This is a genomic window from Nocardia sp. NPDC051787, from assembly GCF_040681325.1.
Classification (GTDB): Bacteria; Actinomycetota; Actinomycetes; order Mycobacteriales; family Mycobacteriaceae; genus Nocardia.
The window spans coordinates 1-56,372 of sequence record NZ_JBFAYO010000037.1 but is presented as its reverse complement, the minus strand read 5'-3'; the positions used below and the strand labels follow the sequence as shown (position 1 = coordinate 56,372).

The 56,372-nt window shown below is 67.4% G+C and carries 53 protein-coding genes and 5 pseudogenes (1 of these 58 running past the window's edge); 28 read left to right on the top strand and 30 right to left on the bottom strand.

Annotation, left to right across the window (positions count from 1 at the left end; genetic code table 11):
• Both AB0M45_RS29640 and AB0M45_RS29635 read right to left on the bottom strand, forming a co-directional pair.
• Positions 1-1,330: the 5' portion of a phosphoribosyltransferase gene (locus AB0M45_RS29640; protein WP_364335972.1), read on the bottom strand. It extends 29 nt beyond the left edge of the window; 1,330 of the gene's 1,359 nt are visible here — the first part of the coding sequence; its start codon is at positions 1,328-1,330; its stop codon lies beyond the left edge, outside the window.
• 102 nt (positions 1,331-1,432) lie between these two features.
• The gene (locus AB0M45_RS29635; RefSeq protein WP_364335970.1) at positions 1,433-4,003 is read right to left on the bottom strand and encodes a heavy metal translocating P-type ATPase; all 2,571 of its coding nucleotides are present in this window, start codon (positions 4,001-4,003) and stop codon (positions 1,433-1,435) included.
• Between the two features lie 301 nt (positions 4,004-4,304).
• On the opposite strand from AB0M45_RS29635, the gene AB0M45_RS29630 reads away from it, so the two are divergent.
• The 3 genes from AB0M45_RS29630 to AB0M45_RS29620 all read left to right on the top strand — a co-directional run bounded on the left by AB0M45_RS29630 (position 4,305) and on the right by AB0M45_RS29620 (position 6,520).
• Positions 4,305-4,589: an SHOCT domain-containing protein gene (locus AB0M45_RS29630; RefSeq protein ID WP_364335968.1), complete on the top strand. Its 285-nt coding sequence runs from the start codon at positions 4,305-4,307 to the stop codon at positions 4,587-4,589.
• Between the two features lie 32 nt (positions 4,590-4,621).
• Positions 4,622-6,037, top strand: coding sequence for a wax ester/triacylglycerol synthase domain-containing protein (locus AB0M45_RS29625; protein ID WP_364335966.1), 1,416 nt, complete (start codon positions 4,622-4,624; stop codon positions 6,035-6,037).
• Positions 6,038-6,148: 111 nt separating this feature from the next.
• The gene (locus AB0M45_RS29620) at positions 6,149-6,520 is read left to right on the top strand and encodes a hypothetical protein (RefSeq protein ID WP_364335964.1); all 372 of its coding nucleotides are present in this window, start codon (positions 6,149-6,151) and stop codon (positions 6,518-6,520) included.
• 156 nt (positions 6,521-6,676) lie between these two features.
• Here AB0M45_RS29620 and AB0M45_RS29615 read toward each other — a convergent pair whose 3' ends face one another.
• Entirely contained in the window at positions 6,677-7,555 is an 879-nt protein-coding gene (locus tag AB0M45_RS29615; protein ID WP_364335962.1) for a hypothetical protein, read from the bottom strand.
• A gap of 419 nt (positions 7,556-7,974) precedes the next feature.
• Between AB0M45_RS29615 and AB0M45_RS29610 the strand changes: the two genes are divergently transcribed.
• Positions 7,975-8,553, top strand: coding sequence for a CBS domain-containing protein (locus AB0M45_RS29610; RefSeq protein ID WP_364335960.1), 579 nt, complete (start codon positions 7,975-7,977; stop codon positions 8,551-8,553).
• 351 nt (positions 8,554-8,904) lie between these two features.
• Here the strand turns inward: AB0M45_RS29610 and AB0M45_RS29605 are convergent.
• Positions 8,905-9,230: pseudogene (locus tag AB0M45_RS29605) on the bottom strand (2-oxo acid dehydrogenase subunit E2).
• 414 nt (positions 9,231-9,644) lie between these two features.
• Between AB0M45_RS29605 and AB0M45_RS29600 the strand changes: the two are divergent.
• The 3 genes and pseudogenes from AB0M45_RS29600 to AB0M45_RS29590 form a co-directional block, all read left to right on the top strand.
• Positions 9,645-10,199 carry a flavodoxin domain-containing protein gene (locus tag AB0M45_RS29600; RefSeq protein ID WP_364335958.1) on the top strand — a complete coding sequence of 185 codons (555 nt, stop codon included), beginning with the start codon at positions 9,645-9,647 and terminating at the stop codon, positions 10,197-10,199.
• Positions 10,200-10,211: 12 nt separating this feature from the next.
• Positions 10,212-10,895, top strand: a complete 684-nt coding sequence (locus AB0M45_RS29595) for a DUF2267 domain-containing protein (RefSeq protein WP_364335956.1) — start codon at positions 10,212-10,214, stop codon at positions 10,893-10,895.
• A 269-nt stretch (positions 10,896-11,164) separates the two neighbouring features.
• Positions 11,165-11,323 (top strand): annotated as a pseudogene (locus AB0M45_RS29590) (erythromycin esterase family protein); the annotation flags it as partial.
• A gap of 43 nt (positions 11,324-11,366) precedes the next feature.
• Here the strand turns inward: AB0M45_RS29590 and AB0M45_RS29585 are convergent.
• The 4 genes from AB0M45_RS29585 to AB0M45_RS29570 form a co-directional block, all read right to left on the bottom strand.
• Positions 11,367-11,780: a DUF302 domain-containing protein gene (locus AB0M45_RS29585; RefSeq protein ID WP_364335954.1), complete on the bottom strand. Its 414-nt coding sequence runs from the start codon at positions 11,778-11,780 to the stop codon at positions 11,367-11,369.
• A 38-nt stretch (positions 11,781-11,818) separates the two neighbouring features.
• On the bottom strand, positions 11,819-12,064 hold the full coding sequence (locus tag AB0M45_RS29580) for a DUF2892 domain-containing protein (protein WP_364335952.1): 246 nt from the start codon (positions 12,062-12,064) through the stop codon (positions 11,819-11,821).
• Positions 12,065-12,111: 47 nt separating this feature from the next.
• Positions 12,112-12,381: a metal-sensitive transcriptional regulator gene (locus AB0M45_RS29575; RefSeq protein ID WP_195132756.1), complete on the bottom strand. Its 270-nt coding sequence runs from the start codon at positions 12,379-12,381 to the stop codon at positions 12,112-12,114.
• A 69-nt stretch (positions 12,382-12,450) separates the two neighbouring features.
• On the bottom strand, positions 12,451-14,598 hold the full coding sequence (locus AB0M45_RS29570) for an MMPL family transporter (RefSeq protein WP_364335949.1): 2,148 nt from the start codon (positions 14,596-14,598) through the stop codon (positions 12,451-12,453).
• Positions 14,599-14,897: 299 nt separating this feature from the next.
• Between AB0M45_RS29570 and AB0M45_RS29565 the strand changes: the two genes are divergently transcribed.
• Positions 14,898-15,407 (top strand): disulfide bond formation protein DsbA, encoded by a 510-nt coding sequence (locus AB0M45_RS29565; protein WP_364335947.1) that lies wholly within the window; start codon positions 14,898-14,900, stop codon positions 15,405-15,407.
• Positions 15,408-15,662: 255 nt separating this feature from the next.
• On the opposite strand, the gene AB0M45_RS29560 is transcribed toward AB0M45_RS29565, so the two are convergent.
• A complete protein-coding gene (locus tag AB0M45_RS29560; RefSeq protein ID WP_364335945.1) occupies positions 15,663-16,919 on the bottom strand; it encodes a wax ester/triacylglycerol synthase domain-containing protein in 1,257 nt (418 codons plus the stop codon).
• A gap of 303 nt (positions 16,920-17,222) precedes the next feature.
• On the opposite strand from AB0M45_RS29560, the gene ppsA reads away from it, so the two are divergent.
• Positions 17,223-19,529, top strand: coding sequence for a phosphoenolpyruvate synthase (ppsA, locus tag AB0M45_RS29555; RefSeq protein WP_364335943.1), 2,307 nt, complete (start codon positions 17,223-17,225; stop codon positions 19,527-19,529).
• A 136-nt stretch (positions 19,530-19,665) separates the two neighbouring features.
• Here the strand turns inward: ppsA and AB0M45_RS29550 are convergent, their stop codons facing one another.
• The 7 genes and pseudogenes from AB0M45_RS29550 to AB0M45_RS29520 all read right to left on the bottom strand — a co-directional run.
• A complete protein-coding gene (locus tag AB0M45_RS29550; RefSeq protein ID WP_364335941.1) occupies positions 19,666-20,565 on the bottom strand; it encodes a universal stress protein in 900 nt (299 codons plus the stop codon).
• A 141-nt stretch (positions 20,566-20,706) separates the two neighbouring features.
• Positions 20,707-21,459: an SDR family oxidoreductase gene (locus AB0M45_RS29545; RefSeq protein ID WP_364335939.1), complete on the bottom strand. Its 753-nt coding sequence runs from the start codon at positions 21,457-21,459 to the stop codon at positions 20,707-20,709.
• A gap of 198 nt (positions 21,460-21,657) precedes the next feature.
• Positions 21,658-22,566 carry a universal stress protein gene (locus tag AB0M45_RS29540; RefSeq protein ID WP_364335937.1) on the bottom strand — a complete coding sequence of 303 codons (909 nt, stop codon included), beginning with the start codon at positions 22,564-22,566 and terminating at the stop codon, positions 21,658-21,660.
• Positions 22,567-22,811: 245 nt separating this feature from the next.
• The gene (locus tag AB0M45_RS29535; protein ID WP_195132748.1) at positions 22,812-23,459 is read right to left on the bottom strand and encodes a response regulator transcription factor; all 648 of its coding nucleotides are present in this window, start codon (positions 23,457-23,459) and stop codon (positions 22,812-22,814) included.
• Positions 23,460-23,673: 214 nt separating this feature from the next.
• Entirely contained in the window at positions 23,674-23,982 is a 309-nt protein-coding gene (locus AB0M45_RS29530; RefSeq protein WP_364335934.1) for a hypothetical protein, read from the bottom strand.
• Between the two features lie 16 nt (positions 23,983-23,998).
• Positions 23,999-24,349 carry a hypothetical protein gene (locus AB0M45_RS29525; protein ID WP_364335932.1) on the bottom strand — a complete coding sequence of 117 codons (351 nt, stop codon included), beginning with the start codon at positions 24,347-24,349 and terminating at the stop codon, positions 23,999-24,001.
• Positions 24,346-25,008 (bottom strand): annotated as a pseudogene (locus tag AB0M45_RS29520) (DUF4389 domain-containing protein); the annotation flags it as partial. The gene AB0M45_RS29525 and the pseudogene AB0M45_RS29520, both read right to left, overlap by 4 nt.
• 176 nt (positions 25,009-25,184) lie before the next feature.
• Between AB0M45_RS29520 and AB0M45_RS29515 the strand changes: the two are divergent.
• Both AB0M45_RS29515 and AB0M45_RS29510 read left to right on the top strand, forming a co-directional pair.
• A complete protein-coding gene (locus AB0M45_RS29515; RefSeq protein WP_364335930.1) occupies positions 25,185-25,313 on the top strand; it encodes a hypothetical protein in 129 nt (42 codons plus the stop codon).
• Between the two features lie 44 nt (positions 25,314-25,357).
• Entirely contained in the window at positions 25,358-25,819 is a 462-nt protein-coding gene (locus AB0M45_RS29510) for a lysylphosphatidylglycerol synthase domain-containing protein (protein WP_364335928.1), read from the top strand.
• 91 nt (positions 25,820-25,910) lie between these two features.
• Here the strand turns inward: AB0M45_RS29510 and AB0M45_RS29505 are convergent, their stop codons facing one another.
• Positions 25,911-26,513, bottom strand: a complete 603-nt coding sequence (locus tag AB0M45_RS29505; protein ID WP_364335926.1) for a hypothetical protein — start codon at positions 26,511-26,513, stop codon at positions 25,911-25,913.
• A gap of 705 nt (positions 26,514-27,218) precedes the next feature.
• Between AB0M45_RS29505 and AB0M45_RS29500 the strand changes: the two are divergent.
• The 4 genes and pseudogenes from AB0M45_RS29500 to AB0M45_RS29485 all read left to right on the top strand — a co-directional run.
• Positions 27,219-27,392, top strand: a pseudogene (locus AB0M45_RS29500) (sigma 54 modulation/S30EA ribosomal C-terminal domain-containing protein); the annotation flags it as partial.
• Between the two features lie 25 nt (positions 27,393-27,417).
• A complete protein-coding gene (locus tag AB0M45_RS29495; protein ID WP_364335924.1) occupies positions 27,418-27,621 on the top strand; it encodes a hypothetical protein in 204 nt (67 codons plus the stop codon).
• Positions 27,622-27,861: 240 nt separating this feature from the next.
• The gene (locus AB0M45_RS29490; protein WP_364335922.1) at positions 27,862-28,791 is read left to right on the top strand and encodes a universal stress protein; all 930 of its coding nucleotides are present in this window, start codon (positions 27,862-27,864) and stop codon (positions 28,789-28,791) included.
• A 214-nt stretch (positions 28,792-29,005) separates the two neighbouring features.
• On the top strand, positions 29,006-29,977 hold the full coding sequence (locus tag AB0M45_RS29485; protein ID WP_364335920.1) for an NAD(P)H nitroreductase: 972 nt from the start codon (positions 29,006-29,008) through the stop codon (positions 29,975-29,977).
• Positions 29,978-30,167: 190 nt separating this feature from the next.
• On the opposite strand, the gene AB0M45_RS29480 is transcribed toward AB0M45_RS29485, so the two are convergent.
• Positions 30,168-30,644 (bottom strand): nitroreductase/quinone reductase family protein, encoded by a 477-nt coding sequence (locus AB0M45_RS29480; RefSeq protein ID WP_364335918.1) that lies wholly within the window; start codon positions 30,642-30,644, stop codon positions 30,168-30,170.
• A gap of 367 nt (positions 30,645-31,011) precedes the next feature.
• Between AB0M45_RS29480 and AB0M45_RS29475 the strand changes: the two genes are divergently transcribed.
• The 3 genes from AB0M45_RS29475 (at position 31,012) to AB0M45_RS29465 (ending at position 34,925) form a co-directional block, all read left to right on the top strand.
• Positions 31,012-31,344, top strand: coding sequence for a metalloregulator ArsR/SmtB family transcription factor (locus AB0M45_RS29475; protein WP_083889926.1), 333 nt, complete (start codon positions 31,012-31,014; stop codon positions 31,342-31,344).
• A gap of 93 nt (positions 31,345-31,437) precedes the next feature.
• Complete coding sequence (locus AB0M45_RS29470) at positions 31,438-33,273, top strand: phosphoenolpyruvate carboxykinase (GTP) (RefSeq protein ID WP_364335915.1); 1,836 nt, start codon at positions 31,438-31,440, stop codon at positions 33,271-33,273.
• Positions 33,274-33,275: 2 nt separating this feature from the next.
• A complete protein-coding gene (locus AB0M45_RS29465; RefSeq protein ID WP_364335913.1) occupies positions 33,276-34,925 on the top strand; it encodes a SulP family inorganic anion transporter in 1,650 nt (549 codons plus the stop codon).
• Positions 34,926-34,959: 34 nt separating this feature from the next.
• On the opposite strand, the gene AB0M45_RS29460 is transcribed toward AB0M45_RS29465, so the two are convergent.
• Positions 34,960-36,720: a GAF domain-containing sensor histidine kinase gene (locus AB0M45_RS29460; RefSeq protein WP_364335911.1), complete on the bottom strand. Its 1,761-nt coding sequence runs from the start codon at positions 36,718-36,720 to the stop codon at positions 34,960-34,962.
• A gap of 403 nt (positions 36,721-37,123) precedes the next feature.
• Between AB0M45_RS29460 and AB0M45_RS29455 the strand changes: the two genes are divergently transcribed.
• The 7 genes from AB0M45_RS29455 (at position 37,124) to AB0M45_RS29425 (ending at position 47,866) form a co-directional block, all read left to right on the top strand.
• Positions 37,124-38,389, top strand: a complete 1,266-nt coding sequence (locus tag AB0M45_RS29455) for an MFS transporter (protein WP_364335909.1) — start codon at positions 37,124-37,126, stop codon at positions 38,387-38,389.
• Between the two features lie 113 nt (positions 38,390-38,502).
• Positions 38,503-42,132 carry a nitrate reductase subunit alpha gene (locus AB0M45_RS29450; RefSeq protein WP_364335994.1) on the top strand — a complete coding sequence of 1,210 codons (3,630 nt, stop codon included), beginning with the start codon at positions 38,503-38,505 and terminating at the stop codon, positions 42,130-42,132.
• Positions 42,132-43,826: a nitrate reductase subunit beta gene (gene narH / locus AB0M45_RS29445; protein ID WP_364335907.1), complete on the top strand. Its 1,695-nt coding sequence runs from the start codon at positions 42,132-42,134 to the stop codon at positions 43,824-43,826. Before AB0M45_RS29450 ends, narH begins: the two co-directional genes overlap by 1 nt.
• On the top strand, positions 43,823-44,458 hold the full coding sequence (narJ, locus tag AB0M45_RS29440) for a nitrate reductase molybdenum cofactor assembly chaperone (RefSeq protein WP_364335905.1): 636 nt from the start codon (positions 43,823-43,825) through the stop codon (positions 44,456-44,458). The genes narH and narJ overlap by 4 nt, the downstream gene beginning before the upstream one ends.
• Positions 44,455-45,198, top strand: coding sequence for a respiratory nitrate reductase subunit gamma (narI, locus tag AB0M45_RS29435; protein WP_364335903.1), 744 nt, complete (start codon positions 44,455-44,457; stop codon positions 45,196-45,198). Before narJ ends, narI begins: the two co-directional genes overlap by 4 nt.
• A gap of 296 nt (positions 45,199-45,494) precedes the next feature.
• Entirely contained in the window at positions 45,495-46,454 is a 960-nt protein-coding gene (locus AB0M45_RS29430; protein WP_364335901.1) for an NAD(P)H nitroreductase, read from the top strand.
• Positions 46,455-46,810: 356 nt separating this feature from the next.
• The gene (locus tag AB0M45_RS29425; protein ID WP_364335899.1) at positions 46,811-47,866 is read left to right on the top strand and encodes a nitroreductase/quinone reductase family protein; all 1,056 of its coding nucleotides are present in this window, start codon (positions 46,811-46,813) and stop codon (positions 47,864-47,866) included.
• A gap of 329 nt (positions 47,867-48,195) precedes the next feature.
• On the opposite strand, the gene AB0M45_RS29420 is transcribed toward AB0M45_RS29425, so the two are convergent.
• The 4 genes from AB0M45_RS29420 to AB0M45_RS29405 form a co-directional block, all read right to left on the bottom strand.
• A complete protein-coding gene (locus AB0M45_RS29420) occupies positions 48,196-49,224 on the bottom strand; it encodes a hypothetical protein (protein WP_364335897.1) in 1,029 nt (342 codons plus the stop codon).
• A 130-nt stretch (positions 49,225-49,354) separates the two neighbouring features.
• On the bottom strand, positions 49,355-49,603 hold the full coding sequence (locus AB0M45_RS29415) for a hypothetical protein (protein WP_364335895.1): 249 nt from the start codon (positions 49,601-49,603) through the stop codon (positions 49,355-49,357).
• A gap of 115 nt (positions 49,604-49,718) precedes the next feature.
• Entirely contained in the window at positions 49,719-50,162 is a 444-nt protein-coding gene (locus AB0M45_RS29410) for a pyridoxamine 5'-phosphate oxidase family protein (protein ID WP_364335893.1), read from the bottom strand.
• On the bottom strand, positions 50,159-50,590 hold the full coding sequence (locus AB0M45_RS29405; RefSeq protein ID WP_364335891.1) for a hypothetical protein: 432 nt from the start codon (positions 50,588-50,590) through the stop codon (positions 50,159-50,161). Before AB0M45_RS29405 ends, AB0M45_RS29410 begins: the two co-directional genes overlap by 4 nt.
• Before the next feature lie 382 nt (positions 50,591-50,972).
• Here AB0M45_RS29405 and AB0M45_RS29400 point away from each other — a divergent pair, with 382 nt between their 5' ends.
• The gene (locus AB0M45_RS29400) at positions 50,973-51,254 is read left to right on the top strand and encodes a hypothetical protein (RefSeq protein ID WP_364335992.1); all 282 of its coding nucleotides are present in this window, start codon (positions 50,973-50,975) and stop codon (positions 51,252-51,254) included.
• Between the two features lie 296 nt (positions 51,255-51,550).
• On the opposite strand, the gene AB0M45_RS29395 is transcribed toward AB0M45_RS29400, so the two are convergent.
• From AB0M45_RS29395 to AB0M45_RS29380, 4 genes are all read right to left on the bottom strand, one after another.
• Entirely contained in the window at positions 51,551-51,676 is a 126-nt protein-coding gene (locus AB0M45_RS29395; protein ID WP_364335889.1) for a hypothetical protein, read from the bottom strand.
• A gap of 40 nt (positions 51,677-51,716) precedes the next feature.
• Complete coding sequence (locus AB0M45_RS29390) at positions 51,717-52,400, bottom strand: hypothetical protein (protein WP_364335887.1); 684 nt, start codon at positions 52,398-52,400, stop codon at positions 51,717-51,719.
• Positions 52,401-52,542: 142 nt separating this feature from the next.
• Positions 52,543-52,878: a spore germination protein GerW family protein gene (locus AB0M45_RS29385; protein WP_364335885.1), complete on the bottom strand. Its 336-nt coding sequence runs from the start codon at positions 52,876-52,878 to the stop codon at positions 52,543-52,545.
• 50 nt (positions 52,879-52,928) lie between these two features.
• Positions 52,929-53,543 (bottom strand): hypothetical protein, encoded by a 615-nt coding sequence (locus AB0M45_RS29380; RefSeq protein WP_364335883.1) that lies wholly within the window; start codon positions 53,541-53,543, stop codon positions 52,929-52,931.
• A gap of 75 nt (positions 53,544-53,618) precedes the next feature.
• On the opposite strand from AB0M45_RS29380, the gene AB0M45_RS29375 reads away from it, so the two are divergent.
• Complete coding sequence (locus AB0M45_RS29375) at positions 53,619-53,990, top strand: hypothetical protein (RefSeq protein WP_364335881.1); 372 nt, start codon at positions 53,619-53,621, stop codon at positions 53,988-53,990.
• An 8-nt stretch (positions 53,991-53,998) separates the two neighbouring features.
• Here the strand turns inward: AB0M45_RS29375 and AB0M45_RS29370 are convergent, their stop codons facing one another.
• Positions 53,999-54,292 carry an IS3 family transposase gene (locus AB0M45_RS29370; protein ID WP_364335990.1) on the bottom strand — a complete coding sequence of 98 codons (294 nt, stop codon included), beginning with the start codon at positions 54,290-54,292 and terminating at the stop codon, positions 53,999-54,001.
• 68 nt (positions 54,293-54,360) lie between these two features.
• Positions 54,361-54,648: a transposase gene (locus AB0M45_RS29365; RefSeq protein WP_364335879.1), complete on the bottom strand. Its 288-nt coding sequence runs from the start codon at positions 54,646-54,648 to the stop codon at positions 54,361-54,363.
• A gap of 133 nt (positions 54,649-54,781) precedes the next feature.
• On the opposite strand from AB0M45_RS29365, the pseudogene AB0M45_RS29360 reads away from it, so the two are divergent.
• A pseudogene (locus AB0M45_RS29360) lies at positions 54,782-54,874 on the top strand (methyltransferase); the annotation flags it as partial.
• A gap of 85 nt (positions 54,875-54,959) precedes the next feature.
• Here AB0M45_RS29360 and AB0M45_RS29355 read toward each other — a convergent pair.
• The gene (locus AB0M45_RS29355; RefSeq protein WP_364335877.1) at positions 54,960-55,964 is read right to left on the bottom strand and encodes a hypothetical protein; all 1,005 of its coding nucleotides are present in this window, start codon (positions 55,962-55,964) and stop codon (positions 54,960-54,962) included.
• Positions 55,965-56,372 lie beyond the last annotated feature (408 nt).

Below are 56,372 nucleotides of genomic sequence, written 5' to 3'. Positions count from 1 at the left end.
TCCGGTCGTGGACCGCGGATTCGGGCGCCAGCTGGTTGACCAACCAGTCGCGGGCGAGTTCCGCGACCTTCTCCAGTGCACCCGGTTCGTCGAACAGGTGCGTTGCGCCGGGCACCACCGCCACTGCGGTCTCACACGACATCTCCTGTGCCGCGAGACGGTTCAACTCCAGCACGACAGGGTCGTGTCCGCCCACAATCAGCAGGGTCGGTGCGCGCACCGCGGCGAGAGCCGCCCCGGTCAGATCGGGCCGCCCGCCGCGCGACACCACCGCGGCGATGTCCACGCTCGAATCGGCAGCCGCCCGAAGCGCGGCGGCGGCACCTGCGCTTGCTCCGAAGTAGCCGATCCGCAGGCCGGTGACATCGCGCTGACAAGACAGCCAGTCGGTGACGTCGACCAGTCGCCGCGACAGCAGCTCGATGTCGAATACCCGTGCCCGATGGACCTCCTCTTCCGGAGTCAGCAGGTCGAAGAGCAGCGTGCCCAATCCGGCTCGATTCAGCACGTCGGCCACATATTGATTGCGCGGGCTGTGGCGGCTGCTGCCGCTGCCGTGCGCGAACACCACCATCCCGACCGGGTTCTCCGGAATGGTGAGGTGCCCGGCCAGCCCTGCTTCTCCGGCCTGGATCCGCACTTCGTCGTCGCGCAGCGGCGGATCGACCACGGAATCCGACCGTGGCTTCCGCACCTCTCCGGCGGCCCGGCGCAGCAGCTCGGCGACCTCGGTGTCGGAGACCTGACCGAAACGGTGATACCAGGAACCGACAGCGCCGAACCAGGTCGGCACCTCCAGGCAGACGACTTCGTCGGCTTGGTCCTTCAGCATCGCCAGGGTGTCACGGGGTGCCACCGGAACGGCCAGCACGACGCGCTCCGCGCCGTGCGCCCACGCCACCTCACAGGCGGCGCGGGCAGTCGCGCCGGTGGCGATGCCGTCGTCGACGATGACAACGGTACGGCCCGCAAGTGGCACGCGCGGGTGCGTGCGCCGCAGCCGCTCGGTCCTGCGCGTGAGTTCGTCGCGCTCGCGGCGTTCCACCCCCGCCATATCTTCGCGGGAAAGTTGTGTGTAGGCGACGACGACGTCGTTGGTCACCTTCACGTCGTTCTCGCCGATCGCGCCGAAAGCGAGCTCCGGCTGATACGGCACACCGAGTTTGCGTACCACGATCACATCCAGCGGCGCATTCAGTGCTCGCGCGACCTCGTACGCGACGGGGACACCGCCGCGCGGCAGGCCGACCACGACGACGTCCTCGTCCTGGAGATAGTCCAGCCGCTCCGCCAACCGACGTCCGGCGTCACGGCGATCATCGAACAGCATCGCGAAACCTCCTCACGGATTTCTTCATCGTCGGCTGCGATTCGGCGTGGCGGCAGGTTCGATCGTCGCCTCACGGCCACGCGCTGGTCGTCTGAGCGCGGTTCAAGGCCCAGCTGCTCTCGTTCGTGTGGTGACTGCCGGTTTGCCGCGGGTGTATCGGTCCGGTACGCCGGTTTCGACGTGCGGTTCGATGTCGGTCGCCGACGCGCTGGGCAGCGGCGTAGGGCGGTACCGGCGAAGGCGATTGGCGTTGCCGACGACGGAGAGCGAGCTCAGGGCCATCGCGGCGGCGGCCAGGATTGGACTGAGGCGAATGCCGAGTAGTGGATAGAGCGCTCCGGCAGCGATGGGGACACCAATGGCGTTGTAGATGAGGGCGAAGAACAGGTTTTGCCGAATATTTCGCATCGTGGCGCGGGAGAGCCGGATCGCGGTGACGACGCCGCTCAGCGAGCCGGAAATGAGGGTGATATCGGCGGCTTCGATGGCAATGTCGGTCCCGGTCCCGATAGCGAGTCCGGTGTCGGCGCGGGCGAGGGCGGGGGCGTCGTTGATGCCGTCGCCGACCATGCCGACCCGGCGTCCTTCTGTTTGCAACCGGTTGATTTCGTCGGCCTTGTGTTCAGGAAGCACTTCGGCGAGCACGCGCCGGATGCCCACCTGGCGCGCGATGGCGGCGGCGGTTCGCGCGTTGTCGCCGGTGATCATGACGACGTCGAGGCCGATCTGCCGCAGGGCGGCGATAGCGTCGACGGAGTCGTCTTTGACCGTGTCGGCGACGGCGAGGACACCCACAGGTGTGTTGTCCACAGCGGCCAGGATCGGTGTCTTCCCCTGACCGGACAACTCGGCGGCGACGGGGTCGAGTGTGCTGGTGTCGATTCCGGCGTCCCTCAGCAGTCGGCGGGTCCCGACGAGCACGGCGTGGTCGTCGACGGTGACTTGCACGCCTTTGCCGGTGATCGAGTCGAAACCGGACGCGGTCGGCGGGGCGAGACCCTGGGAGCGGACCGCATCGACGATCGCGGCGGCAAGAGGGTGTTCGCTGTCGGCTTCGGCGGCGGCCACGAGGGCGAGCAATTCCTGGCCGGACAGTCGCGCGGTGGTGTGGATGTCGGTGAGGGCCGGTTTTCCTGCGGTGACGGTGCCGGTCTTGTCGAGCACGATGGTGTCGAGTTCATGCGCGGTTTCCAGGGCTTCGGCCGAGCGGATGAGGATTCCGGCCTGGGCGCCTTTGCCGGTGCCGACCATGATCGACAGCGGAGTGGCCAGGCCGAGTGCGCACGGGCAGGCGATGATCAGCACGGCGACGGCGGAAACCAGGGCGAGGGTGAATGCCGGTGGTGGCCCGACGATGTACCAGACCGTGAAAGCGGTAATGGCGATCGCGATGACGGCGGGGACGAAGTAGCCGGAGATGCTGTCGGCCAACCGCTGGATGGGGGCCTTGGACGCTTGGGCCTGCTGCACCATGCGAATGATCTGGGCGAGCATGGTGTCGGCACCGACCTTGGCGGCGCGCACCCGCAGGGAGCCGGTGCCATTGATGGTGGCGCCGATGACGGTGTCGCCGGTGTGCTTGGTGACCGGGATGGATTCGCCGGTGACCATCGACTCGTCGACAGCGGAGGATCCGCTGCGGACGGTGGCGTCGACCGGGATCTTTTCACCGGGCCGGATGACCAGTTCGTCGCCGACAACGACCTCGTCCACCGGGATTTCGGTTTCGGTGCCGTCCCGGATGACGCGGGCGGTGCGGGCTTGGAGGCCGAGTAACGCGCGGATGGCCTCGCCGGTGCCTGCCTTCGCGCGTGCTTCGAGCAGCCGACCGAGCGTGATCAGGGTGAGGATGACACCGACAGCTTCGTAATACACCTCCCGGACGTCTTCGGGGAGCAACTCCGGGGCGAGGGTGACAAGCAGGCTGTAGCCGTAGGCGGCCAGGGTGCCGAGGGTGATGAGGCTGTTCATGTCGGCTCCGCGATGGACCAGGGTCAGCCAGCCCGTGCGGTGGATCGGCCAGCCGGTATAAAGCATCACCGGGGTGATCAGTGCGAACTGGAACCAGTGGTTCAGCAGCACAGCCGGCACCCACTCGGCACGAAAGAGTTCATGCGCCATGACGGCGAACAACACGGGCGTGGTGAGGATCGCGCCCGCCCCCACTCGGCGAGTCAGGTCGCTGATCTCGGCGCGCTGCTCCTGCGCCTGCGCGGCTTCCTCGTCCGCGGCGGAGTGCCCAGTGGATTCGAGTGGTGCGGCCGCGGTGGTGATGGCTGGGGCGGTGTTCGTGTCGTCGGCGGGTTCGACGACCAGGGTGCCGTGGATCATGTTCATACCGCAGGCGAACCCGAACCTGCCCGGTCGCGTCGGCTGGATCCGGACCGTTGTCCGGGAGAACGCGGGAAGCGCGGCGTTCACGCCGATGTCCGGGAACACCACCCGTGCGGTGCAGTCGCCGGTTTCGCGGCGGTTGAAGACCAGCTCGAGTGGCACGTTCTGGCGAACTCGGATCACCTCGGGCTGATAGCCGCCGTGCACGGTCACCTCGACCCGCTGCACACCATCGGCCAATCGTGCGGTTCGGGCTCGGCGCGGACCGAAGAAATACCAACCCAACGCAGCGACCACGGCGACCGCGACCACCAGCACCACTATGTCGTCGGCCTTCATGACGGACTCCCTTCACCAGCCCGTTGGAATATGTCCGATCCTGCACACCGCATACGTGGTAGGGGTAGGGGAATAGGCATGTGAAGGTCGGGTCTTTCGGAGCCGGATACGGTGACAGGCTGCCCTGCGGATGTGCTCGGGCCGCGGCCCCCCTGCCGCGCGGCATGTCGGCTCGACCGGGTCGCGCGCTGCTGCGGCAACTGGTGACAAATGACTCTCGTCCCGCCCGATTAGTGCTGTTCGGCCGTATCCCCGATCGGTGTTCGACGCGGACAGTGAAGGAACCCGGACGCCTGAAGTAGTGAAGGAGACTGCGCTGATGTACTGGCACGGCAACGGAATGACCGGATGGGGATTCGGTCTGATGACGGTCAGCATGGTGATCTTCTGGGCACTGATCATCGCTGGCATCGTGGTACTGGTCCGCTACACCACGGCCGTCTCTCAGCGGCAGCCCACGGTGCCGCCGCCCCAGCACGGGCCGACTCCGCAGCAGGTGCTGGCCGAGCGGTACGCCCGTGGCGAGATCGACGACGAGGAATACACCCGTCGCTTGAAAACCCTCAATAGCGCCACATCCACCTGAGGTGTACCGGCATGGTTCGAAGGCAGTAGGCGATGGCCACCCGCGAATCCCACATGTCGCAATCGGACTTGTTCTCCTGGAACATGGAGCGCGATCCGGTGCTGCGCTCGACGATCGTCTCGGTCCTGGTTCTCGATACCGACCCGGACTGGGATCGCTTGCTGGAGACGATCGATCGCGGCACCCGCCTCGTGCCGAGGTTGCGGCATCGGCTGGTCACCGCGCCGTTCGGTCTCGCCCCGCCGCGCTGGGTACTCGATCCGGATTTCGACCTGTCCTGGCACCTGCGACGTTCCGCGCTGCCGGCGCCGGCGGACCTGTCCACGGCCCTCGAATTCGCCCGGACCGAAGCGATGACCGCGTTCGATCCGGCCCGCCCACTGTGGCGCTCGACGTTGCTCAGTGGTCTGAACGGTGGGGGATGCGCGTTGGTGATGACGGTGCACCACAGTCTCACCGATGGTATCGGCGGTATTCAGATCGCCACGGCACTGCTCGATTTCGATCGGGCGGGCACCGATCGCGGCCGTCCGCCCGAGCCGCCGCACGACCGGGACGGCCCGCTGCGCGATGTCGTGGCATGGAACTGGTCGGTTGGCTCGGAGCTGCTTCGCGGCGGTATCCGGGCGACGCCGCGGACCGCGTGGCGAGCTGTCACCCATCCCGCGCGGGCGGCGCGCGACGGCGCCGCGCTCGCGACCTCCGTGGTCCGCCTTGCCCAGCCCGTCACCGCGACGCTGTCACCGCTGATGACCGGACGCGGTCTGCGTCGCCGGTTGGCGGTGCTGGATGCCCCCGTTGAGCCGCTACGCCGCGCCGCGCGGGCGGTGGGCTGCACGATGAACGATGCGTTCCTGACCGCCGTGGTCATCGGACTACGCACATATCACGATCGGCACGGGGCGAAAGTCGAGCATCTGCGGGTGACCATGCCGATCAGCCTTCGCACGGCCGATGATCCGCTCGGCGGCAACCGGATCACGCTCGCTCGTTTCGCGTTGCCGGCCGATATCTCCCACACCGAAGACTTGATGCGCGCCGTGGACGCCGCGGTCGGTGGTTGGCGCCGTGAGCCGGCGATACCGCTGTCCGGCGCGGTCGCGGCGGCGTTCAACCGGTTGCCTGCCGGACTGCTCACCGAGATGCTCAAACATGTCGACTTCGTCGCGTCCAACGTCCCGGGTTCTCCGGTGCCTCTCTATATCGCCGGGGCGCGGATCGACCGTATGTACGCTTTCGGACCCACCATCGGCACGGCCGTCAACGTGACCCTGACCTCGCATGCCGGAACCTGCTACGTGGCGATCAACGCGGATGCCGCCGCGATCCCCGACATCGCGATCTTGACCGACTGCCTCGCCGCCGGTTTCGCCGCCGTGCTCCGCCTCGGCGCGTCAGAGGCCGGCGCCGACCTCCCCTCCGGAGCACCTCGATCGACACCAGTGTGATCGGTTCCCGGGCAGCGAGCGCACGAGTGCGTCGGAGCAAGGGCGGCGAACCTTCGAGGTGTCGACGAAAGGCCTTGGCAGCGACGGTAATCCGAACCGGAGAATGGAGCAATGAGAGAGTTCCTGGCCTACGGCGCAGCCGCTCTCACCGGGCTGTGGGGCATCGCCCATGCGGTGCCGACCCGCCAGGTCGTCGCAGGGTTCGAACCGATCACCGCCGACAACCGTCGAGTGATCCTTCAGGAATGGGTCGCCGAGTCGGTCGCATTGTGGGGTATCGCCCTCACGGTGGTCGCGGCCACCGTTATGGGCAGCGGCACCGATGTCACCGAATGGGTGTACCGGATCGCGGCGGTCGCACTCCTCTGCCTGGCCGTTCTGACCAGTCTGACCGGGGCGCGAACTGGAGTGATCTGGTTCAAGATCTGCCCGGTACTGCTCGGCCTGTCCGCGGTCCTGTTGCTCGCCGCGAGCCTGACCTGAGAGCAGAGCCCATGCACCCGTGAATGGCGGCTCGACCAGACACCTGACCGGCACCGTGGGATGCCATGGGCAGTTCCTCCGGTCCCACCTCTCAATGCCGTCCTCGACCAGGTGGAGAAGGTCCCGTATCCGCCAGGGTGAGTGTCCCGGACACGGTCACGCAGAAGCACACAGATGCCTGGGCGCCAGGATACGCACGAGGAACAGCCCGGTCGCCGCCGCAACTACGGCAGCCATCACCAGGCCTCCCAGCGCCCCGATCATGGCCGTGACCGTCGTCGACTGCCCGGCCTGCCACAACGGACTGGTGACCGCGGCGAAGGCGGCCAGCCCGGCGATCCAGCCGACCGCGTTTCCCCAGATCCACAGCACCGCATGATCCGACCAGTGCCGCAACACAGACCACTGCGCGACGCCGATCGCGAACAGCATCACAATCGCCCCCGTGGCGACCGCCGGTATCTGGACCGCGACCGGCAAGTCGCCGAATCGGTCACCGTAGAGCACCGGCACCAGCCCGACGGTCCACGCGACGAGGGCACCGGCCGCCGTGGCCATGATCCAGTCGCGGGCCGGGAATCCGGGCAACCACCAGCGCAGTACGCGACTTTGGAACAAGGCGAGCACGCCGCCTTCGATCGCGGCGGCGATCAGCAGTGCGGCCGCGATCACCGCAGGCGCCGAGGCCGCGGTCAAAGCACCCGCCGCGGCGGGTGCGGCGAAGCCGAGAGTTTCACCAGCGGTGACCGCGGCGAACCAGCGACGCCTCAGGTTACGGCGAGACAGCGTCGTCTGCTCCGCACCCACAGCGATCACCACGTACGGATCATCCACGTCGATCCGCTGTCGCGGATGCGCCTTCTGATAGACCGCCTGCACCTCTTCGTGCTCCAGTGATCCGGGCGCCACTACGCGCCCTGACCCCCTCACCCATACGCAATCCATCCGGATCGACACCTGGTGCGGTGACCGGAAGTTCCGCCACCACGTCTTCGTGGCGGCGTTCGCCACGCGGACGATTACGCTGTCGCCCACCCGCACATACGATACCGGCAGGGCGATATGCCGCCCGGAGGATCGCCCTAGGTACCGCAACTCCCCGATCGTCTGCCCCAACCCGACCGGTAACCGCAACGCCATCAACACCGCCGATGCGCCCAGTCCTGGCCTCTCATACCTGGTGGGCATCATGAATTACTCCCCGCCGCACCGGATCTCCAAATTTCCATACCTTGATCCTCCGCGTCGTGCGCGCGCCCCCACAGAACCGAATGGCACCATCGGGCGGCCATTGGTGATACCCGCAAGACCCTGGAACCGGCCCGTCACTGAGGACATCAGTCCCGCGTGCCGAAGGAAGGACGCCTCTCCCGGATCCGCTCGCACCCCGTCACGCTGGGCATATGTCCTTGGAAAAGCGGTCCTGGCCGCCGCATCCGTGAGGTGATACCCCGATGTACGCACGTGACGTCCTCAGCAGGCCCGTGGTGACGGTGCGTCCGCAGACACCGCTGCGCGAGGCGACCGCGCTGCTGACCGCACATGGTTTCGCCGCACTGCCGGTCGTCGACGAGCAGGGCCGGGTGGTCGGCATGCTCTCCGAATCCGACGCGCTGGGAGTCGGCCCCAGCTTGGCGACCGCCACTGTCGAAGCGGTGATGTCGGTTCCGGTCGAGGTGATCACGCCCGGTACCGACACCGCGGCGATCGCCGCCCGCATGCTCGCCGGACATCTGCGGTCGATGCCGGTCGTCGAGGCCGGGCTGCTCGTCGGGATCGTGTCCCGCCGTGACCTGCTGCGCGCTCTGAGCAGTGACGACGCCACCCTCGAGGCGAAAATCCGGGTGCTGCTGGACGAATACGCCGGCAGCCGCAGGCAATGGTCCATCGAGGTGGTTGATGGAGCGGTCACCATTCGCGGAATCTTCGCCGACCCGGCCGAACAACGCGTCATCGCCGCTCTCGCAAACACCGTCGACGGTGTGCACAACGTCGAGGTGACCGACGACGCCAGGATCGTGCCCGACCGCTGAACGGCCGCCGTATCGCCAGGACCTCGGATAGGCGACCGCCTCGCCTCCGCTCGGCCGAGCGCAATGCTTGCGACAGACTGCTTTCCGCAGGCGCTCAGCGGGACTCGGTGAGGAAGTCGACGCAGGACTGGATGGTGGCAAGCCGAGGATATTCGCTCTCCTCGATTCGGCGGCTCGCGGTGGACAGGCGTTCGGCGAAGGTTTGGAAATCGATCGAGTCGAGCTCCAGCGTGCTCGCAGCGGCTCGTCTGGTCCGAGAGCCGCGATCTCGGCCTCGGTGGCGAACCCGCGCAGCGATTCGCGGACGATGTCCTCGGCGGTCTCACGGGATAGCGTGCGGGGCATCGGGTATCACAACTCCTCTGGCTGCTGAAGAAGGTCGGAAATGGTGTTGAGGAAGCGGGCGCCGACCGCGCCGTCGCTGGCGCGGTGATCCGCGGACAGGGTCGCGGTCACCTGGGGCGCACGCCCAGCAGGCCGTCCATCGCACGCGGGCGTTCGGTGACGGCACCGAATCCGACGATCGCGGCCTGCGGCGCGGCGATCACACCGTAAACGGAATCCACACCCAGACCACCGAGATTCGTCACTGTGATGGTCGCCGGCATGGCGTCCGAGGAACGCAGCCGGGCCGTATTCCTCCGGCAAGCCGCGGCTGACGCCGAAGCAGCCGCCATAGGCGCCGACATCCTTACCCATCAGGAACACGCGGTCGTCGCGATCCAGCGCTTCTCGTATCGCTTGGCGCATTGCCTCGCGGTAGGTGATCATGGTCGCTCCGCGTACACGCGGCGGGTCAGATCGGACACCGGTTCCAGCGGTCCTGCCTCTGCGGCGGCGATGGACTTACGCCGATAGAGGGCAACCTGGGCGGCGCACGCTCGTTCGCGCGAGGAACCGAGGAGGCTTCGATGAAGTACCGGATTGCTCTGGTGGGACCGGCGCCGGAGACGCTGCGTCGGTCATGGGAGATCCGTTTCATAACCGCCCTACGGTGGAACCGAGGAGCGGAACCGACGGTGACCATGGTCCCGTCAGCCCGGGCACGAGGCCTCTCACCGAGCGGGACGTGTGCGAGCAGGCTTCTCGATATGGACCAGGAAAAACCCCGCATCGCGATTGTCTACGCGACCGAACAGGGATCGACCCGTGATATCGCCGAGTTCATCAGCGACGAACTCGCGGGCCGCGACGCGACTGTCGAGCTCGCCGATATCGACCATGCCCCCGAGTTGTCCCGCTTCGACACACTCGTACTGGGTAGCGCCGTGCACAACATGGACTTGCTACCCGCCGCCACCGACTACGTGCACGCCCACCATGACGAGCTCTCCAGCCGTGACGTCTGGCTGTTCAGCGTGGGGCTCGGCCCGGCCCTGCGCGGGCCGATCGGCCGCCTTGCCGGTCGGATCGTACCGAAGAAGATTGCCGCACTGCGCGATTCCATCGCAGCACACGACTACCGTGCGTTCGCGGGCCGTTACGAACGTGCGGGCATCTCCCTGCGCACCCGTATCCTCTACCGGCTCTTGGGCGGCGGCCACTACGGCGACCTGCGCGATTGGGCCGCGATCCGGACGTGGACGGACACCATTGCCGAGAGTCTGCGGCTGCCGAAGCCCCGCTCCACGACGATCCACCCGTGAGAGGCGCACCCCATGAGCTATCGCCGGGACCCCCTCGCACCAGCGGTCCACACCGCACACGAGTGGCTGCGCGCCATTGCCGAAGAACTCGCCACCGAGGACCGGGCATTCGCGCACCGCGCGCTGCGCGCGTGGCTGCACACGGTCCGCGACCGCATCAATGTCAACGCGGCCGCCCACCTGAGCGCTCAACTGCCCGAACTGTTGCGCGGAATCTTTTTCGAGGGCTGGGTTCCCGCCCATGTCCCTACCCAGCACGACGTGAGCTCGTTCCTCGCCCAGTTCGCCCAGGAGGCGGGCGTTTCGCGTGACGAGGCGGCCGCGCTCGCCGGCGCGGTCACCGATGCGCTCGCCGGCTTGTTCTCCGCCGGACAGCTCGACCACGTCTTCGCGCTGCTGCCGGAGGATCTGCGGCGCGTTCTGCTGGGCAGCGAACTCGCCGGCACGTTGCGGGCGGATATTGTCATCCAGCCGGAACCGTCTCGCTTCGACGAATTCGACAATCGGCTGCGCGCACTGTCCGACGCTGTGGCGGTGCTCGTCCGGGGGCTGGAGAAGCAAGCCGGCGGCCAATCGCATGACGCGGCACGGGAATCCGCCGCCCAGCAGGCGCATCGGATTCTGCTCGCCGAAGGACTGACCGGTTCCGGGACACCAACCGCTGATCAGCCTGCTCGCCGGGAAGGTGCTTCGTGACGGTACGAGACACAGCGCGGTTTGCCTCCGCCGTCACCGGCACCACCAGTGAACTCGAATCGGCGGGGGCGACGCGCATCAACGGCTCTACCCGGCGCCTACCATGCAGAAGACCGGACGCCAGACTGGACGGCATGGGATGATGCGTCAAACATTTCCGCTCGGCCGGATCTCCGGGATCCGGCTCGGCGCACACTGGTCCACGCTGGTCACGGTCGGACTGTTCACCTGGATCCTGGGCGGGGCCGGATCGTGCTGAACGACGACAGCCCCGCACAGAGCGCCAGAGCCACTACTTCCATACCCGCCTCGCCGACCGGTACGACGCGATCATCCACATCGACAACACCACACCCCTCGCACCGCTGGACCCGGGTAGCCACTGGATCTCCGGCGCCACGCCGGAAACGTACCCCACGGGGCTGTAGAGAGCGGTCGAAGGTGGCCTCCGGTCGCCGGAGCGGTACCGGATCAGTGCGGCGCGGCGGTGCGTTGGAGCGAATCGATGGCCGCTTGGAGCTTGGCACCGGCTTGGCCGGCGATGGGTTGCAGCGCCGGTTCGTCGGTGACCTGAACCATGAGTTGGGGGTTCATCGCCTCGACGATGATGATTGTGTCGGAGGTGGGATCGCGGCGCACGATCACGTTGCACGGCAGCAGCAGCCCGATCTGGCGGTCGATGCTGACGGCTTGGTGGGCCAGGGGTGGGTTGCAGGCGCCGAGGATGAGGTAGTCCTCCATGTCCTCGCCGAGTTTGGCTTTGAGGGTGGCGCGCACGTCGATTTCGGTGAGGACGCCGAAGCCCTGCTGTGCCAGCGCGTTTCGGGTGCGGGCGACGGCTTCGTCGAAGCTGGTGTGCAGTGTGGTGGACAAGCCCAGGTTCATGAAATTCGTGCCTTTCTGTGCGCGGGGTGGGTCGTCGGTCAGGACTGCGGACGGGCGCGGGCGATGGTGCCCGCCGGGATACCCAGCCGTGCCATCAGCAGGCTCGCCGGGCACCAGCCGACTGCGCTGTAGAGCAGCAGGTTGGCGCCGACCAGCACGGCGAGGATCGACCACCACGGCGACAGGGTCACTGCGAGTGTGGTGCTGAGCAGCACCAGCGTCCCGGCCAGCAGTGGCACCAGTCGAGCGATGGTCCATGCGCGGTTTCGCACGTGGTGGGTCATTGGAGTCTCCGTTCGTGGGATGGCTCCCGCCGGCCGGGCGAAGTCGTTCAGGCCAGGGCGAGGAACAGTTTTTCCAGCTCGTCCACGGTCATCGGGCTCGTGCCGTCGGCGGTGTCGCCGGTGAGGCATTCGCGCAGTCCGGTGGCGACGATCTTGAATCCGGCGCGGTCGAGCGCGCGTGAGACCGCGGCCAGCTGGGTGACGACGTCTTTGCAGTCGCGTCCTTGTTCGATCATGGCGATGACGCCGGCGAGCTGGCCGTGAGCGCGGCGCAGCCTGTTGAGTACTTCGGTGATCGCGGTGTCGTCGCCGACCATCGTGTGCCTCCTGGTGTCGTGAACCCTTTCAGGATACCCCACGGGGTATATCAGGAAGGGTGGGTGTGGTCAGTGGTGGGCGAAGTTGATCGTCGGCAGGATCTTGCGCAGCCACGCCGGCGACCACCAGGCATGATGCCCGGTCAGGCGCAGGGTGACCGGGAGCAGGATCAGTCGAACCACAGTCGCGTCGAGCAGGACGGCGACGCCGAGGATGACGCCCATCTCCTTCGGCGGTAGTGGCTGGGCCAAGGCGAAGGTGAAGAACACCGCGACCATGACCGCGGCGGCGGCGAAGATCACCCGTCCGGAGTGGGCCAGGCCGTCGACGTGGGCGACCTTGGGGTCGCCGGAGCGTTCGTAGTGTTCCTTGGCGGTGGCCAGTAGGAACACTGTGTAATCCATCGCGATGGCGAAGATCATCGCGAAAAAGAACACCGGGCCCCACCCGTCGAGGAAGCCCTGCGGGGTGAACCCGAGCAGGCCCGCGCCGTGGCCGTCCTGGAAGATCAGCTTCGCCACGCCGAACGCCGCCGCCGTCGACAGCAGACTGATCAGGGTGCCCAGCCCGGCGATGAGCGGTGCATGCAGCGCGACGAGCAGCAGCAGAAATCCCAGCACCAGGATGATGCCGACGATGAGCGGGAAGTAGTCGTCGAGAGCCTGCTGTAGATCGAGGTTCTCCGCGGGCGCGCCACCGACGAGAGCCTGTGCGGGCAGCCGGTCGCGCAGCCGGTCCAGGATCGCCCCCATGCGTTCGTCGGAGGGATCGACCTGCGGCAGCGCCTGCATGATCACCAGGTCCGACCCGTCGCCCGCGGGCTGGGCGGGAGTGACCATCGCGATCCCGTCCGTGGCCGCGGCCAGGCGCGCGGCATCCTGCGCCACGGCGTCCGGAGCGATGATCTGAAGGGCCCCCGGTGCACCCGGACCCAATTGCCGCTGGACCAGTTCGTAGCCTTGGCGCACCGGCGCGTCGGCCGGGACGACTTGGATCGAGGGCATCGCGACCTTCAATCCCAGCACCGGGATCGCCAGCGCGATCAGCAACGCCAGCCCGCCGAGAGCGAAAGGCCACGGATGTGTGTGTAGCAGTTCGCCCCACCGCGCGAACCGCGGGGACCGATGCTGCTGACGCTTGGCGTATGGCAGTGATCCGGCGTTGACCTTGGCGCCGAGCGCGCCGAGCGCCGCCGGGAGCAGTGTCAGTGTGGCGGCCAGCACGAAACCCACCGCGAGCATGATGCCGACAGTCATCGTGCGTACCGCCGGTGCGGGAACCAACAGCACCGCCGACAGGCTGACCAGCACCGTCAATCCCGACAGCGCTACCGCCTTGCCCGCGGTGTCCATGGTCTCGGCCACCGCCGCGCGGGTATCGGCAGTCTTGGTCAGCGCGTCGCGAAACCTGGCGACCAGGAACAGTGCGTAGTCGATGCCGAGCGCGAGGGCGAACATCATCGCGAAGTTCATCGCCCACACCGAGATCGGGGTGATCTGGTTCAGCAACACCAGTCCGCCGGCCGAGGCCACCAGCCCGGCGACGGTCAGCAGTAGCGGCAGCCCGGCCGCGGCCAGCGATCCGAACGCCAGCACCATGATCGCCAAGGTGACCGGCCAGGAGAACAACTCGGCTTTGATCATCGCGTCGTGGTTGGCGGCGTTGAAGTCGCTCCACAGTGCCGACGCGCCGGTCGGATAGACCTCGACGCCGTCGCCCGACAACGCGGTCAAGGCGTCCTTGTGGTCGTCGACGGCCTTGACCATGTCGTCGGTGGACGCGTTCGCACCGGCGATCACGATGCCGGTGTGTCCGTCGGGGCTGATCGTCATCCCCGGCTGCGGTGCGACGACCGCGCCGAACCGGTCGTCACCGGCGAACACCGCGTCGACTTTCCCGATCACCGCCTGGATCGCGGGGCTGTCCACGGTCGCGGTGTCGGAATGCACGACGACTTGGACTGCGGCCGAAGAGTTCCCGCCGAAATGCTGATGGGCAAGTTCCCGCGTCCGCACAGACTCCGACCCGTTGGCCTGCCACCCGGCCCCGGCCAGCGAGGTGAACACGCTCGGCGCGGCCGCGCCGAGCGCGACCAGCACCACCAGCCACACACCGAACACCCAGCGGGTGTGCCCGGCCATCGCCGCTCCCAGGCGCGCCAGCGGGCCACCCGCCACCGCCTCTATGCTCTTTTGCCTGGTCATCGTCTCCGTCATTACCGCACCTCCGCGTCCGCCAGGCTTGTCGTCGACTCCACGCCATCTCCTTACATACCCCAGGGGGTATCATTTGTTGTGACACGATACCCCCTGGGGTATGTGTGGCGCCACGGTGGTCCGCCACACATACCCCTCCCCGAGCCCGGCGGATTGGCGCTGCGGACGAACGCTATGAAGGAGGAACACCGGTGGCCGAGATTGATCTGTACGTGGATCCGATATGTCCGTTCGCGTGGGTGAGCGCGCGATGGCTGCTCGACAGCGCGGGCGAATAGCACACCATCACTCTCAGGCAGATGAGCCTGGCAGTACTCAACGACGGTCAGACCGTCGACGCCGACCACGAACCGATGATCACGCGCTCACGACGCATCGGGCGCGTGTTCGCCGCCACTGGCAAGCGCCACGGGCGCGACGCGTTCACGCCGCTCTACCTGGCGCTGGGCACCCGACTGCACCCACGCGGCCCGCACACCGACGACGACGCGGCCGTCGCGGCCGCCGTCTCCGCGACCGGCCTCGACCCAGCCCTCACTGCCGCGCTCGACGACGCAGACTACGACGCCGCGGTCGCAATCGCTCACCGCGCCAGTCAGACCGCGCTCGGCGGGCGCGGAGGCAGCCCGATCATCGCCGTCGACGGCCGCGGCTTCTCCGGCCCCGTGCTCACCGCACCACCGCACCCGAACCGCGCGGCCGACCTGCTGGACGCGCTGCTCACCGCCGCGGCCACCCCTGGATTCGCCGCCCTGCACCGCCCCTACCAGGGCCCACCCGTCTTCACGGCTCCCGAGGACGATCACTGATGTGCTATCCCGTACCGTGCCGCAGCTGCGGCAAAACCACCTGGGCCGGCTGTGGCGCCCACATCGACGCCGTCCGCGCCGTTACCGCGCCACACCAATGGTGCCCCGGACACGACACCACCCGTACCGACCCGCCAGCACAACGTTCCCGCGGCCGGCGATGGCGAGCGTGAGTCTGGGAAACGGCCACAGCGGCCCGGGCATCGCTGGATCTCTGGAGCCACACCGGTGACGTACCCCACGCGGCTGTAGGGCTTACCGTCCGGCGACATCCGGTCGCGGCAAGCGCCGAATCCTCGCGTGCTCATGCAGACGTTGGATCTCCTGCCGTATGCCGTCGGCGATCACGCCGACATCCGGGGCGGTGTCGTAGTCGCCGGTGATGCCGAACGCCAGGTGGTCGGTGTAGCTGAGGATCGCGATCGCGGTGCGCAACCGCATGGCGATCGGGACGGCAGGCAGAAGCTCGACGACCTTGCGGCCGCACACCCGCAATTCGTGCCGCGGCCCGGGCACATTCGTGGCGAGCGCGCTGACGCTGCGCAGCCGCTCGACGGGATCGGCCACGTCGATCGGCAGGAACGGCAGCATCGCCGAAACACGATTGTCGAGAGTGTATTTCGCCTCCGTGGTCCGCATCGACACCGGAACGAGAATCCGCAGCTTGTCGGGGGTCGGCCGCTCCTGCCGACCGACCAGCAGGTCGCGGTAGGCGGCGGCGACAGCGCTCAGGACGACATCGTTGACGGTGACCCCGAATGCCGCACAGATATCGCGGACATCCGACAGCGGGACCCGAGCGATGACGTAGCGGCGTTGCCGTCCGATCGGGCCGTTGAGCGAGGAGCCCGCGGCCGGCATGATCGCGGCGACGGCCACCGGAGCCAGACCGCGCACCGCGCCGATCACGAACCGCGGCACAACGAAGGGCATTCGCGCTCCCCCGCGAGCGAACGCGAGCAACCGTGCCAGGGTCCGGCCCCCTGGCTCGGGCGTGGCACGGTGCTCCGCCTCCCCCGGAACCGGATCACAGAGATGCTCGAACAGCGAGATCCCCGACACGCCGTCGACCAGGCTGTGATGCGCTTTGACGATCAGCGCCCAGCGGTCGCCTGCGAGATGTTCGACGACGATGCACTGCCACAGCGGGTGGTCGCGGTCGAGCCGCTGCCCCAGCTCGGTCGCGACCAGCTCGCACAGCGCCTGCTCATCGCCCGGCTCCGGCAGCGCGGTCCACCGTATGTGGTGGGCGAGGTCGAAATGTGGGTCGTTCTCCCAGACCGGCGTGGCCAGGTCGAGCGGTTCCCGCCGCACCTTCTTGCGGAGCCGTGCGTTGCGTAACAATCCCCTGGTCAGCGCGCGGGCGATCTCATCTCGGCTCGGAGGCACACCGGAAAGGAGCGCCACCGGAGCGATACCGAGACTGATATGCCGATCGGCGTCCTCCAGTTCGATGAAGTCCGAATCAAGGGGCCGTAGTTCCTCTGTCGGCCGGGGAGCTGACACTGCCACGGATCCCATCGTGCCCATCGCGGCCCGGCACCGTGAGATGCGAAGGTAACCGCTTCGCATGACTGTCGTCACACAGCGGTCGCCGAGACTACGGCAGTGCTCGGCGGCATGCCGGGGCGGATTCCGCGCGAAGTCGCCGACATGGCGCTGCTGTTGGCGCGGTCGGGGTCGGCCAGCTCGACCGCGAGCGCTGCAAGGGGCCCTACGCGGCCGACGTTGGGACCTTCGGCCGTGGTGAACGCCATCCTCGCGGGACGAGGCTGACAGCACGCGATGTTCGATGTGCGACGGATCGGAGCCGTTATGGGTGACTACGTGGCAGACCTCGTTGAGCTGCGCCTGGCCGATTCCGACCGGGCCGGGGGCAAGGGAGCGAATCTCGGTGAATTGGTGGCGGCTCGCCTGCCGGTGCCGCCCGGGTACGTGATCCTCAAATCCTGCTATGAGGACGTGATCATCCATGGCCCGCGCGGCGCGGAACTCGACGCGCTGCACAGCGAGGCACTGAAGGTCGCCTCCGGCGGCGCCCGCTCGGACGAGCAGCGACTGGACGAACTGTGCGCACATATGCGCAAGCTCGTGCACCAGTCCCCGATCGCGGCCGGGGTGCGCGACGCCGTGGTGGCCGCTTATCACCGGCTGGGCGATGTGGTTCCGGTCGCGGTCCGCTCCTCCGCGGTCGGCGAGGACAGCGCGACCGCCTCCTTCGCGGGAATGAACCTGACGCGCACCAATATCCGTGGCGACGAGCGGCTGATCGACGCCGTCGTCGATTGCTGGGCGTCCTTGTTCACGCCCCGAGTTCTCACCTATCGTGCCCGCCGCGGAATGCACGACCGGCCGGATATCGCTGTGGTCGTGCAGCGCATGGTGGCTGCCCGGAGGTCAGGCGTGGCGTTCACCGCCGATCCAGCGAGCGGCCGCCGGGATCGGGTGGTGATCGAGGCGGCCCGCGGCCAAGGAGAGGTCGTGGTGTCCGGCGCGACCGAGCCCGACACCTACATGCTCGACGCCAAGGGCCCCGCACTGATCGCCGTTCGGCCCGGACAGCAGAGTTTCGCCATCGTGGCCGGGCCCGACGGTGATCAGCGGGTGGAGCTCACCGACGACGAGGCCGCCACCGAGGTGCTCAGCGAGGACGAAGCCGTGGCGGTAGCGCAGACGGCGCTGCGGGTTCAGCAGTTGCATGGCGGTCGGCCGCAGGATATCGAGTGGGCGTTCGACGACGAACGCCTGTGGCTGGTGCAGGCCCGGCCGATCACCACACTCGCCGGTCACGCCGACGCCAAACATCCTGCGCCGGAGCCGGCTCTGGCGCAGGTGCTGCTGCGCGGGCTGGCCGCCGCCCCCGGCCAGGCCAGCGGCCCGGTGCGTATCCTGCACGCACCGGCAGAGGGCTCCGCGTTGCGCGTCGGTGAGGTGCTGGTCGCCGCGATGACCAATCCCGACTGGCTGCCCACCCTCTCGCGCGCGGCGGCCGTGGTCACCGACAGCGGCGGAATGACCTGCCATGCCGCGATCGTCGCCCGCGAACTCGGCATCCCCTGCGTGGTCGGCACGCGTACCGCGACCACCACCCTCACCGAAGGCGCGGTGGTCACCGTCGACGGCTCCACAGGCCAAGTCCGCGCCGGCCGATCGGAATCGGTGCACACCGCGCCACGGCCCGCGGCCCCGGTCACTGCCCCGGAAACGACCGCGACACGCATCTACGTCAATCTGGCACTGCCCGAGGTGGCCGAACGCGTCGCGGCCACCGATGTCGACGGAGTCGGATTGCTGCGGGCGGAGACACTGATCACGCAGGCGCTCGACGGCCGCCACCCCCGGGATCTGATCGCCCGTGGGGAACAAGACCTCTTCGTCGAGCGGATGACCAAGTCACTGCACCGCATCACCACCGCGTTCGCGCCGCGGCCGGTCGTCTACCGGGCAACCGACCTGCGCAGCAACGAATTCCGCGACCTCGCAGGCGGGACGCGCTACGAACCGGACGAACGCAACCCGATGATCGGTTACCGCGGCTGCTACCGCTACATCCGCGAACCCGAGGTATTCGATTTGGAGCTCACCGCGCTGGCGCTCGTGCGGGAGCGAACCCCGAACCTGCACTTGATGATTCCGTTCGTGCGCACCCGGTGGGAACTGGAAACCTGCCTGGAGTTCGTCGACATGAGCCCGCTGGGCTCCCAGCGCGGACTGCATCGCTGGGTGATGGCCGAGGTGCCTTCGGTGGTGCACTGGCTCCCCGAATATGTGGGGTTGGGCATCGACGGTGTCTCCATCGGCAGCAACGACCTGACCCAGCTGATGCTCGGCGTCGACCGCGACTCCGAGACCTGCTCGGAACTGTTCGACGAATCCGACGCCGCTGTACTGGACGCCATCGGACAGATCGTCGCGACAGCGCGCCGGCTCCGGATCACGTCGTCACTCTGCGGACAGGCGCCCTCCACACGGCCCGAATTCGCCGAACACCTGGTGCGGATGGGGATTACATCGATCTCCGTGACACCCGACGCCGTACCTGCCGCGCGCCGTGCGATAGCCGCGGCCGAGCGACGAGTGCTGCTCGAGCAGGCGCTCGCCTCCGGAACCCGCGCCCCCTGAGCCCGAAGCACCCAGGCCGAGACATAGGGCGCGGAGTCGGACGGACTGTACGGCACGCGGGAGCCGTGACGACGTTCACCGTCGGCGACACCGGCCTCCCGCGTGAAGCCACTCCGGCCGGTCGCGCCGACAGCGCTCAACGCTCCCGCACGACGATCATCGGGCACTCCACCGCATGCAACAGTGCGGAGCTGGTGGAACCGAGCAGCATGCCGGTGAACCCGCCGCGCCCGTGGCTGCCCACCACGAGCAACTGGGCATCATCGGATTCGTCGAGCAGTGAGCGAACAGGCCTGTCGCGCACCAGGACACGCCGTACCCGCACGTCGGGACAGCGTTCTCCAAAACCGGCCAGCCGCTCCGCGAGCAACTCGCCTTCCTGCTCCCGCACGGCATCCCAGTCGAGCCGGAGGTCGACACTGCTCGTATCGCTCCAGGCATGCAGCGCGGTCAGTCCGACTTTGCGCCGCGAAGCCTCCTCGTAGGCGAGTTCGATGGCGGGCTCGCTGTTTGCCGTACCGTCGACCCCGACCAGGACCGGCTTACCCGAAGAAAAGGCGTCGGTCGCCGAAGTCGAGTGCACGACCGCGACCGGGCAGTGCGCGTGCCGGGTGGCCGCCATGCTCACCGAGCCGAGCAGCTCGCGGCGAAACGCTCCGAGGCCCCGGCTGCCGACGACCAGCATTCTGGCCTGCCGTGAGCGGTCGATCAGATACGGAATGACCGGCTCGACGATCAATTCGGTGCTGATGGCCAACGCCTCGCCGACCGCCGCCGTCCGGGCCACTCGGGCGGCGTCGGTGAGCACCCGCTCCCCTTCCGTGCGCATCCACGCCACGTCGTGCTCGGTCAGCGCGGGACCGGGACCGACGCAGGTCGGGATGGCGACGGAGGTGACGATGTGCAGCCGGCAACGATGCACAGCCGCATCCACGGCGGCCCACGCCACGGCGTGGTACGAGGTGGCCGAACCGTCGGCGGCGGCCACGATGGGCGCATCGGCCTGCCCGCCCGATGCGGTCGTGTTCTCGGTCATCGTGCTCTCCTTGGTTCCAGATCCGTCACTCCATGCCTTGCCGATCGGCCTGCTCATCCGCCGCCACTCGAGCTCCAGCCAGCGCTGCGAATCCGGCCGAGCACCCAGTCGGTGGGCAGCCCCGGAGACATCGGTTGCCTGTTATCGGGTTTCGTCCGGCAGGCCGATAACCTGACCGGCGGTGGCGCCGCCGTCGAGCACGAATTCCGAGCCTGTCGAGTAGGTCGCCTCGGTGACCAAGAACCGCACCATCGCCGCGACCTCTTCGGGTTCACCGAATCGGGCCAGCGGTTGGGCCACGGCGACGGATTCGTCCATCTGCTCGGTCATCGGGGTGTGGATGGTGCCCGGATGTATCGAGCACACCCGCACGTTCGCGGGTCCGAGTTCCAGGGCGGCAGCCTTCGTCAAACCCCGCAGACCCCATTTGCTCGCCACGTAACCACCGACACCCGCGTAGCCGATCAGTCCCGCGGTGGAGGAGATGTTGACGATCACCCCGCCGCCCGCAGCCCGCAACCGCGGTGCCGCCAGGTGCATGCCGAGCCAGGCGCCGTAGAGGTTGACGTCGATGACATGCCGGAACATCGCCGGCGATTCGGACTCGATGCCACCGAAGTCGACGATGCCCGCGTTGTTGATCAACACCGCCAGCGGCCCGAACTCTGCCTCGGCGTCGTCGAGCACCGCGCGCCATCCGGCCTCGTCGGTCACATCGAGCCGGCGGAAGAGCGCGCCGGCTCCCAGCGAATCGGCCAGTGCGGTGCCCTCGGACTCGAGCAGATCGCCGATCACGACGGAGATGTGCTCCTTCGCCAAGGCGGCTACTACGGCGGCGCCGATACCGCGCGCCCCGCCGGTGACAACCGCGCTTCTTCCTTCGAGTTCGGTCATGATGATCACCTTTCAGCCGGCTCAGGCCGTCTATTTCGTGATTCAGCATGGCGCGATCCTGCGGCGTAGATGACGGCCGAAGGTCACCGAATGCGGGGCCCTCCGGCCACGATCAGTCCACGCGGGCGGGCATCACCGTGCTGATACAGCAGCACCGAACTCGCGATCACGGGACTACCACGCCAGGACCCGCGAGAACTACTTCTCGTGGGCGACCATGACCGGGCAATGGACATGCTGGACAAGGAAATTGCTGGTGGAACCGAGTAGCAGGCCGCGGAATCCGCCGCGGCCGCGGCTGCCGACCACGAGCAACTGCGCGGACTTCGACCACGCGGTGAGCAGATTGCGTGGCGACGCCACAGACACCTTGCGGGCCACCTGTACGTCCGGGAATTTCTCCTGCCACCCGGCCAGTTGTTCGGCGAGCATCTGCTGTGCCGCGGTTTCGAACTCGCGGGCCGGGAGGAGGCTGGTGACCCCGGCATGTGGATGGAAGTCGGTGGCGGCGTGTACCGCGACAAGCGTTGTGTCGCGGACGCTTGCTTCGTTGAATGCCGCGGCGACCGCGACCTCGCTGACTCGGCTGCCATCGACGCCGACCACTACGGGGCCGGTACTCCGGGTCCGCTGCTCACTGCCCGTGTCGTGGACGACCACGATGTCGCCGTGTCCGTGCGCGGTCACCGCGAGCAGTGTCGACCCGATGTGGGCGATTTCGCCGGCCCGCCCGGCACCCAGCACGATCAGATGCGCGGACTGCGATCGCTTGATGAGCAGCCTGGCCGGATGGGCCGGCGACAGCTCGGTTTCCACGCGCAGCTCGGGGTCGATCCGGCAGGCCAGCCGGGCCGCGGTTGCCAGCGTGGCGGCGCCTTCTTCCCGCAGTGTCTGGGCGACGGCGGGCACCATCAGGTCGTACATGCCGAAGACCGCCTGTGCCGCAGCGAGATCAAGGCCGTGCACGATGCGCAACGTGCGGCGCCGGCGCGCGGCGGTCTCGGCAGCCCAGTAGACGGCCAAGTCAGAGCTTTCGGAACCATCGACACCGATCACGACAGGAGCCGAGGCCAGCTGGTGGGGGTTGACGGTGGGCTGGGTGGACATGAGATCGTCCCTTCGGATCCGGTGATTTCGGCTATCCGTAGGTTAGGAATAACGGCCTCGTGCACACGCCGGTCGTTGGTCCCGAACCAGCGGGCCCAAAGCACCGTCGTCTTATGGTATTTCGCTCACAACCGTGGCGCGGACCAGCGCAGTCGTGCGGTCCGTCCAGGCTGCACCCATGTCAGGTCATCGCCGGGACCGTACCCATCGGTCACCGGGCCGCCCGGGACTCGCAAGTCGCGGGCTCAATCTCTGTTCGTGGACGGGTTGAGTTTGGATGCCAGCACCGCGGCTTGGGTGCGCCGTTCCACGCCGAGCTTCGTCAGCAGCCGGGACACGTAGTTCTTCACCGTCTTCTCCGCCAAGAACATCCGCTGTGCGATCTGCCGGTTCGTCAGCCCCTCACCGAGCAGCCCCAGTAGAACGCGTTCCTGGTCGGTGAGCGCAGCCAGCGGTCCCGTCTTGGCCTCGGCCTCGTCGCGCAACTTCGCCATCAAGGCCGCGGCGGCCCGATTGTCCAGCAGTGATTTGCCCGAGCCCACGTCACGGATAGCGTCGACGAGGTCGGTCGTTCCGATGTCCTTGACCACGTAGCCGCTGGCACCGGCCAGAATCGCGTCCAGCATGGCCTGCTCGTCGGTGAACGAGGTAAGGATCAGACAGCGCAATCCGAGCTGCTGGTTCAGCAGCTCCCGGCACAGTTCGATGCCGTTGCCGTCGGGCAGGCGCACATCCAGCACCGCGACGTCGGGTCGCAGCGCGGGAATACGCGCCAGCGCCTGGGATACGCTGCCCGCTTCACCGATGACCTCCATATCGGTCTCGGCGTCGATCAGGTCGGCCACGCCGCGCCGCACAATGTGGTGGTCGTCCACCAGGAACACCTTGGTCATGCCGATGCACCTCCGTCACCCATGCCCTCAGCGTACGGCCGCGTTTGGCGGTGCAGGCCGGAGTTGGACACCTGACTGGTGACCAAAGTCCCTTGACCTTCCGGCGAATACGGCGTTGTTCCCAACCGGCCGACGATCGGCCTGCCGCTTCCGGCGACTGCAACGGGCTCGATGGATACGCCCGGGCACGGGGCCTGCCTGATGCGCAGATGATCTAGCAATGCACGCCGGTGATCGCGAAACGCTCCACCTCCGCGATGTGCCCACCGGTGGAAACCACGACGGTGAGCGTGCCGGGGCAATCGGCGGTGAAGGATACGGTCGCCGTCCAGGGTGTATCCGCGCCGCCCGCCGGTATGGGCGAGGCCTCGCCCACCGGCCGCGTCCGAGCGATCTGCCGGACTTGGACGCGCAGGCTTTCGTCGACTCCCGAGATCCGACCGCCCGCCAGCAGCGGTGATCGCACTGCCGACCCGTAGCTCGGGGCGGTCAGTGTGAGGGTGCTGTCTTCGGTGCCGACCACCTCCCACGGCGCATCATCACCGACCGCTGAAACGCGCCAGATGTACCACCGCGGCGATGGCCGGCGCGCCTGCGGGGTGGCCGAAACCCACACTCACCCAGGCGTGCTCGCCCTGCGTGACGACGTCCACGACTTGGTCGACGCCCTGGAAGCCGAGGTAATCCCTGGTGAACATCTGCGCGACCGTGCCCGCGTCCAGCCGCCACGGCTGATGTCCCTCGCGCAGAGCCCGCTGGGCGGCAGCCGCCTCCTCCGCCGTGGCGTACGGCCACAGCGGCTGGTAATCGAACTGGTAGCGCTGCGGCGGCATCGGGGTGTGCTGCGCAATTGCCGAACGCCGGTTGACAGAGGTCGATCTCGTCGTCATGGCCGCGGCTCCGTGGCTGGCTCGCGTGGGCCTTGGTCGAGGCGAAATGGCGGGTACTCGTCGCGCATCAGCGCCGCGTAGGCAAGGACGCGATAGATCCAGCGGTTGATGCCGAGAATGAAGTCGAACAGACGGCGCGGGTAGCGAGCGGTGAACAGCAACGCGACCGCGGCGATGAAGACGAGCACACCCAGCAGCGGCACCGACGTTATGGCGTCGCCACCGCTGTCGTCGTTGCCACCGAGGACGACAGCGCCGCTGGACATCGCGGAAACCACCAGGTAGTGCGGGATGGCCAGCAGCCACCATTTCACCAGCACCAGCCCACGGGATAGGCGGTCCGGGTAATCGACATGGAAATCGGCGGGATAGTCCGTAGGGCCCAGGGTGAATGGCGGATACCGGTCGGTGCCCAGCGCCGCGAACGAATAGAACTGCACCCGCCAGGACCACCTGATCACACCGACGTTGAAGTCGAAGATCGTTCGCGGATAGCGGCCGGTGAACAGGATCGCGAATCCAGCGGCCACGGTGAGAACGGCGAACGCGATCCACAGAAAGAACAGGACAACGTAGTGCGGTATCGCGAGTATCCATTTCACCAGCCACAACCAGCGCGACAGCGGTTCGTCCAGGTCACCGCGCAAGCTCACCGGATAGACGGTTGTATTTTCGGGATTCATGGGTGCTCCTCGCCTGGACACAGTGCCTCGCGACGTCGCCTGATGCGACGAAATCCAGTCACGTCCTGGAATTCAGGATGAATCACCCAGGCGCCCGCGCGGAGGGCCGAAAGGGCCGCGCATCCAGGACCTTTGGCCGGTACCCGACCCCGGTGACCAGACCGGTCGTCGCAGCGGCGGGTTACGGCGGCGGGCGCGTCTGCTGGCTGCCGCTGCCGTCACGCCGAATCGCCCGCGACGCCGACATGGTCCAGAAAGGAGGCACGCAACTCGCGCGCTGAAGTCGTCAACAGCCAGCCCCCGCGCCCTGGCCTTCGGCCGCACCATGAATGTTCAGCTGGCGACCTCGTTCGCGAACCGGTTGGCGCCCTATGGCCTCGGCGGAACCGCCGTCAACGAACGCTACCTGGAGCGCTGCGGACTGCCGCGGACCACCGCGATCGCCGTCACCGCGCTGACGGTGACCTTCCTGCTCGGCGGCCAAGTGGGCGCCAACATCGCCTACATCGCGGCGCTGGGCTTCTCGGTACACGCCTTCGGCGCGACTGCATCAGCCGCCCTGGTCGCCGCGGTATTCCTCGGCGGCCAAGCACTCGGGGCGGCGAGCCCGACCCCCGCCGGCCTGGGTGTCGTCGAGGCATACCTGGTGGCCGGGCTCATGGTCGGCGGCGTACCCAGCACACCCGCCGTCGCAGGCGTGCTCGCCTATCGGCTGGCGACATTCTGGCTTCCCGCCGCCGTCGGCTTCTTCTCCTTGCGCACCCTCCAGCGTCATCACATCCTGTGACGTCGGTATACCGCGCGGCATCACGTTGTTCGACACCATCGGCGTTATCAGGCAATGGGTTGCGTCGGCACGACCGGACGAACACACCCGGTTACCAGTCCTGCCCGAGCGGGCGACCGATTCGGCGCCATTCCCGATCCCAGGACGCGGCGCGACGGGCATCGAGCAGCTTGCCGACACCCCAGGCCAGGAGCAGTGCGCCTCCCCATGATCCGGCGAGCAGGGCAAGACCGGTGCTGATCCCCTCGCCGACCGCGGCATCGGAACGCTTCGGCGCGGTGGTCGGCTGCCCGTCCGGTCCGAGCCAGATCGGCACCTCCGCGCCGAGCGCCGATCCGCTCGGAACCTCGACGACCGCGGTTCCGGATTTCCCGTCGTGATTCCACCGGACCGCCGCTTCGTATCGCTCATTGGTCAGCCCGTGCTGGCGGGTGGCGATCACCGTCCGCTTCGGCTTCGCCGTGACCGTCGCCATCGCCTCGGCCTTGGCCGCGTTCTCGACGCGGATGCGCGCCATGGCGTCCGTGTAACCCGCGGTACCCGCCGCTCCCGCGAGTGGCACCGCCAGCAGCGCCACCGCGATCGCGAACATCCCGGCCAGCGCCTGGATCCGATCCGACGCACGGATCAGCGGGTTGGTGTGCCACGGACACAGACGCCACAATCGGACGGGCAATAACGGAAATTCGGACACCTTGATCACCCTCTTCCGGACGGCGCCCACTCTTCGGCTCGAAGTGCGTTCGATTCGTTGTGTCGAGAATCCCGTGTGCGCGAATCGAGCAGCAGAGACAAAGGTCTCCTGCCGACGAGCCGACCGGCCCCCGTTCGGTCGGCCGAACCGCCTCTGAACAGCTGAGCCTGTCGACGATTTCGGAGCTCACGCTCGGCATGCCGGCGGCTCGCTGACGAGAGCCTCGCCCCCATCGAGAGGGCCGCTCGCACCCGAGACGCTTCCCATTCCGCGATGCGGTGTCCGGTCACAGCTACCGCATCGAGCCGCGGGCAATGGTCCTGCTCCTACCCTCCCGGCGATCTGTCTCCCAAAACCGCAGGCCGACAACGGCGTCGGCGTACGCAGACGGGCCTGCTATCGGATGCGCCGCAGTGGTCCATTGCGGAGGGCGACAGGACTTTCGACCCTCTCGGCACCGTCGCGGGCGGTGCGAGAGTCGATCGCATGAGTAAAGGCACCGCGACGGATCCGACACTGCGGATGACGGATTCGGCACTACAGATATCGATCGGGCACCATGTCTCCGCCGCGGCGGCCGACTATGTGCGGCAGAAGGTCGGCCCCGCTTTGGATCACGCGTCAGAGCCGCTGCTCGGGGCGCGGGTCCGGGTCGCGGGGCACGCCGACCCGGCGGTGGCTCGGCCTGTCGTCGCCGTGTCATTCACCATGAGTCCGACCCCGGCGCCGGTACTGGATGTCCAGGCCGCCATCACGCGGCTCGGGCTGACCGGCCTGCCGTTCGTCTTCTTCCATGACAAGGCGTCGAAACGGGGCAGCGTGCTCTACCACCGCTACGACGGCGACTACGGCCTGATCACACCGCCGACGCGGCGGTAAGAGTTCGATCCTCGAGGGAACCATCATGAATATCCGTCACGCACCGCTGTATGTGCTCGCGCTGGCCGTCCTGGTCACCGCACTGGTCTTGACCGGCCTGCCAGCTGTCACCCTCCTGTTGCTCCAGGTCGTCCTGGCCTGCCCGCTCCTGTTGCTGGTCCTGATCGGCGGCGACAGCGGACACCGAGCCGAAGAGCGCATCCCCCAACCCGACGCACGAGGCCGCTGACCACTGCAGCAAGACTGCCGCATGCACCGCTGTAGGAAACGGCCCGGACGGGCGCCGATTCGGCGAGAAGATTCGGGGCATCCGACATGACGGATGTGCGCTGCTGCGCGCATGACGCCGCGGGCGGTAGCCGACGGCGGGTTTCCTGCGGCGGGCAATCGAGGTCCGCCGCCTGCTCATCGAGGGACTTTCGTCTCTGCCACGCATGAGACGCGGCAGACAAGCTCGATGGAGAATTCGATGACAACGAAAGGCAAAGCCATGGCCGATTCGACTGCCTCGCAGTCCGTCCCGCAGATGATCGCTGCTGTCGACGGGTCGGCGATCTCCTATCACGCGGTGGCCTGGGCAGCGGTCGAGGCTGTCCTGCACCGCAGGCAACTGCACATTCTCACCTCGATGGCGCTGCCCGGCGGTTTCGGTCCCGGCATGACACTGAGCGACGCGGACATCGAGTGGATGCGTCGCGACGGCGAACGGATCGTCACCGAAGCCAGCCGGATCGCGCGTGAGGCCGTGCCCGGTGAGGAACTCGTGCTCACCACCGAGGTGTCCTTCGACTTCCTCATTCCCACGCTGATCGACCGTTCGCGCCAGCTGACGATGCTGGTGGTCGGTAGCCGGGGCATCGGCGCGTTCCGGCGCGGGATGCTCGGCTCGGTCAGCACCGCGGTGACGCGGCACGCGCATTGTCCGGTCGCGGTCATCCACGACGTCGCCGGTATCGACCCGGAATGGGCGGACAAGCCGGTTGTGGTCGGTGTCGACGGCAGCGCCAACAGTGTTCCCGCCATCGAGCTGGCTTTCGAGGAGGCGGCGCTGCGTAAGGTCGGGTTGAGCGCGGTGCATACCTGGAGCGATGTCACCGGACTCGATTTCCCGGTGCCGGGCTGGGATGCGGCGCGGGAGTCGGAGGAGGCATTGCTCGCCGAACAGCTGGCCGGCTATGGCGAGCGCTACCCGGATGTTCCGGTTCGGCGGATCGTCAAGGTCGACCGACCGGCTCGCGCGCTGCTCGACGAATCCGAGAACGCGCAGCTGCTGGTGGTCGGCAGCCACGGCCGCGGCGGTTTCGCCAGCATGCTGCTCGGCTCGACCAGCAACACGCTGCTGCATTCGGCGCAGTGCCCGATGATCGTCGTGCGAGACCACGAACGTCCTCCGGCATGACGCCGCTGCGCATGTGACGCGCCCGCGCGCCGAGCTACCACGTCCACGTGGTGGTTGCAGTCCGGTGGCCGGAGACCGATCGGCGTCCTGATCCGCCGGGTCCGCCAAGGGGTCGCTGGACCCCCGACTTGTGGGCCATTGGGCCCTTCGTCGGCACTGTCAACGAATGCGACGCTGGCGATAAGACACCGGCGTCGAGAACGAGGTAGAAGCAATGGCCAAAAGGCACCCCGATGCCGACAGCGTGCGGGCCGCGTTGGCGCTGGCCGTGCGCGCGCCGTCGGTGCACAACACCCAGCCGTGGCAGTGGCGCGTCGGCGACACCACCGTGCACCTGTACGCCGACGACAGCCGCCGGCTGCCGCACGCGGACCCGGATCGACGCGATCTGCTGATCAGTTGCGGCGCCGCGCTGCATCACTTCCGGGTGGCGGCGCGGTCGTTCGGGTGGGACACCGTGGTGCACAGGTTCCCGAATCCGGCCGAGCCGCAGCATCTGGCGGCGATCGAGTTCTCCGCGACCACCCCGACCGCCGACGTCGTCGCCGCGGCGCGCGCCATCAGCCAGCGACGCACCGATCGGCGGCGGGTCACCTCGTGGGAGATTCCCGAGGCGCTGCTCGCCGAGATCATCGCTGCCGGCACTGCCGAGGGGGCGCTGATCAGCGAGGTCCCCGGTGGCCCTACCCGGATCCGGCTCGTGCGGGCCTTTCAGGACGCCGCGCGGCAGCATCACGCCGACCCTGCGTATCAGGCCGAGCTGGCCGCTTGGAGCGGACGTCATGCCGCCGAAGAAGGAGTGCCCGCCCGCAGTACGGTCACCGCCGCGGACCCGTTGACCCGCGAGTTCCACAATCCCACCCTGACCGAGGCGGTGCTGCACGACCTCGACGTTCGTGGCGGCCTTTTGCTGGTACACACCACCTCCGACGACCCGCTGTCGCGGCTGCGCGCCGGGGAGGCGACCAGTGCGGTGCTGTTGGCCGCCACCGAGATCGGATTGGCGACCTGCCCGTTGACCGAGCCGCTGGAGTTGCCGAGCACTCGCGATCTCATCCGAGACGATCTCCTCTCCGGCAGTGGTTTTCCGCAGCTCATAGTCAGAATCGGCTGGGCGGCCACCAGCGCCGCGCAAGTCCCGATGACTCCGCGTCGCACGCTGGAGGACGTGGTGCGCCCCTTGTGACATTGCGTCCAACGGGTCGCGGTTCCGCTGCTGCCGTCCCTCGGGGGCTGTGCGACGCCACGGTCGCCGATTTGACCGTGGCGGCCTGCCTGGAGCCGCAGGGACCCGCGCGGTGGCCGGTCTGCCACCGATCACCGGACTGCGGCGCTGTCGTCTGCGCGCTGCCCGGCAACCGGAAGCAGGCTCCCGTTCAACCGACCAGCTCGGGTTCGATCCGGAATACCGGATAATCCGAGGCGATCCGCTCATAGTCGGCGAGCGAGGCGTTCGGGCCGGCGGGGATGTGCGGGCGGGCTCCGGGTGCCACGCGCACGTACTGGCGCAGAATCGCCGCCCGCTGGCCGGGCGCGACCTCCGTCAGGTAGACCTTCTCACTGTCGCCGTGGCGCAGCAGGGCGTGGCCCTCGGCGGCGGCCACGTTGCGCACCCAGTTCGTGTTCTTCCCCAGCATCGACACCACATAGCGTGTGCCGCCGAGCTCCGTGAGCACCACCGGGAACCAGATCACACGCCCGCTGCGCCGCCCGCGGATCCCCAGCGCCGCGACCAACCGCGGCGCGATGCCCGCCGCGAAAAGCCATGCCGAAAACCGATTTTGAATCCGGGCGAACAGATTCGGTCTACCGCTGCGATACAACCAGCGCAAGTAGTTGTCGTATGCCCGCATGATGCACTCCTCGAAGAACGGGTGTAGTCCTGGCACACTCGATTTCACGGGCTTCTCCGGTCGCCGGGTAGGGCATCGGGCACTCCAGGTTGCCGACTCTCGCCCGCATGAAAGTGACGAAAGCCCCCCGTGGAAGAGCGGACAGCTGGTGTGGCCGCGGCGACGGATTCGTCCATCTCCGCGGTCATCGGCGCGTGGACAGGACCCGGGACGAAGCCCAGCACCGATGCCGCGCCCTTGGCGGTCACCCGGAGGGCCGGAAGTCCATGACCGCGGCCCGTCCGGCGGACATATTTTCTGTTTGCTAAACTCTGCAATCAGCGAGGTATTGCCGGTGTCGACGGTCAGCGGAAGGGAGCGGGCACTGATGCCTGGACTGCGGAGGCCGCTGTACCAGATGAAGGCCGATTTCTTCAAGACACTCGGTCATCCCGTGCGAATCCGGGTCCTCGAGCTGCTCAGCGAGCGCGAGCACGCGGTGTCGGAGTTGCTGAACGAGATCGAGGTGGAGGCGGCGAATCTGTCGCAGCAACTGGCCATCCTCCGCCGCGCCGGTCTGGTCACCGCCCGGCGGGAGGGACTGTCGGTGACCTATGCGCTCACTTCGCCGCAGGTCGCCCAACTCCTCGCCACGGCGCGCGCCATCCTCACCGGGGTGGTTGCCGGACAGGCCGAGGCATTGGAGCAGCAAACCGGATAGACCTCACGCTCCACCGGATATGCCGAGAGCCGCACATAAGTTGCAGAGTTTCTAAACTAACTAGCTAGTTGTTTTGTGAAGGAGAGACTGGTCGTGACCGAACACTCGACTACCGCCACCGGAACCGTGCAGGCGCCGACCGATAATGCGGCCATCCTGGCCTGGGTGGCCGAGGTCGCCGAGTTGACCGCCCCGGATCGGATCGTCTTCTGTGATGGTTCCCGCGCCGAGTGGGACCGGCTGACCGGTCTGCTGGTCGATAAAGGCACCTTCGTGCCGCTGACGGCGAAGCCGAACTCCTTCTGGTGCGTCTCCGATCCGGACGATGTGGCGCGGGTGGAGGATCGCACGTTCATCTGCTCGGAGAACCGAGATGACGCGGGCCCGACCAACAACTGGGTGGATCCGCTGGACATGCGCACGGTGATGACCGAGCACTATCGCGGCGCCATGGCCGGGCGCACGATGTATGTCATCGCGTTCTGCATGGGGCCGCTCGAAGCCGCGGACCCGAAGTTCGGTGTGCAGATCACCGATTCGGAGTATGTGGCGGTGTCGATGCAGATCATGACCCGCTCGGGGGCGCCGGTGTGGGGAAAGCTCACCGGCGAAATGGAGTTCGTGCGGTGCCTGCATTCGGTGGGCTCGCCGCTCGCCGACGGGCAGCAGGACGTGCCGTGGCCGTGTGACCACACCAAGTACATCTCGCACTTCCCCGAAGCACGGACGATCTGGAGCTACGGCTCCGGGTACGGCGGCAATGCCCTGCTGGGCAAGAAATGCTTCGCGTTGCGCATCGCGTCGGTGCTCGGACGCGACGAGGGGTGGCTGGCCGAGCACATGCTGATCCTGAAACTCACCTCCCCGCAGGGCAAGACGCATTACATCGCGGCGGCGTTCCCGTCCTCGTGCGGGAAGACAAACCTCGCGATGCTCGAGCCGGTTCTATCCGGTTGGACCGCGGAGACCATCGGTGACGACATCGCCTGGATGCGGTTCGGCGCCGACGGCCGGTTGTATGCGGTGAACCCCGAAGCCGGTTTCTTCGGTGTCGCACCGGGAACGGGTGCGAAGACGAACCCGAACGCGATCGCGACCATCAATGTGGGCAACTCGGTCTTCACCAATACAGCCCGCACCGACGACGGCGACATCTGGTGGGAGGGGCTGACCGATCAGCCGCCGACCGATCTGATCGACTGGCGCGGCAACGATTGGACACCTGAGGCCGGAACACCTGCCGCGCATCCGAATTCGCGATATTGCACGCCGATCGAGCAGTGCCCGTCGGTGGCGCCGGAATGGAACGACCCGACCGGTGTGCCGATCTCGGCAATCTTTTTCGGCGGCCGCCGCGCCACCACCATCCCTCTGATCACCGAGTCCTTCGACTGGGAGCACGGCGTGTTCACCGCGTCGGTGCTGTCGTCGGAGACCACCGCCGCCGCGACCGGCGCGGTGGGCGTGGTGCGGCGCGATCCGATGGCGATGCTGCCGTTCCTTGGCTACCACGTCGGGGACTACTTCGCGCACTGGCTGAAGCTGGGCGCTGGCGCGGACCCGGCCAAGCTGCCGAAGATTTTCCAGGTCAACTGGTTCCGCCGCGGTGCCGACGGCACGTTCCTGTGGCCCGGCTTCGGTGACAACGTCCGCGTGCTGAAATGGGCCCTCGAGCGATTGGACGGCGCCGCGGACGCGGTCGACACCCCGATCGGGTACGTGCCCACCGCCGACGCGCTCGACCTCACCGGCTTCGATGAGGGAAGGCGTGCTCGGGCTGAAGCTGCCCTGGCCGTAGCACCCGACGAGTGGGTGGCCGAGGTCGCGTCGATCGATGAGTGGTACGCGACCATCGGCGGCAATCGACTGCCCGAACAGCTCCGAGAGCAGCTGGTGGCATTGAAGACTCGTCTGGCAGCTACGCGGTGAGCGTGCGCGCATTGCTCCCCGACTGGTCGGACTGGAAGCCCGCGGTGCACGCCCCCGGTGCGGACCTGCTGTCGGGGTTGATTGTCGCGCTCGTCGCGTTGCCGCTGGCACTCGGATTCGGGATCAGTTCCGGACTCGGCGCCGCGGCAGGCCTGGCGACAGCGGTCGTGGCCGGCGCGGTGGCGGCAGTGTTCGGCGGATCCCGGTTCCAGGTGTCGGGCCCGACCGGCGCCATGACGGTGGTGCTGGTACCGATCTTCCATCAGCACGGAGGCAGCGGGGTGCTGGCCGTGGGGCTGATGGCTGGTCTCGTGCTGGTGGTGCTCGCGGTCGCCGGGGTCGGGCGGGCCGTGCGATACATGCCGGCTCCGGTGATCGAGGGGTTCACCGCCGGCATCGCGGTTGTCATCGCGCTGCAACAGTTTCCAGCTGCCCTCGGCATCGCCGACACCGAAGGCGAAAAAGTATGGCAGACCGCCTTCCATGCGGTACGCGAGTTCGTCTCACATCCCCACCATGTGGCACTCGCGACCGCGCTGGCGGTGGCCGCGGTCGTGCTGGTCGGAGGCCGGTACCTGCCGAAACTGCCCTTCGCGCTGATCGCCGTGGCCGCCGCCACCGCGATGGCGCAGGTGTTCGACCTGACCCTCACCCCCATCGGGACGATCCCATCCGGATTGCAGGTCCCCAGCGCGGGATTCCTACACCCAGGCCAGCTGTCCGCACTGATCGTTCCCGCCCTGGCTGTCGCCGCCCTGGCGGCCTTGGAGTCACTGCTGTCGGCCACTGCCGCCGACGCCATGGCCGTCGGAACCCGCCACAATCCCGACCGTGAACTGCTCGGTCAGGGCCTGGCCAACATCGCCGCACCCCTGTTCGGCGGCGTCCCGGCCACCGGCGCGATCGCTCGAACGGCGGTCAATGTTCGCTCCGGCGCGCGCACCCGGCTCGCCGCTGTCACCCACGCCGTGGTGCTCGCCGCCCTCATCTATCTCGCCGCGCCGCTAGTCGCGGGCATCCCGCTGGCGGCACTCGCCGGAGTACTGCTGGCAACCACCGTGCGCATGGTGGAAACCGCGTCACTGGCCGCGATCGCCCGCGCCTCCACAGCGGATGCCGCAACCATGGTCGCCACCTTCTTTGTGACGGTCGCCCTGGATCTGGTGACCGCAGTCGCCGTCGGCGTCGGCATCGCGATCGTTCTCGCCTTGCGGTCGGTCGCCAAAGAAGCACGGCTACACCAGATTCCGCTCGGCGTCCAGGCCGACGACACCGATCATCTGGCAGAGGAACACGACCTACTGCACGACCACATCGTCGCCTACCGCATCGACGGCCCGCTGTTCTTCGCCGCACACCGCTTCCTCCTGGAACTGACCGAGGTGTCCGCCGTGCATGTGGTCATCCTGCGCATGTCGCACATCACCGCCCTCGACACCACTGGCGCCCTCATGCTCAAAGACGCCATCGGCAAACTCGAACACCGAGGCATCACCGTGCTCATGTCCGGACTACGTGCCGACCACCACCGACGCCTGGCCGCGATCGGCGCCCTACCCGCAGGCGGGCAGGAGCACATCTTCGCCCACACCCCGGACGCCATCGCGCACGCCCGCGGATTCATACCGGTCGCCATCGAGTCGCCGAACTGATCAGCAATAGCCGAGACCGGTAGATGGCTTGGACTCAGCGCGCCGACCTCTGCGGCAACGGAACCGACCAGCGGACAACCGTGCCGCCGGTGGGGCCTTTCCCGGCGCTGAAGCTGCCACCCGGCTCTTCGGTGCGAGCGGCCATGTTGGCCAGCCCGCTGCGACGGGAAAGGTCCTCGGGTAGGCCGATACCGTTGTCGGCGATCTCGAGGACGACGTCGTCGCCGATGGTGAGCTTGACCGAGACCGTGCTGGCATGTGCGTGCCGAACCACGTTGCTGAGTGATTCTCGCAGCACCGCTTCGACGTGGTCGAACATGGTGGAGGTCAGTACCGACACCGGCCCGGCCAGGCGGATCGAGGTGCGCAGCTCGGTTTCCGCGGTCATCTCGGCCACCACGGCGTGCAAGCGTTTGCGCAGGACCGGCGCTTCCGCGGACGTGCTGGAATGCAGATCGAAGATCGAGTGCCGGATGTCCTGCACGATGGTTTGCACGTCGTTGATGGTCTCGCTGAGCCGGGACTTGATCTCGGGGGCGCGGGCGCGCTGCGCCGTTCCCTGCAGCGACAGCCCGACGGCGAACAGCCGCTGGATGACGTGGTCGTGGAGGTCGCGGGCAATGCGGTCGCGTTCGGAGACGACGTCGAGTTCGCGCATTCTGCGCTGACTGTTCGCCAGCTGCAAGGCCAGCGCGGCTTGGTTGGCGAAGGCCGTCATCATTGTTCGGCCCGCGGCGTCCAGGGCCGGCATCTCGGCCGAGCGCATGACGGTCAGGACGCCGATGATCGACTGGCCCGCCCGCAACGGCGCGGTCAGTGCTGGACCGTACTTCACGGGCGAATCCAGCCTCAGGCCGCCGCTCGGTTCATCGGCCGAGCTACCTTCCTGGTCGCGGAACGCCGCACCGGTATGTGAACCGTCGAGCGAGATCCTTTGTCCGAGGATCTCCTCGGCGTCGGTTCCGGCCGCCGAGACCACGACGAGCTCACTGACCTCCTCCGACGGCATCTCGGGGTCTTCCTGCAAGGCGAGATAGCCGCACACCGACTCGGTCAGCGTCAGCGCGCGTTCGGTGATCAGTTCGAGCACTTCGGTCGGTTCCCCACCGGCCAGCACGACCGTCGCCACATCCTGTGTGGCTTCCAGCCACTGCTGCCGGATCCGGGATTCTTCGTAGAGGCGGGCATTGGCGATGGCGATGCCCGCCGCGGCCGCCAACGCCTGCACGACGACTTCGTCGTCCTCGGTGAACTCCTGTCCGCCGGCCTTCTCGGTCAAGTACAGATTGCCGAAGATCTCGTCGCGGACCTGAACAGGCACCCCGAGAAAGGTTTTCATCGGCGGATGATTGGCGGGGAAACCAACAGACGACGGATGCGCGGACATATCGGCCAGCCGGATCGGCTTCGGTTGCTCGAACAGGAGCCCGAGCACACCGTGCCCGCGCGGCAAATCACCGATCAGGACCCGGGTGCGGTCATCGATGCCCTCGTACACGAACTCGGCCAGCTGCTTGGAGGTCTTGTCGGTTTCCCGGACGCCGAGCGCACCGTAGCGGGCATCGACCAGCTCGATCGCGGTATGGACGATCGCCCGCAGCGTGTTGTCCAGCTCGAGACCGGCCGTGACCACCAGCATCGCCTCGATGAGCCGATCCATCTGATCACGCACACCGACGATCTCCGCGATGCGATCCTGCACCTCGGCCAGCAACTCGCGCAGGCGGGACTGGGCCAGCGTCCCGATCACCGGCGACCTGCCGTCTAGGCCGAAGTCGGCCGATGGATCTTGCATACCGACATTCTGGCATCCACGGACGCCCTAGCAGCACGATACCGACGCTGTACAAGATCGCCACCGACCCCAGAGCCCATCCTCGAGCAAAGACCGCAGCTCCCGACTGCTGCCGGGGGTGGGCCGGCGTGCCGTGGATCCACCGCACCGCCCGGCGGCGATATCCCGGCGAGCATCCGAACCGTCCCGCCGGGCGCGGCGCGGTCCGCAGGGCAAGAGGCGGCGTTTGACTCGATGCGTGTGAGGAACGTTAACCACTGTCGACCTTGTTAGGGCAATCCGGCCTCCGGTTGCGAGCCGGTGGGCCCTAGCCGGTCGGCATGCATGTGACGGACGCTCAGGACGCTCGACCAGCCACGCGGGCGGGCCTGAGATGACACGAGTGACAGGGTCCGGCAACACCATGACTTCTAGCCCTTACACAGCACAGTCCAACTTCGCGGCGGGCGCCATGCCGCGGCGCGCTGCCATCGATGTGGCATCAGTGAGCTGGCAGCGGGGGGTGATGGTGGCGCTGGCGACGATCGGATTCGCGGTCAATTTCTGGGCGTGGGCGCTGCTGAGCCCCTTGGGTCCGCTGTTCCAGGATGCGCTGGCGTTGAGCGCTTTCGAGCAGGCATTGCTGGTCGCGGTCCCGGTGGTCGTCGGCGCGGTGGGCCGGATTCCGGTGGGCGCGTTGACGGATCGGTTCGGCGGCCGGGTGATGTTCCCGGCGATATCGGTGATCACGATCGTGCCGGTGTTGTTCATCGGGCTGATCGGGCACGGCTCGCTCGCGGCACTACTGGTCGGCGGCTTCTTCCTCGGTATCGGTGGCACCGCGTTCGCGGTGGGTGTGCCGTTCGTCAACGCGTGGTTTCCGCCGCGGAGGCGTGGCCTCGCGATCGGGGTCTTCGGTGCCGGGATGGGCGGAACGGCGATCAGTGCGCTGACCACGGTGCGGCTGGTCGATGCAGGGTCCACGTCGACACCGTTTGTGGTGACCGCGGCGGTGCTGGCGGTCTACGCCGTGGTCGCGGCCGTGTGGTTGCGTGACGCGCCCGAGCGGTCGGTGCCGACGGAATCGGTGGGGCGGCGGCTGGCCGACACCACACGGCTGCCGCTGACGTGGCAGGCCTCGGCGTTGTATGCGGTGGCTTTCGGCGGGTACGTGGCGTTCTCGGTGTATCTACCTGCCTACCTGAAGTCCGTCTATGGGCTGACTCAGGCCGACGCGGCCAACCGGATGGCCGGATTCGTGCTGCTGGCTGTGTTGATGCGCCCGGTGGGCGGCTGGCTGTCGGACCACGTCGGCCCGGTGCGGGTGCTCGCGGCGGGATTCTCGGTGGTGACCGTCGCCGCCGTCGTGCAGGCGTTCACTCCGGCTCTGATGCCGGTGAGCACGGTGGCGTTCCTGTCCATGGCTGCTGCGCTGGGCGCGGGCAGCGGCGCCGTGTTCGCCGTGGTCGCGCTGTTGGCCCCCGCAGACAAGGTCGGTTCCGTGACCGGTGTGGTCGGCGCCGCTGGAGGACTCGGCGGATTCGTGCCGCCATTGGTGATGGGCGCCCTCTACGGCGCGCTGGGATCCTACGCGCTCGGGTTGGCCGCGCTGGCGGCCGTGGCCGCTGCCACTCTCGGGTTCACCCTGACCAGCGTGCGCCGTGCGGTGCGCACTCACACCCGGCCGTGAACTGCGCGCTGCCTTGATCGAGCACGATATCCAGGAGGAATGATCCGGTGAGCACTAAGGCCGAAACACAGTCCCGCCGAGCGGGATTGGACACCGAATTGACCGACGCGCTGGTGGCAACCCGCAGGTTCTTCACCCGCGCCGAGATATCCGACGACAACCGGGCGCTGTATCAGATCGGCGGCAGAAGCGCGGACCAGTTCTACCGGGACCGCTGGAGCCACGACAAGGTGGTGCGATCGACCCATGGGGTGAACTGCACCGGGTCGTGCTCCTGGAAGATCTACGTCAAAGACGGAATCATCACCTGGGAGACGCAGCAAACCGACTATCCCTCGGTGGGGCCGGATCGCCCGGAATACGAACCGCGCGGCTGCCCGCGTGGTGCGGCGTTCTCGTGGTACACCTACTCACCGACGCGCGTGCGCTACCCGTATGTACGGGCGGTGTTATTGCAGATGTACCGGGAAGCCAAGGCAGCCACCGGCGATCCGGTGACCGCGTGGGCGCGCATTGTCGAAGACCCCGAGCGTGCGCGCGCCTACAAAGCGGCACGCGGCAAAGGTGGGCTGGTGCGGGCGTCCTGGGACGAGGCCGCCGAGTTGGTCGCTGCCGCGCATGTGCACACGATCAAGCGCTACGGCCCCGACCGGGTGGCGGGGTTCTCCCCGATCCCGGCGATGTCGATGGTTTCGCACGCCTCCGGTGCCCGGTTCGTATCGCTGCTGGGTGGGACGATGCTGTCGTTCTACGACTGGTATGCCGACCTGCCGGTGGCTTCGCCGCAGGTGTTCGGGGATCAAACCGATGTACCGGAATCCGGGGACTGGTGGGACGCCGGATATCTGATCATGTGGGGTTCCAACCTGCCGGTGACCCGCACCCCGGATGCGCATTGGATGGCCGAAGCCCGCTACCGCGGCCAGAAGGTGGTGGCGGTCTCCCCGGACTACGCCGATAACGTCAAGTTCGCCGACGAATGGCTGGCCGCAGCGCCGGGAACCGACGGGGCGCTGGCGATGGCGATGGGGCACGTGGTGTTGAGCGAGTTCTTCGTGCGACGGCAGGTGCCGTATTTCCTCGACTACGTCAGGCGATACACCGACCTACCTTTCCTGATCCGACTACAGCCGCACGGCGATTCCTATGCGCCGGGCAAGTTCCTGACTGCCGCCGACCTCGACGGTCACCGCGACACCGAGCATGCAGAGTTCAAACCCATCCTGCTCGACGCGGCTACCGGCGAGCCGGTCGTGCCCAGTGGATCGCTGGGTTTCCGTTACGGCGAGCAGGGCGCGGGCCACTGGAATCTCGATCTCGGTGCGGTCGAGCCGGTGTTGTCGGTCTATGGCGGCGAGGTGGCGTCCATCGACCTGCCCAGGTTCGACCTGACCGAGCAGAGCAGCCTCCGGCGTGGGGTGCCAGTGCGCCGGATCGGCGGTCATCTGGTCACCACCGTGTTCGACCTGCTGCTGGCGCAATACGGTGTGCACCGCGACGACCTGCCCGGGCGCTGGCCCACCGGCTACGACGACGCAGACGAGCCCTATACCCCCGCCTGGCAGGAGACGATCACCGGCGTTCCCGCACCCGCCGTCGCGCGGATCGCCCGGGAGTTCGCCACCAATGCCGAGGAATCACGCGGCCGGTCGATGATCATCATGGGTGCGGGCACCAACCACTGGTTCCACTCCGACACCATCTACCGCGCATTCCTCACCCTGACCACCCTCACCGGCTGCCAGGGGGTCAACGGCGGCGGGTGGGCGCACTACGTCGGACAGGAGAAATGCCGCCCGGTCACCGGCTGGTCGCAGCTGGCCTTCGGGCTGGACTGGTCACGTCCACCGCGGCAGATGATCCAAACCGCCTACTGGTACCTGCACACCGACCAGTTCCGCTACGACCACTTCAGCGCCGACACCCTCGCCGCGGCGGGCTCGGGCGGGCAGTTGGCGGGCAAGACCACCGCCGATGTCATCGCCCATGCCGCACGTCTGGGCTGGATGCCGTCGTATCCGACTTTCGACCGCAATCCCCTCGACCTCGCCGACGAAGCCGCCGCCGCGGGCATCCCGGCCGCTGATCATATCGTGGGCGAGTTGAAGGCCGGGCGTCTGCGTTTCGCGTGCGAGGACCCTGATTCCCCGGACAACTTTCCCCGGGTGCTCAGTGTGTGGCGGGCCAACCTGCTCGGCTCTTCGGCCAAAGGCAACGAGTACTTCCTGAAGCATCTGCTCGGCACCGATTCCTCGCTTCGGGCTGAGGAAGCGCCGCCGCACGCTCGGCCGAAGGATGTCGTGTGGCATGAGCAGGCGCCGGTCGGGAAGCTGGATCTGCTGCTGTCGCTGGACTTCCGGATGACCAGCACGACGATGTTCTCCGATGTCGTGCTGCCGGCCGCCACGTGGTACGAGAAGCATGATCTCAGCACCACCGACATGCACCCGTTCATCCATTCGTTCAACCCCGCCATCGCCCCACCCTGGCAGACCCGCACCGACTGGGCAGCGTTCCAGACCATCGCCGAAGCGTTCAGCACGCTGGCCGCAGACCATCTCGGAGTGCGCCGGGATGTGGTTGCCACGCCGCTGCTGCACGACACTCTCGATGAGCTGGCGACCCCGCATGGGCGGGTGCGGGATTGGAAAGCCGGTGAATGCGAACCGATTCCGGGTGTCACCATGCCTCGGCTGAGCGTGGTGGAGCGCGACTACACCGCGATCGCGGCGAAGCTGGCGGCGTTGGGTCCTCTGGCCGAGAAATTGGGTGCCACAACGAAAGGCATCACCTATCGCCTCGACCGCGAAGTGGAGTATCTGCGTCACAAGAACGGCGCCGTGCGCGGTGGTCCCGCCGACGGTCGCCCGTCGCTGGCGAAGGATCTGCATGCCTGCGAGGCGATTCTCGCGTTGTCCGGCACCACCAACGGGCACCTGGCTACCCAGGGATTCCGCACACTCGAACAGCGCACGGGCACGGCGCTGGCCGACTTGGCGGCCGAGCACGAGGGCAAACAGATCACCTTCGCCGACACCCAAGCCGCGCCGGTTCCGGTCATCACCTCTCCGGAATGGTCCGGCAGCGAGACCGGCGGCCGCCGATACTCCCCGTTCACCATCAACGTCGAGCGCCTCAAACCATGGCACACCCTCACCGGCCGCCAGCACTTCTTCCTCGACCACGACTGGATGATCGAACTCGGCGAGCAGCTGCCGGTTTTCCGGCCGCCGCTGAACATGACCGCCCTGTTCGATGAGCCGCATATCGGTGACCGCGGTGAACTCGGCATCACCGTGCGCTATCTGACCCCGCACAGCAAGTGGTCGATCCATTCGGAATACCAGGACAACCTGTTCATGCTCAGCTTGTCCCGCGGTGGTCCGACGATCTGGATGTCGGATCGCGACGCGGCGAAAATCGGTGTAGCCGATAACGACTGGATCGAGGCGGTCAACCGCAACGGCGTCGTGGTGGCACGCGCGGTCGTGTCGCACCGGATGCCCGAAGGCACCGTCTACATGCATCACGCCCAAGACCGACTGATCGACGTCCCCCGCGCCGAGACCTCCGGTAAACGCGGCGGTGTCCACAACTCGCTGACCCGCCTGCTGATCAAACCCAGCCACCTCATCGGCGGCTACGCCCAGCTGTCGTTCGCGTTCAACTACCTCGGCCCCACCGGCAACCAACGCGACGAAGTCACCGTGCTCCGCCGCCGGAGCCAGGAGGTGAGCTACTGATGCGTGTCATGGCGCAGATGGCGATGGTGATGAACCTCGACAAATGCATCGGATGCCACACCTGTTCGGTGACCTGCAAGCAGGCGTGGACCAACCGGTCCGGTGTGGAGTACGTCTGGTTCAACAACGTCGAAACCCGTCCCGGACAAGGATATCCCCGCACCTACGAAGACCAGCGGCGCTGGCGCGGCGGCTGGCGGCTGGGCAAGCGCGGGCGGTTGCGGCTGGCCGGCGGGGGAAGGCTGCGCAAGCTGGCCACCATCTTCTCCAACCCCAAACTGCCCCGGCTGGCCGACTACTACGAGCCGTGGACCTACGACTACGCCAACCTGCTCACCGCAGGTCCGCAGGCCCACACCCCTGTGGCGCGGCCTCGATCGCTGATCACCGGCGAACCCACCAAGATCACCTGGTCGGCCAACTGGGACGACAACCTCGGCGGCGCCCCCGACCACGGCGATCGCGACCCGGTGCGCAAGGGCATCGAGGACAAGGTCCGCTTCGAATTCGAGCAGACCTTCATGTTCTATCTGCCCCGCATCTGCGAGCACTGCCTCAACCCGTCGTGCGCGGCGTCGTGCCCGTCCGGCGCGATCTACAAGCGCAGCGAGGACGGCATCGTGCTCGTCGACCAGGACCGCTGCCGCGGCTGGCGTATGTGTGTCTCCGGCTGCCCGTACAAGAAGGTGTATTTCAACCACCGCACCGGCAAAGCCGAGAAATGCACCTTCTGCTTCCCCCGCGTGGAAGTTGGCATGCCGACGGTATGCGCGGAGACCTGTGTGGGGCGGCTGCGCTACATCGGACTGGTCCTCTACGACGCCGACCGGGTTCTGGAGGCGGCGTCCACACCCGCCGACACCGACCTGTACGACGCCCAACGCTCGATCCTGCTCGACCCGAACGACCCCACCGTGATCGCTGCCGCCGAGCAAGCGGGCATCCCCGCCGACTGGATCACAGCCGCACAGCGCTCACCGATCTACACGCTCATCAACACCCTCCGGGTGGCACTGCCGCTGCATCCGGAATACCGCACCATGCCGATGGTCTGGTACATCCCGCCACTGTCACCGGTCATCGACATCGTCCGCGACACCGGCCACGACGCCGAGGACCACGGCAACCTCTTCGCAGCCATCGACGCGCTGCGCATCCCGGTCGAATACCTCGCCCGCCTCTTCACCGCGGGAGACCCCCGACCGGTCGAGGCGGTGCTGCGGCGGCTGGCCGCGATGCGCAGCTACATGCGCGATATCAACCTCGGCCGCGAACCCCAGGAAGCGATCGCGGCGAAGGTCGGGATGACCGGAGAGCAGATCCATGACATGTACCGGCTGCTGGCGCTCGCCAAATACGACGAGCGCTACGTGATCCCACCCGCCCACGCCGAACAAGCCCACGGGCTGGAGGAACTGGCCACCGAATGCAGCCTCGATTACGAGGGCGGCCCCGGTATGGGCGGCTCCGGCCCGTTCGGGGAAAGCTCCGCCGGCCCCTCCCCCATCGCGGTGGAGAACTTCCGCATGCTGCGTGACCGGCAAACCACCGACACCATCGCCGCACCAGTCGACAAGGGCAACCGCGTCAACCTGCTCAACTGGGACGGAAAAGGCCGTCCGCCCGGTCTTTTCGGGCCACCACCCACACCTGAGCAAAGCCCTCGTGGCCCGGGACCGGAGTTGAAGCCATGACAATCACCGACACCCACCGCATCCTCGCCTGGCAGGCACAGTCACTGCTGATGAGCTATCCCGACCAGCACCTGACCGCTCAGCTGCCGCTGCTGCGGCGGGTCAGCGCAGCACTGCCGAGCGTGCTCGGTGCCCCGCTCCAAGCTTTCCTCGACCACGCCGAAGCAATCGGGCCGGTGGATCTGGCGGCCGACTATGTCGCCACCTTCGACCATCACAAGCGATTCAGCCCGTATCTGACCTACTTCAGCTACGGCGACACCCGCAAACGCGGCGTGGCGCTGCTGCGGTTCAAACACACCTATCGTGCCGCCGGGCTGGTCCTGCGCGACGACGAACTGCCCGACCATCTGGCGGTGGTCCTGGAATTCGCCGCGACTGCCGACGCCAAGGCAGGAACGCAACTGCTCATCGAGCACCGCGCGGGAGTGGAGCTGCTGCGTCTGGGCCTGCGGGAAGCCGGATCGGCGTGGACGCCGGTGCTGGACTCGGTGTCGGCGACCCTGCCTGCGCTCGGACGAAACGAACACGACGCGGTCGCACGGTTGGCCGCGCAAGGCCCGCCGGAGGAAGAAGTGGGCCTCGCGCCCTTCACTCCCTCCGACTACATGCCGCAGGGAGTAGCCCGATGACCACCCAACCCGCCGGCACCCTCGACATCCTGCTGTGGGTCGCTATCCCCTACGCCTCGATCGCCTGCTTCGTCGTCGGCCACGTGTGGCGTTACCGCTACGACAAATTCGGCTGGACCACCCGCTCCACCCAGCTCTATGAGAACCGGCTGCTCCGCTTGGGCAGTCCGCTGTTCCACTACGGCATCCTGCTGGTCATCCTCGGCCACATCGGCGGACTGCTGATCCCGAAATCCTGGACCGAGGCCGCCGGGATCAGCCAGCACACCTACCACCTCGTCGCGGTCGGCCTCGGAGCGATAGCCGGCGCCGCCACCCTCACCGGCGCGGCAATCCTGATCTACCGGCGCCGCACCGTCGGACCGGTGTTCTCCGCCACCACCCGCAACGACAAGATCATGTACGTGTTGCTGATCGGCACCATCGTGCTCGGACTGGGAACAACCGTGCTGGGCAACCTCACCGACCACCCCCACGACTACCGCGACACCGTCTCTCCATGGTTCCGGTCGATCTTCGCACTGCGACCCGAACCGGAACTCATGGCCGCCGCCCCACTCGGCTTCCAATTGCATGCGCTGGCCGCCTGGGCACTGTTCGCGTTCTGGCCCTTCAGTCGGCTCGTCCACGTCTTCTCGATGCCACTGGGCTACCTCACCCGGCCCTACATCGTTTACCGCAGTCGCGATCCTCAACTCGGTTCCCGAGCACCACGACGCGGTTGGGAACAAGTTCGATAACCCTCGTTCCCACCGCCGCGCCGAAGCCTGGATCCAGCCGGCAGCGGCGACATCCACCGACAGCAGCCGATGCCCGCCCTGCCCCATCCTGTGCAGATGGGACGGGGCGAGCATGCATCGTCGGTGATGGTCGAAAGTCCTCGCTGAACCGGGTCATCAGATCGCGGGTGCGCGCCGACGGCACAGCCACGACGGCAACGGAAGTCCGCTCATGAGGGGTCCTCGTGCTCTGCCCAGCTACCCGGCAGCGAGGGATCGTGGAGGGAACCACTCGACCACGAAGGGCAACGACATCCATGGACCGCGCACTGCCGGACGACAGCATCGTCGAAACCGCGTTGGCACTGGCCCTGCGCGCGCCATCGAGACACAACGTTCAGCCGTGGCGCTGGCAGATCGACCGGAGCAGCATGCACCTATATCTGGATCGGACGCGAGCGCTGCCCAGGACCGAGCTCGATCAGCGAGATCTGCTCCTCAGTTGTGGGGCCGCGTTGCACCATTTGTCGGTGGCCTTCGCCGCACTGGGATGGGCGACGATCGTGCGCCGGATGCCGAATCCGGATGACCCGGACCATCTGGCCGCGGTGACAACAGTGGCACATCGGCCAACCAGCCAGGACATCGCCATGAGCGCCGCGATCACCCAGCGGCGCAGCGACCGCAGAAACTACCGCAGCTGGATCATCCCGCCCGGCTACCTCGGGCTACTCACCGAGCGCGCCGCGGCCCTGGGTGCACTGATTCGCCCCGTTCGCGAACGCGCCGATGACCGACTGTCCGTCGCGACGCAGTCCGCAGCCCGAGCCCCAGCCAGCGATCCGGCAATCGGCATCCGACGCTGCAGCGGCATCGAGGAAGCGACAGCATGCCACATCCAGGCAGCCCGGGTCGGTGACGACATCCCCGAGGCCACGATGGCCGCCGCGGTCCTTGCCGATGCGATAACAGAACCCGACCATTCCGACCTTCTCCTCCTGGCCACCATCACCGATGACCGGCTCGCGCGGCTCCGCGCAGGAGAGGCGATGAGTGCGGTCCTGCTGACCGCCACCAATGTCGGACTGGCCACCTGCCCGCTCTCCGGCCCGCTCGAAAACGCCGAACTACGCACTCGGCTGCGACACGACATCCTCGACGACACCGCCCACCCCCAAGTCATCCTGCGGGTCGGTCAGCCTCCCGGCAGCGCTGACCCGCCGCCGATGACGCCCCGGCGATCACTCGCCGAAGTGCTCGCCTCCGTCAAGACCTGAGGCCACCCGTCAGGCTCGCCACTCCGGCTTCAACGTGGTCGCGATCGCCGCCGCGCAGGTGCGACAGCTCGATCGCATCGCCATCCACAGCCCTTGCTGAAGCAGGGAATACCGGCACGCTACCGGCTTCGGCCCGAAGTGCTCCGCCGGACAGCGCACGGTGCAACTGCCGTCCCGAGCGTGACCCATTCACCCTCACCCTTCCGTCACTCACACGCAACAGGCGCCGGGCACGACGGCCGCTCCGCCCGGCCCAGCACCGCCGCGCGGGCGGATGGTCCGAGTCCGAAGGACCATCTACGTGATGGCCTTCGGTTCTGTCGTGGACCAGGACCACCACGGGATCATCACCAACCATGGCAGAGATCACCGGTTATCGGACGTCGGGATGGGCAGCCTCGGCGATGCTGACGGCCTTGCATGCCCCGATCACGCGCAGGCTGGCACGCGGCCTGACAGAGCTGCGCTATCAGGCCCGCCGCACGCATCGACGGATCGCTTTGCCGGTCTCGTATGCCCGCGACGGTAAGCAGGTGGTCGTGCGAGTCGGTCACGCCGAAACCAAGTCGTGGTGGCGCAATTTCACTACACCCGGGCAGGTATCGGTATGGGTCGACGGGCGCTGGCAAACGGGCACCGCACGAGTGGTCGAGCCGGGCACCGGCGAGTACGCCGATGTATGGGCGATCTACCCCCGCCGTTTTCCCCGCATACCCGCCTCCGGCACCGACCCGATGGTGGTCACCGAACTCGATCCTGCCCAGAATCGGGAACACACCGCCACTGCATCGGGCAAACGATTGTGGCGGCGCTGGTTCGCGACGGTCACCCTGGGTGAGCTGCTGGGTTTCGCGGTCCCCGCCGTGGCTGCTGTGCTGGTGCGCGAAGCCGCCGAGGCGGTGGCCGTCGCAGTGCTGCTGGCGGCGGGTGCCGTCGAGGGCACGGTACTGGGCTGGTTCCAAGCGCGCGTGCTGCACGCGGTCGTGCCTGGACTTCCACGCCGCGACTGGATCACAGCCACGGCGGCAGGGGCGCTGGTCGCCTGGTTGTCCGGCGTAGGACTGGTCGTCTCGGACGGCTTCAAAGGATGGCCGCCTCTGCTGGTGGTGCCCACGGCGGCGGCCGCTGGTGTGGTGATGGTGCTGTCGCTGGGGGTAGCCCAATGGTTCGTACTGCGCAACCACCTGACTGGTGCCGGCAGCTGGGGCGCGGCGACCGCCCTGGGCTGGGTCGCCGCGTTGGCGGTCTTCACGCTCTTCACCACCCCGTTGTGGCAACCCGAGCAGCCCGGCGCACTCACCGCGGCGATCGGCATCGGCGGCGGGTTACTCATGGCCTCCGTTATGGCCGCTGTCACCGGCACATACCTGGTGTGGCTGCTGCGCGCACAGCCGCACGCCCAGCTTTCCTGAGCGCTCTGTGCGACCGAGAGGCTATCGACGCTGGGCAAACTGACACCACGGCAGCGTTGTCTTGGAATCCTGCCCCTACCCCAATCGGGATTCGTCCGCACACACCGGCACAGCGGCCATCGCTCTGGCGCCTGCTGGGTCGATCTTATCGGCTACTCCGACTTGCTTCTCGCCGAGACGATTCCCGCCGGTGCGTCGGCGGTCTCGCCACGAGGTGGGCCTGACCACCTCGAATCCGCGCACCGGCCACGCTGCGCTCGATGTCACTGTTCCTCGCCGGTCGGGCAGCACGAGTGGCCAGCGGCTTGGGAAGCGGTTCTCGGATCGGATCAGTCATTCTGGGGCGGGGCAGGATTGCGGCGGACGGCGAGGATCTCGCTGACCGGGCGCCGTGGTGTCGGCGGGCCCGGTTCGGGCTCGGTGGGTGCGACGCCGACGCGGATGATGACCTGCGGCACACCGGCGCTGGTGAGCACGCTGTCGATCGCCTTGCGGGCGGCGGGCAGTTCGGTGATGTGGGTGAGCGCGCAGGTCGCCAACCCTTGGGCGGTGCATTCCAGCAGTAATGCCGAGAGCGCTTCGCCGGTGTGCAGCCAGTCCGCGATGGTATTGCCGGTCGAGCTGAGCACCAGCAGCCGCGCCTGGTCATCGAGTTCGCCACGCCGCTGGGAGTGCGGGGCGGATGGGAAGGTGCGGGCGATGGGTACCCTTGCAGCCTCGGCGTCGGATACCAGTGCTGTGCGGGGGACTCCTTCGGTGGTGAACGAATGCCCTGTCCACCAATGCAATTCGGTTTGGTAGTCCATGTCGTAGTGGCGGGCGGCGGCGGCTTGTTCGGAGGCCGCGGCCAGCAGAGGGCGGGCGCTGTCGTCGAGGACGTCGAGTTCGACATCGTGCGGACTGGTCAACATCCGTGCGGTGTGCACGAGATCATCGAACCGGTGTGGCGGGTTCATCGGCAGCCGGTCGGTGCGGCGGCGCTGGATGGCCGCCGCGCGGGTCAGCACACCCTCAGGTGGGTCGGGCCAAGCCCGGAACTTGATGCTGGCCAGCAGCTCGGGGCGGTGGGACAGATCGGGGACGCGCTGGGTGTCGGTGTGCCAGCCGTGGGCGGCCAGCACGGTGCGCAAATGATGCAGTACCGTTCCGCAGCTGATGACCAGTTGCCGGCCTTGCGGGTCGGCGGAGATCAGCAGCCGGTCGTTGTCGCGGTAGAGGTGAAGCTCGGCGTCGTCGAACTCCCAGCGCCACGGCTGGGTGTTGTGCACCGAGGGGGCGCGGCCGGCCATCTCCACCGCCGCCACCACCGTAGGCAGATCCGGCACGGACAGTGCAGGATGCGCGTTGCTGTCGGTCATGCTTCCAGTGTCGCGCCGCCTATCCCTGCTGAGGATGGGCATTGTGCCGCTTCTCGAGGGCCGATCGTCACCTGCATTCCCCTGTCGGATCCCATGCGACGCGCGCTCCGCCGCTCGCGGACAACCGCGCTCACGTCTGTCGCCGTACACGGTCGCTGTCATCGAGCAGACGTTGCCGCGCCAGCCGTTCGCTGAGTTCGGGCAGGCCGCCGACGGGGCTTCCGGCCAAGTCCTGCACACACCGCCGCACCACCCGGCCGACCCAGGGCCGGGCAACCCGACCGCCGAACTCGAGGCAGAGCCGGTCGACGGTCACCTCGATCCAACGGTTTTCGGCGGCGTCGCTGCGATGGGTGGTGAGAATGGCTGCGTCGGTCACCGGCTCAGCATGCGTAACCCTCTCGTCCCGGCGCCAGGGTCGAAGGACCCTGCTCGGTGATCTATGTGCCAGTTCGGCAGTTTCTCCCCGGGTCGAAGCGCGCGCCGATGGTTGGCTACCTTCTCTTGTCGACAAGTCTGATACCGGTGACGATGGTTGGTTCGATCGCGATCACGGTGTCCATGACCTTGTCGACCCAGGGATGCAGCAGCTGCTCATATCGGGCGATGCGGTCGGCATCGGTGATCGTGTGCGCCAAACCCGTCACCACGACCGACCAACCGACACGGCGTACCGGGTCGATGTCGTCGGCTTCATAGGCAACCACCACCGGAGAATTGCCGCGCACGGCCGAAGAAAGCCGAGAGATCAACTGCGTACGCACAATGATGACCCCACCGTCCTCCACCAGATGGTTCACCGGACGGATCGCCGGCAACGCATCACGGGTGAACACCACCCGCCCCAGCGGCGCACTTTCCAGCAGCCACATCGCCTCGGCGCGATCCAGCTCGACGACATCGCGATCCCCAACACCGTCCCACGACTGCTCGATCACTCCACAGCACCCCCGCAACTTCTGAGTTCGACTCTGCCGCTGGAGTGATGTGGATTGACGGTCAGCGGTAACAGCAGGGGCGAATCCGGTGGCTGCATATGGTGGTGGCGAGCCAGCCGCACCTCGAACGGGCCAGTCCCGCAAACAACGACGTCCTCACCGGTGTCGGCGTCGATGAGCAGTTGCGCGTCGTAATCCATCGCGTCCGTCACCCGAATCGCTTCCGCAGCAGCGCAGGACAGCAATCCGCATTGCATGCGGCGGACGATCGGCCGCTGCGCGGTGACCGACGCCAGCGGCGGGCGGGCCCGATCAGGCCAGAACCGCGGGTGTGCCAGCCCTGGCCCATCGGCATCGCGCACCGGCGCATCGATGTGTCGGCGATCCCGCGCGTGGCTGATCGCGCGAGCGGATCGAGTCACCTCCATGGGCCGAACTCCACCGCGAGTACTCACCCGCACCTCCGGATCGCGCCCAGCCCGGAATAACTCCGACGAACTCACAAGACGACAACCTCTCTCCCGACAGTGATTCGCCACCGTCACCCAGCAATGTCAACAGCGCGATCCCCGCGGCGACCAGGGCCGAAAGTCCCACGACTGGAGTGCCTTCGGGTACGTACCGTCCGAAACACCGCGCCGAGTTGCCAGCCGACGGCAGTTCCCTTGACTCCGTCGACCTTGGTCCGACTTGCAGGGGACGAAGGACTCTGCTGACGGGTTCGCCCCGGCAGGCACGGTGATCACCGGGCCGCGGCATCCGTCCAGCCGCGACCCGCTCGAACCGACATCGGAGGAACACGTGAGCGACATGGCATCCGGCCAGCCCTACCACACCAAGCCGGGCGACAGCCTCGCCGACCCGTACAACATCCCCGGCATCGTGCTGTTCCTCGCCGGAGTAGTGGGTCTGGCATCCACACTCACCGCGGCCGGATACGGATTCACCGACTGGATCGCCCTCGGCGCCACCGCCACCACCCTGTGCTTCGCCGCCGGCGTCACACTGCTCCGGCTCGAGCATCTCCGCCTGCGCCGACTCGCCCAACGCTGCTCCCCTACCCCGTCCGAGGAGCCACAGCCGACCGACTGACGTTCGCCCGGGGGCCGCTGTCGCGGCCTCAGATCACCGAGCGGCCTCAGCAGAGAACCCCGCCGCCACCGCACAGCGAACCTCTGGGTAGATGTCCACCCATCGCAAAAGCTTTTTCTGCAGCGGATGTCGTCGGTTTCGACGGCGGTCATCCATTTCTCGAGTTGGCGGCCGCGTAGCTGACACATGATCGCGGCGAACCGACGTGGCCGGTCCGTGCGCTGCGCAGCCAGCTGGACAGGTTCGGCGGCGCGATCGGTCACCATGTCGACCTGGACACCGGGTATGGACCTCGATCAGGGACGTGCCGTGGTGTGTCCGCTGCGCAGGGCGAAGTCGACGATGCCGAGCACGCGGGGAGTGCATCCGGCCAGATAACCGTTCTCCTTGAGGTCACCGCGTGCCTGCCGTTCGGCCAGCACCTCTTTCGCGCTCGAGCGGATGGCTCTGGAAGCGTCGGACTCACGGGGTGGATTCGGATACAGAAGTATCGGTTCGAGCGTTCTCGTCGGCGCGGATGCGGCGGCGTAGGTTGGCGAACTGCCGGGCCTGCATGATCAAGTGAGCGGGCTGGCCCAACAGAAAGTCGGCGACCGCCATCAAAGGGCGAGGCGCATCGCGTCCGATGGTGCGCACGACCAGGCGAGTGCGTGCGCCGGGCAACTCGCTCAGGTGGAAGCCCCATACGCCTTGGGTGAACATCCGCGGAAGGGGTCCGCGCGGGTCGAAGGGGTGGCCACTGGGCAGTGCGAGATCGCTGCGCAGCACCAAGGTCGTCGGGCGATCGGCGATCGCCACCGTGAAATACATGCGCCCGTCGACGGTTGCATTGACCCGGTCACCTTCACGCAACTCCTGCCATTCCGGTACGACCCGCGTCGAACTCGGCCGACCGCCATTGTCCAGACGGTCCCAGCTGTACCAGCCGGCGCGGTCGGCGCCCATCTGGACCAGCCAGCGCCAGACCTCCTCTGGGGGCGCCTCGAGCGTCGTGGCCATGGTCGAGCAGCCCGTAGGGGCGGGCACCAGCATGTCACCGGGATACTCACCCGCCACCTCTGCCGGGGTGGCGCCCCAGTGCAACATCCGATGCCGCAGCGCCAAGGCCGCGACGCCCGTCGCCAACAGGGGAACGGTCCATCCCATGTCGTGCCTCCCGTCAGGTGTTCTTCTCCTTGATCCAGCTCAACAGGTGCGGTCCGGCGCCGACAGGGCCGATAGTCCCGAGACGCGGCCAGTCGGCAACCCGGCACTCCAAGAGTCCCTGGCGAACGGTCTCGCGAATGGACTACCTGACGATCCGTTTCGCAATACGCCCACCGACGAGGAGTGCCGTTACGGCGACGACGCCGACCACAGTGATCAGTCGATTGACGTCGATCGCCGGCTGCCAGCTCACTCGCCCGTCCCGCAGCACGTAGACCCCCACCGGCTTGGCGCCCAAGCCGAATCCGACGCCAGCCCCTTCCTGTCCGTCTTTGTCGCTGCCTCCACCGCTGCCTCCACCGCCCGATACGGCGGCCGCCGCGATCAGCGTGGTGCCGTCCCGCTCGACCGGCTCGGCATACACCCGTTGCACCGTCATGGCATCCTTGGCCGACGCGAGAACGTCTTCGACCTTCATTGTGCTTCCTCTCGTCACGCGCCTGGACAGGCCTTCCATCCAGTCGTGCTTCAGTGTCCGACTTCAGCCAGCCGCGCATGAGAGTCGATCGGCCCTTTCCGCCGGCGGCGACGTTGCTGGGCTCGCTGCAGGTGCCGTAGGGGACCGCGACCGTGCCGACTGCGTGGCGCAGGTGCTCGTCGTCGAGCAGGGCTTGCGCGTGACGCCACAGGCGGTTGCCGTGCCGGTCGAACTGCATGGTCGTGACCCCGGTCCACCGCGGCGCGGCGTCGGGTCTCGCCGACCCGGTAGTGGCCCAGCGAGGTGGCGATATGTAGGTGGTCCATCAGTTCCCGCAGCACGTCGGCCGGGACCCCGGCGTCGGCATGGCGTTGGGCGTAGGTGTGACGGTAGGCATACAGCAGGATGCGTGAATTGTCGTAGGGAATCATCGCGACCTGTGTGGCGGTACCGGTGTCGACCGTGACCGGGATGTGGATCTCGGGCAGGGCGGTGACCCAGTCGCGGTGGCGGGCACCGAGCGTTGTCTCGGTGATCGCCTTGCGTCCGTGGGGGTTCTTCGGCAGCGTGGGCAGCAGTTTGAGCTCGGCTGCGGGTTCGTCGGGAAACCGTGCCCCCGCGCGTTGCAGCTGGCGGGCGATGACCGCGGCGGTGGCAAACGACACTTGGGATCCCCAGTTATGGATGGCGGTCTTGAGGTGGTGTTGGCGGCTGGTGGGCAACCAAGCGAACATATCTCCATGGACCACGTGATCGACCTGGACCAGGCCGCTGCCGAGATCACCTCGCGTCTGTCTGCCTGGACTGCGTCCGGGCTCCTCCCCGGTCCGATCACTTGGCGAGATGCGACCGCGCCCTGGCCTCAGCCGCTGGAGATCGAACGGGCTCTGATCACCGATCCGGACTCGGTCGGAGTGCGCATCCAGGGTGCTGACGAATGGAACGTCCTGCACGTCGTCCTCTTCCGCGGTGGGTGGGCGGATCTCGATGCCCTGGCCAACGACGAAGTCGCCACGGAATGCCCGCAGATCACCAGCCCAGAGGAGTTCGGCGCCCTGCTCGACTCCTCGATCACACGCTTCATGGACGCCGGTCGGCCACCGGCCACCTGAGCGCAAGATCACCTACTCAGCCGCCAGGAGAACCTGGCACTCCCGCCCACTACCCTGGGAGTTCGGGAAAATCTGCTGCTCGGCCGGCTTCCCGCCGCCACCAATAACCAGGGGTCACAGTGCTCGTTACCGGGCCTTCTGGAAGAAGAGGTCGACCGCAGTTCGGCATGCACCCGCGGAGCACCGTAGGTACCACGCGACGCGATGTGGACCTCGGTGATCGTGGCGGCGAGTTCACGATCAGCGCGAGCACGCGCAGACTCGCCCCGCTGCTTCCACTCGTAGTACCCGGAGGTCGACACCCCCAGCACACGGCATGAAACCGTGACCGGGATGCCGGCTTCGGCCAGTTGCGCGACCACCGGGAACACTATTTTGGGAGAACGTTCTCCCGTGCGAAGTAGGCCGCCGCCTTACGCAGCACCTCGTTCTCCAGTTCGAGTTGCCGGGTCTTGCGCCGCAACTCAGCCAGTTCCTTGCGTTCAGCGCTGGTCACGCCCTCCCGGGCGCCCTCATCGATATCGGCACGTCGCAGCCAGTTCCGCAGGCACGATTCCGAGATCCCCAAACCCTTCGCGACCTGACCGACCAGCTTGTCGCTGCTGCGTGCCAACTCGATCGCACGCTGACGGAACTCCGGTGGGTGTGCTGGTGGCATCCAGACTCCTTTCGGAGGCGAGTATCTCGCCTCACCATTGGTGTCCGGAAGACCGGGGCAACCTCAGGGCGTACTTCAGCCGAGGACGAAACCAGTGACTCGACATGTGACCGATATCGAGACGATCGACGCGATGCCTCGTGGCGGACCGGATGCCTCCTGGCTCGATCGCCGCCGTCTACAGACGAGCAGTCCGGAGTACCTCGACAGAGATGACGTGCCCGACGCGAACACCGGAGGGCGGCCACCGGCGCTGCATCCGATCCGGCGCCATACTGTCACCGAATTCGGACGCCCCCACCCGGCTCACTTCAGCTCTGCTGGTGGATGGTGGCAGCGATTCCGCAGGTGGTGTGCAGGAAGAAGTAGTATCCACCCTCACAGCGGGGATCGGCGTCCACCGCGCTGATCATGCCCAGATACGGCATCGCCTCGCCGCAGCCGGGGCAATCAGGGGTGTCCTCGCTCTGGATCCAATCCGGGACTCCGCCGAGGACCGAACCCCGGCTGTGCCAGGGGTCGGCCTGGAACGGAGTGGCGCAGAAACCGTGACTCGCGTCGGCGAACAAGGTACGCGGCGGGGTCTGGTGGCGCGTTCGGGGCTCCCACAGCAGTAGATCCGCGCTGTTGTGCGGCGACCACTGGCCAGTGCCGTCGCACCTCACCTCGGTGAAGACGATCATGGCAACGTCACAGACGCACCCCGCGCAGGTTGTCAATCGCAGCCGACCTCGCCAGCCGGTATGCGCGATCGCCTCGGTGACAGCGTCGGCGGTTCGCGAGTCGACGGGATCGGAGGTGTCCAGATCCAATGCGGTCCACAGCGGCGACGAACACCAGCGGCAGACGTCGTCCGGCGTGCCGGAAACGGAATGTGCCGTAGTCGGCCAGGACTCCGAGTCGCTCGGCGCCAGCGGTAGGGCGGCCGAGCTGTATTGCCCTCGTATCGCCTCCGGGAGGACCCATACGAAATCCGGCCCTGCCAGCTCTGCCAACAGATCCGGGCCGATGCCCTGGCTGCGCAGCGCCTCGGCAAGCTCCCACGCCGACATACCCAGCGCTGCCGACGGCGATGCCAGCCAGCGGGCGGCAACAGCGCGAGCAAAGCAACCGGGGCCGTCATCACTGCCTTCCAATGCAGATGCCACCAGCCAGCCCGGCAACCCGGCAGTCCCCGCGTCGATCGAATCGACGAACAGACGCAGTAACCGGTCGTCCGTGCTGAAGCGTTGCCGCTCGGCGAGCTCCTCGACAGCCGCCTCCTCGCCCTGCTCGGCGCGACGAATGAGGCCGGACAGATCGTCCGAGGTGGTCATCAACGGTTCTCCTGTATGCCGGGAGGGGCGGGGCGCCCTGTCGGGAATCGGGAAGCTCGATTCGAACTCGCGATAGACCTTCGCCGCAAGCTGTCCGATCCGCGCGTCGACCCATCGCCCGCAATCCTTCCACGGCCAGGCGAGTGCTTATTCATCAGGGCCGTGGCGAATCCCGGCGGGTAGTCGCTGTTCGCCGTGCCGGGCCGGCCGGCATGTCGGACTGCAGTGCCTTGCATCGGCGCGCAACCGGTTGGCTCCGGGGTAGATTCGCCAACCAGCACCCCGGGCAGATGATCCCGACTTCCGGCATATCGGTGTCGACGATCAGGTAATTCCCCCGGGCTGCCGTCACGGAATTCCTCCATTGGGCGTGCCTCGTTGCGAGCGTAGCGAGCGCTCTCGGCTGGA

Bases quoted from the DNA above. Each gene is read 5' to 3' on its own strand.
- AB0M45_RS29485 (WP_364335920.1), top strand. From the start codon at position 29,006: ATGGCCAAAAGGCACCCCGATGCCGACAGCGTGCGGGCCGCGTTGGCG.
- AB0M45_RS29425 (WP_364335899.1), top strand. From the start codon at position 46,811: ATGGCAGAGATCACCGGTTATCGGACGTCGGGATGGGCAGCCTCGGCG.
- AB0M45_RS29525 (WP_364335932.1), bottom strand. From the start codon at position 24,349: ATGACGACGAGATCGACCTCTGTCAACCGGCGTTCGGCAATTGCGCAG.
- AB0M45_RS29495 (WP_364335924.1), top strand. From the start codon at position 27,418: ATGAATATCCGTCACGCACCGCTGTATGTGCTCGCGCTGGCCGTCCTG.
- AB0M45_RS29420 (WP_364335897.1), bottom strand. From the start codon at position 49,224: ATGACCGACAGCAACGCGCATCCTGCACTGTCCGTGCCGGATCTGCCT.
- AB0M45_RS29375 (WP_364335881.1), top strand. From the start codon at position 53,619: ATGGACCACGTGATCGACCTGGACCAGGCCGCTGCCGAGATCACCTCG.
- AB0M45_RS29565 (WP_364335947.1), top strand. From the start codon at position 14,898: ATGAGCCTGGCAGTACTCAACGACGGTCAGACCGTCGACGCCGACCAC.
- AB0M45_RS29480 (WP_364335918.1), bottom strand. From the start codon at position 30,644: ATGCGGGCATACGACAACTACTTGCGCTGGTTGTATCGCAGCGGTAGA.
- AB0M45_RS29625 (WP_364335966.1), top strand. From the start codon at position 4,622: ATGGCCACCCGCGAATCCCACATGTCGCAATCGGACTTGTTCTCCTGG.
- AB0M45_RS29475 (WP_083889926.1), top strand. From the start codon at position 31,012: ATGCCTGGACTGCGGAGGCCGCTGTACCAGATGAAGGCCGATTTCTTC.
- AB0M45_RS29610 (WP_364335960.1), top strand. From the start codon at position 7,975: ATGTACGCACGTGACGTCCTCAGCAGGCCCGTGGTGACGGTGCGTCCG.
- AB0M45_RS29460 (WP_364335911.1), bottom strand. From the start codon at position 36,720: ATGCAAGATCCATCGGCCGACTTCGGCCTAGACGGCAGGTCGCCGGTG.
- narH (WP_364335907.1), top strand. From the start codon at position 42,132: ATGCGTGTCATGGCGCAGATGGCGATGGTGATGAACCTCGACAAATGC.
- AB0M45_RS29355 (WP_364335877.1), bottom strand. From the start codon at position 55,964: ATGACCACCTCGGACGATCTGTCCGGCCTCATTCGTCGCGCCGAGCAG.
- ppsA (WP_364335943.1), top strand. From the start codon at position 17,223: ATGGGTGACTACGTGGCAGACCTCGTTGAGCTGCGCCTGGCCGATTCC.
- AB0M45_RS29510 (WP_364335928.1), top strand. From the start codon at position 25,358: ATGAATGTTCAGCTGGCGACCTCGTTCGCGAACCGGTTGGCGCCCTAT.
- AB0M45_RS29400 (WP_364335992.1), top strand. From the start codon at position 50,973: ATGGCATCCGGCCAGCCCTACCACACCAAGCCGGGCGACAGCCTCGCC.
- AB0M45_RS29535 (WP_195132748.1), bottom strand. From the start codon at position 23,459: ATGACCAAGGTGTTCCTGGTGGACGACCACCACATTGTGCGGCGCGGC.
- AB0M45_RS29490 (WP_364335922.1), top strand. From the start codon at position 27,862: ATGACAACGAAAGGCAAAGCCATGGCCGATTCGACTGCCTCGCAGTCC.
- AB0M45_RS29545 (WP_364335939.1), bottom strand. From the start codon at position 21,459: ATGACCGAACTCGAAGGAAGAAGCGCGGTTGTCACCGGCGGGGCGCGC.
- AB0M45_RS29580 (WP_364335952.1), bottom strand. From the start codon at position 12,064: ATGACCCACCACGTGCGAAACCGCGCATGGACCATCGCTCGACTGGTG.
- narJ (WP_364335905.1), top strand. From the start codon at position 43,823: ATGACAATCACCGACACCCACCGCATCCTCGCCTGGCAGGCACAGTCA.
- AB0M45_RS29365 (WP_364335879.1), bottom strand. From the start codon at position 54,648: ATGCCACCAGCACACCCACCGGAGTTCCGTCAGCGTGCGATCGAGTTG.
- AB0M45_RS29455 (WP_364335909.1), top strand. From the start codon at position 37,124: ATGACTTCTAGCCCTTACACAGCACAGTCCAACTTCGCGGCGGGCGCC.
- AB0M45_RS29540 (WP_364335937.1), bottom strand. From the start codon at position 22,566: ATGTCCACCCAGCCCACCGTCAACCCCCACCAGCTGGCCTCGGCTCCT.
- AB0M45_RS29575 (WP_195132756.1), bottom strand. From the start codon at position 12,381: ATGGTCGGCGACGACACCGCGATCACCGAAGTACTCAACAGGCTGCGC.
- narI (WP_364335903.1), top strand. From the start codon at position 44,455: ATGACCACCCAACCCGCCGGCACCCTCGACATCCTGCTGTGGGTCGCT.
- AB0M45_RS29570 (WP_364335949.1), bottom strand. From the start codon at position 14,598: ATGACGGAGACGATGACCAGGCAAAAGAGCATAGAGGCGGTGGCGGGT.
- AB0M45_RS29385 (WP_364335885.1), bottom strand. From the start codon at position 52,878: ATGAAGGTCGAAGACGTTCTCGCGTCGGCCAAGGATGCCATGACGGTG.
- AB0M45_RS29635 (WP_364335970.1), bottom strand. From the start codon at position 4,003: ATGAAGGCCGACGACATAGTGGTGCTGGTGGTCGCGGTCGCCGTGGTC.
- AB0M45_RS29620 (WP_364335964.1), top strand. From the start codon at position 6,149: ATGAGAGAGTTCCTGGCCTACGGCGCAGCCGCTCTCACCGGGCTGTGG.
- AB0M45_RS29585 (WP_364335954.1), bottom strand. From the start codon at position 11,780: ATGAACCTGGGCTTGTCCACCACACTGCACACCAGCTTCGACGAAGCC.
- AB0M45_RS29550 (WP_364335941.1), bottom strand. From the start codon at position 20,565: ATGACCGAGAACACGACCGCATCGGGCGGGCAGGCCGATGCGCCCATC.
- AB0M45_RS29405 (WP_364335891.1), bottom strand. From the start codon at position 50,590: ATGGAGGTGACTCGATCCGCTCGCGCGATCAGCCACGCGCGGGATCGC.
- AB0M45_RS29430 (WP_364335901.1), top strand. From the start codon at position 45,495: ATGGACCGCGCACTGCCGGACGACAGCATCGTCGAAACCGCGTTGGCA.
- AB0M45_RS29390 (WP_364335887.1), bottom strand. From the start codon at position 52,400: ATGGGATGGACCGTTCCCCTGTTGGCGACGGGCGTCGCGGCCTTGGCG.
- AB0M45_RS29600 (WP_364335958.1), top strand. From the start codon at position 9,645: ATGGACCAGGAAAAACCCCGCATCGCGATTGTCTACGCGACCGAACAG.
- AB0M45_RS29595 (WP_364335956.1), top strand. From the start codon at position 10,212: ATGAGCTATCGCCGGGACCCCCTCGCACCAGCGGTCCACACCGCACAC.